Source organism: Deinococcus sp., from assembly GCF_025362455.1.
Taxonomy (GTDB): domain Bacteria; phylum Deinococcota; class Deinococci; order Deinococcales; family Deinococcaceae; genus Deinococcus.
In genome coordinates, this window is the sequence record NZ_JANYGJ010000192.1 from 1 (window position 1) to 52,110 (window position 52,110).

Consider the following 52,110-nt stretch of genomic DNA (forward strand, 5'->3'; position numbering starts at 1 on the left):
CACGGTGATGGTGGTCATGATGATGGGCCGGAAGCGCAGCTCGGCGGCCTCGACCAGCGCCTTTTCGATGCTCAGGTGCTTCATGCGGTCCACCACGAATTCCAGGTACAGAATCGAGTTCTTGGTCGCCAGGCCCAGCAAGATGACCATGCCCAGAATGGTGATGACGTCCAGCGAGGTCTTGAACAAAAACAGCGTCCAGACCGCGCCCACGATGGCCAGCGGCACCGGCAGCAGCAGGTACAGCGGGTAACGGAAGCTGTTGAACTGGCTGCCCAGCACCAGGTAGGTCATCAGAATGGCCAGCACCACCACGACGGGGCCGTAGACCACCAGGTCGCCGGTCAGGTTGAGGTTCGAGGCGTCGCCCAGTGTCACGCCGCCGCTGAGAATTCCGGCCTTGGTGGCGTTCTCGATGATCTGGTTTTTGTAGGTAAAGGCGTTGGGGCCGCCCTTGATCAGGTTGATGTCGATGGTGGAGGTGTACGATTTGTTGAAGCGGTTGAGGGTGGCGGGTGCCTGCTGAAGCCGGAAGGCTCCGAGGCTGCTCAGCGGCACGTTGGCGCCCAGGCTCTGCGAATACACCGTCTGCGAGAGCAGCGACTGCTCGTTTTGCACCAGGCTGGGATCGAGCTTGACCACGATGTCCAGCGATTTGTCGCCGTCGCGCAAGCTGCCGCTCACGGTGCCGTCGTTGTAGGTCCGCAGCGCCTGGGCCAGATCCGAAGTGGTCAGTCCGGAGCCGACCAGCGCCGCCTGATTGGGCACGAAGTTGCGCTCCTGGCGGGTGGCACTCAGCGAGCTGTTGACGCTGCTGAGGTTGCGGTCTTTGCCCAGCAGGCGCACCAGGGCGCGGTTGCTCGATTCCAGCACCGCCTGGTTGGGCGCGTTGAGGGCCAGGCTGAGGTCCGCCGTGCCGCCGGGGCCGCCCTGCTCGGCGGCGATGGTCAGGGTGTCGAGGGTGACGCCTGTCAGGGCCTTCTTGATGCCGGTCTGGTATCTGGTCACCAGCTCGTCGATGCTGGGGCGCGTCGTTTTGTCGGTCAGGGTGATGTTTAGTCCGCTCTGCTGCGCCCCGCTGCCCTGCCGGGAGCCGCTGCCCACGCTGGTCGAGACCAGTTTGACATCCGGTTGCGTGAGCAGGTACGCCTCCATCTTGCGGGTGGCGGCGTTGGTCTGCCCCAGGCTGGTGCCCACCGGCAGGCCCAGGTCCGCCGTGATGATGCCGCCGTCGCTCTTGGGCGTGAAGACGAAGCCGACTTTGGTAATCGGAATGGCGATGCTGACCAGGAAGACCACGCCCAGCACAATCGGCAGCCAGTTGCGCGGCAGCACCCAGGCCACCGAGCGGGCGTAGCCGCGCGCCAGCGCCATCACACCGATGTTGACGACGCCGTGCAGGCTGGCGGTGATGGCTTCCAGCAGGCCGTAGAGGACCATCAGCACATAGCGCACCACGCCCAGCACCAGCGGAAACAGCAGCACGGCGGCGAAACGGGCCGGGCCGAGCGGCCTGGCGGCGAAGTTCAGCACCAGCGCGAAGGCGGCGACGCCCAGCAGGCCCCAGGTGCTCAACAACGTCTTGCGCATGAAGGCCCAGCGGATGATTTCGGGGAAGCGGCCCAGCAGCTTGCCGAACTGCCGCCAGGTGATCGGGGTCGGGTCGCTGGTGTAGGCCATGCGCACCGTCAGGAACAGCAGCGATTCCAGCCAGCTCAGGGCGATGGCGGCAATGAGTCCAATCGCGAACTGCCGGAAGAACTGGCCCAGGATGCCCGGCATGAAGCTCAGCGGCACCAGCACGGCCAGCAGCGAGAAGCTGGCGGCGGTGACGGCACTGAACACCTCCGAGCCGCCGTAGAGCACCGAGTTCAGGCGCGAGTAGCCCAGGTCGCGGTAGCGCTGGACGTTCTCGGCCACCACGATGCTGTCGTCCACCACGATACCGATGGCGACCACGATGGCCAGCAGCGAAATCAGGTTGAAGGTGAAGCCGAACAGGCTGTAGAACAGCGGCGCGGCGCTGATCGAGATGGGAATGGCTAGCACCACCGCGAAGACGGTGTTGAGCCGCCCCAGAAACAGCAGCACGACCACGCCCACCGCCGCGATGCCGATCAGGAACTCTTTGAAGGTGTCGTTGACGGTGGCGCGGGTGGTGCGGGTGGTGTCGGAGGCCAGCGACAGGGAGTAGCCGGGCGGCAGCTTGACGCTCTCCATACTTTTACGAACATTGTCGGCCACCGAGACCGAGTTGGTGCCCGACGATTTACGCACATTGAGCAGCACGGCAGGCTGGCCGTTGAGGCGGGCGTAGGTGGTGGCCGCCGCCAGGGTGTCGCGCACGGTGGCCACATCGGCGACCCGCAGGCCGGTCTGGGGGTCCACCACGATGTTGCCGACATCGGCCACGCTGGTCGGCGTGTTGCGGGTCGAAAACCCCACCGAGCTGCCGTTCTGGGTCAGCGTTCCGGCGGGCAGATCGAGCGCCGAGGCGCTGATGGCGGCGGTCAGCCGGGCGGGGGTCAGGTTGTAGCTCTGCAATCTGGCCGGGTCGAGCAGCACCTGAATCTGGCGCTCCGGGCCGCCTGAGACGCCGATGTCGGCCACGCCGCTGACGCGCTGGAGTCTGGGCACCAGGGTATCGGTGGCGTAGGTGGTCACGTCGGCGGCCCGCGCCGTGCCGCCCTGGAGCGCCATGGTCATGATCGGCTGGGCGTTGGGGTCGAACTTCCGAACGATCGGCGCGTCGGCGTCGGCGGGCAGCGTGCCGCGAATGGCCGCCACCGCCTGCGAGACGCTGTTGGCCGCCGAGTTGATATCGGTGCCGTTCTGAAAGGTGACGATGACGGCGCTCTGGCCGCTGACGCTGGTGCTGCGAATGTCGGAGACGCCGGAGATGGTGCTGACCGAATCCTCGATCTTGCGCGAGATTTCGCGGTCCACCTGATCGGGCGTGGCGCCGCTGTAGCCGGTGCTGACCGACAAAATCGGCACCTCGAAGTTGGGCAGCAGTTCCACGCCCAGCCGGGTGGTGCTGACAATTCCGAACAGCACCAGCGCCACGAACACGCCGATGGAGAACACGTACCGCGCCACGCTGAAGCGCACGGCGGGGTTGACGCGCGGGAGTTCGCTGGAGCCGGGTTGTGGGTCGTGGGGTGTGGGGTGTGGGGCAGAGCCGGATTTACCGAGGTCTAGCTTCCCCTGGTCTCCCTTGCGCCTGAAGCCGAATGTGCGCTTGCCGCCGTTGTCGTCGTTCATGGGCTCCCTACCTTCGCAGTGCCTACGCTGACTCCGGCGCCGTCTTGCAGGCTGGGCGGCACCGGATAGATGACCTGGGCGCCGCTGGGCACGCCGCTGAGCGCCACCTGGCCCTGCGACTCGGCCAGGATCCTGACCGGGGTGCGCACGGCGGCGCCGCCCCCCACCACGTACACGGCGTTGCTGCCGCCGTCGTTCTGAATGGCGCCCGTCGGCAGCAGGGCGCCGCCCGCCAGTTTGACGTTGTAGCGCACGCTGCCCACGCTGCCCACCGGCAGGCCGCTGGCGCCGTAGAGCCGGGCGCTGAGCAGCACCAGTCGGTCCGTTCCGGCCACCCGGTCTCCGGCTTTGATCTGGGCCAGGTAGGTGTTGCCCCCGGCGCTGAAGTTGAGCTTGGTGCCGGTGCCCAGCACGGCGGCGTCGCTGGGCGCCACGCTGAACTCGGCGCTGAGGCTGCCGGGATTGACCAGCCGAAAGACCGCCGTGCCGGTGTTGACGTACTCGCCCAGCTTGGCGCCCACGCTCGCCACCGTGCCGGAAAAGGGCGCCCGGACGCTGGCCTTGGCCAGATTCTCCTGGGCCTGTTTGAAGCTGACCTGGGCGCTGGCCACCTGGTTTTGCAGCAGGGCCAGGCTGCTCTGCCCGCTCTGGCCGTTCTGGGTCAGGTTGTTGCGGGCCAGCGAGAGCGCCGAATCGGCCTGAGCCAGCGCGGCCTGCGAGGTCTTGAGGTCGGCGGCGCTGAGGCCGCCCAGTGTGAACAGCTTCTGGTTGGCCTGCACCTCCTGGGCCGCTTTGTCGCGGCTGACCTGCGCGGCAGTGATGGCCGACTGAAGCTGTGGGTCGCCCTGCGAGGTATTCCGGGTGGTCTGCGACAGATTGATCTGGGCGTTCTGAAGCCCGATGCGGGCGGTGTCGAGCGCCTGCCTGAGCGTCGAGTCATCGAGCTGCACGACCACCTGCCCGGCCTGCACGCTCTGTCCGGCCTGGGCCAGCACCTTGGTCACGGCGCCGCCGGTCAGGGCCGCCACGTTGCTGTCGAGCGCGGCTTTCACGGTGGCGCTCGAAGACCGGGCCACGCTCAGGTTGCCCTGTTTGGGCCGCACCACGCTGACATTCAGGGCGCTGGCCTTGGGCGGCGCGGCGTCGAGATTGTTGGTGCTGGAGGCGCCGCTGGGGGTCTTGGTATCGGTCTGGGTGGTTGCGGCAGGTTTGGTGCAGGCACTCAGCAGCAGCGCGGTGCCGAGCAGCAGCGCGGCGCCAGGCCGCAACCCGTGTCTGGAAGGTGGCGGCCAGACCGTCATTACTGTGCCGATCCGGTCTGCGCTGATCCGGTCTGGGCCAGTCCGGTCATGTCTCTACCGGCGGCCACCGAGAGGGCCGCCAGCGCCTTCCAGAGCGCGTCCTGGGCGGTGACCAGCGCCACCTGGGCGGCCTGGGTCTGTACCTGGGCGTTTTGCACGTCCACGGCGGCGGCGGTTCCGGCCTTGAGTTTCGCCTGCGCCTGGGCCAGCGTGGTCTGCTGGGCGGCCAGGCTCGCGGCGCTGATGCTGGCGGCCTCGCGGGCGCTGAGGGCGGCGCGGTAGGCGTCGCTCAGGGCGGTGTTGGCGGTTTTGCGGGCACTGTCGAGGTCGCGCACGGCGTTGCCGAGGGCCGTCTGGGCGTCCTGGAGGGTGCGGGCCGGGGTGTAGTCGTTGCTGGCGACCTTGACCTGTAACTCGGCGAGCTGCGCGGCGTTGGCGGCCTGGACCAGCGTGCCCAGGCGGGACTCCAGGCCGGTCTGCAAGGCGCTCAGGCTCTCGCGCAGAGTCGGGGGCGCGGGCGGCGCCTTGACGCTCAGGGCGACCTTGCCCAGCCCCAGCGTCTTGGCGAGCTGGGCCTCGGCGATGGGGCGGCTGGCACGGGCGTCGCTGAGTTCCTGCTGGTTGCTGGCCAGGCTGTTCTGGGCTTTGGTGACGTCGAGGGTGGTGGCGACCTTGGCGGCCAGCCGGGCCTGGGCGATTTGCAGGCTGCGGGAATAGAAGTTGACCTGGGCCGCATTCAGGCTGGTTTTGAGTTCGGCCTCGTAGATGCTCAGGTACTGGGTCACCACCGTCTGGAGCACGCTCAGTTTGGCGCCGCTCAGGCCCACGCTGGCGCTGCCTAAGGTCTGCTGAGCGGCGGTCTGGTCGGTGATGAGGCTGGTGGGGTCGGCAATCACCGCCTTGAAGTTGGCCTGAGCTTTTTGCAGGTTGGCCCGGCCCGTGCTGACGTCCGGGCCGCTGGTCAGGGCGCGGCTCACGGCGCTGCCCAGGTCCAGGTTTGTACTTTGGGCACCGGCCTGCGCCGCCAGGCTGAGCGTGACCAGCAGCGCCAGGGTGCTGAGCTTGCGGCCCGTGTTGGAGCCGTGGGCGGCGCCATTCGGGGCGGTGTCGTTTACGGCGGGGTTGGTCATGGCGGTGTTAGTCATGGGGGTGTCATTCATGGCGGTGTCATTCATGGCTGGGCTCCGGAGGTGAGAATGAGGGCGGGGTCGAGTCCGGCGCTGGCTTTGGCGAGTTGCAGCCCGGCGAGGTAGGCGTTGCTGACGGCCTGCTCGAAGGCGACCTGGGCGCTCTGGGCAGCAATGGCAGCGGCCAGCGCGTCGAGGCTGGTGATCAATCCGGCGTCCAGTCGCGCCTGCGCCGACTTGAGGGCCGTCTGGGCGCGGGTCAGGGCGGTGCGCTGCACGCCCACCAGGCGGCGGGTGCTCTGGGCGGTGTTGTAGGTCTTACGCACGTCGAGGTCCACGCTGGTGCGGGCACTTTGCAGCGCCAGCTCGCTACTGCTCACGCCGCTCTGGGCGCTGGCGATGGCGGCGTTTTGCGGGCCGCCCAGCACGTTGAAGCTGCCCGACAGGCCCAGGGTCAGGCCGGTGGCCAGGGCGGGGCCGTCGCGGCTGGTCGGCAAGCTCAGGTTGACTCCCGCCACGCCGGTCTTGAAGTTCAGGCTGCCGCCCAGGGTGCGCCCGCCGCCGCCGGTACCCAGCTCGCCGTAACTGGTGCTGGCCGACAGGTCGGGGAAGCGCTCGCGCTGGGCGCTGGCCAGTCCGGCGCGGGCGTCTTCGAGCGCCGAGGTGGCCTTGAGAATCTCGCTGCGGCCCGCACTGGCGCGTTCCAGCAGGCCGTCTTGTGCCGGAAGCTCGCCGCCCAGCTCAGGCGCACTGGGCAGCAGCAGCGGCAGATCGCTGAGTCCCAACCCCAGGTCACTCAGGAGCTGGCGCTCGCTGAGGCTGCGGCTGGCGGCGGCGTCCTGGGCCAGCGCCTGGGCGTTGTCCAGATTGCCCTGGGCGCCCAGCAGGCCCTCGGCGCTGAGCAGCTCAGCCGTGCGCTGCGACTGGGCCACCGCCAGTTGCCGGGCGGCCAGGTCGGCCTGAGCGGTGGTCAGCAGTTGCTGGGCGGCGGCGGTGCGGGTCGCCAGGTAATTTTGCGCGGCGCTCAGGGTCAGGTTCAGCCGGGCGTCCTGTAGGTCGTACCCGGCGCGGGTCAGGGCGCGCTCGGCGCTGCGCACCGGGTCGTTGGCGCTGCCCCAGGGCAACACCGTGGCGCTCAGGCCCGCCGTGGCGGTGGCGTTGGCTTTCCAGTCGCCCGTGTCCAGCGGGGACTTGCCCACGGTGGCGTCGCCGCCCACCGTCAGGTTCAGGCCGCTGCGGGCGCGGGCAGCGGCCAGCGTGAGCTGCGCGGCCCTGTAGCTCTCCTCGGCGCTGCGCCAGCCGGGTGAGGTGCGCAGGGCGGCGCGAACCTGGCCGAAGGTCAGCAGTGGATTGGGCAGATTGAGCAGCGGTCTGGCCGGAGCCGCTGGGGCAGCAGGTGTAACCGGATTGGCCGGGGCTGGATTGGCCGGGGCTGGGTTAGCCGGGACTGGGCTGGCTGGGGCTGGGGAAACGGCGGGCTCGGCACTCTGGGCTGCGCTGAGCGGCGCACAGGCCAGCAGCAGGCTCAGTCCGAGCGCGAGTCGGCTGAGTGTTGGGCGGCTGGGTGCTGGGCGGCTGGGCGTCAGGCGGCCTGGGACATCTCGTAGTGATCGGGACTGGGGGGCATTCAAGCGTTCACCTCGGAGCGGGATACCGAACTCGGAATCAGGGCGGATAGTCAGGTCTCGGCAGGCACTTAGAGCAGATGTCATAAAAAGACCCTTTTTATGACCGAGCGGAGCGAGTAGTTTTGACTGAGCAAGGCGCAGAATGGAGGCGCGGGGAGGCTGTTTTCCTCGTGGCGTAATTCGGAGTACTGCTCTAGGCGCGACGACTGAATGGTAAGCTCTGCCTTGGCGTGAGCCGACTCACTTTCGGATGAGCACGGCTGGATGAGCACGGCGGCTGGATAGATACGGCGGCTGGATAGATGCAGCGTCTGGCTGGCTGCGGCGTCTGGGTCAGCCCTGAGCGTGGGGCTCAGGTCACGGTCTTTCCGATGCTGGGCGGCTCCAGGCCCGGCCACAGCACGTCCAGCAGCTCGCGCACAAAGCGCTCGCCCTCGATGGTCGGGCCTCTGACCAGTTCGCGGTGGGCGTAGGTGCTCAGGGCGCCCATCAGCGCGGTGGCGATGACCTCGGCGTCAAAGGAGCGCAGGCGGCCCAGGGCCGTTTCCGCCTCGAAATAAGCGCTCAGCGCCCGGATGTCCTCGGCCACCGGATCGCGCCAGGCGTGCGCCTTGACGGATGGGGCGTGGCCCCGCGACCACATCAGCATCAGGTTGGGCAAGATGCGCCGGGCCGCCTCCAGAAACAGGTGGGCCAGCCGCTCCAGATTCAGCCGGATGTCGCCCTGGCCGATCAGCGCCGTGACCTCGTGGTGCCAGTGCTGGTAGTCGTTGAGCCCCACCGTTTCGGCGAACAGTTCCTCCTTGCTCGAAAAACGCTTGAACAGCGTGCCTTCCGAGACCCCTGCGCGGCGGGCGATTTCGGCGGTGGTGGCCGAAAACCCGTGCTCCAGAAAGACCTCGCGGGCCGCGTCCACGATCTGCTCGTCGGTGATGGTGCGGGGCCTGGCCATAAATAAGTATCGCCTCACTTACTATCTGCGTGTCAAGTGCCGAAGGTACAGAATCGAAGGTACGGAATTGAAGGCGCAGGTCCGGTGCCGGGGGCTGCCGTGCAAAATAATGATCCGTCACTTCCAGTTGGGCACGGGTCACCCAGTACCAATGATCCGGCACCAATGATCCGGCACCGATGGTCCGGCACCGATAATCCAGCACCGATAATCCAGCACAGACGCTTTGCTCGGCACCGGACGGCGCTCCGCCTGCTCAGACCGTAGCACCGTCCGTGTGAAGTGCAGACGGAGCTTATGTGAATTCGGCGTGAATCTGAACTGCGCCAGTCCTGGCTGCGCTGCGCCACCACGCTTAGGCCGTCTGGTTCAGGCGCCAGGTGAGGATGTGCCTCAGACTGAGCCCTGTGGGTATGTGGATACATGTGGTGACCGTAGCTCACGGCAGGCAGAGCGCCGCGTTGTGGACGCGGAGGCAGTGAGTTCGACCCTCACCGGTGGCCCCAGAAGCAGGCAGTGAATACTAGGCAGTGAAGTGCAGCGTTTTGGCTCGACTGGCAGAGCAGCGAGATGGCGGACCTGAAGGTTGTGCGTTCGAATTGCACAGAAGCTGCCACAAACAGAAGCTGCCACAAACAGACGCTGCCACAAACAGACGCTGCCACAAGTAGATACTGCCAGAGACACGGCTGGACGTTTTTCCCCGCTCCGGCGGGGTTTTTGTCGCCTTGTAAGCAACATAGTTCAGGACCACCGACTTCCCACGCCCCTGTCTGTTCCCACAAGCCACGCGCCACAAGCCCCCCCATCACACCCTTCCCCCGCCACGCCCCCGCTAGACTGACTTCATATGTCCAGCACGATTGAGCGCGTCGTTCTCGCCAAGCCCAGAGGCTTTTGCGCGGGCGTGGTGATGGCGATTCAGGCCGTCGAAAACGCCGCCCAGGCCGAGGAAAAGCCGCTGACGGTCTATCACAGCATCGTCCACAACCACACCGTCGTGGAGCGGCTCGAAGTGCAGCACGGCGTCCACTTCGTCGAGGACCTCAGCACCCTGGAGGCCCTGCCGATGGGCGGCGACACCATCGTCTTCTCGGCGCACGGGGTCTCGCCCGCCGTGCGGCTGCGGGCACGCGAGCTGGGGCTGTCCACCATCGACGCGACTTGCCCGCTGGTGACCAAGGTGCATACCGAGGCCAGAAAGTACGCCCGCGAGGGCTACACCATCTTGCTGATCGGCGACAGCGCCCGGCACCAGGAGGTGATCGGCACGAGTGGCGAGGCGCCGGAGGCCACCATCATCGTGGGCGTGCTCGGCAAGACCGGCGAGGGGCTGCATGACCCGCATACCGTGCAGGTGCCCGACGCACACAAGCTGGTGGTGCTGACCCAGACGACCCTCAGCGTGGACGACACCCGCCGCACGGTGGCGATTCTGAAGGCCAGATTCCCGGCGCTGATTATTCCGCCCAGCGAGGATCTGTGCTACGCCACCAAAAACCGTCAGGACGAGGTGCGCCGCATCGCGCCCCAGGTGGACGCCTTTCTGGTACTCACCAGCACCCACAGCAGCAACGGCATGCGGCTGCTGGAACTGGCCGCCGATCTGTGCCCGCGTGCCTACCGCCTCGACACCGCCGCCGATCTGGCCGGGCTCGACCTGAGCGGCGTCAAGGCGGTGGGTATCAGCAGCGCCGCCAGCACGCCCGACGATCTGGTGCAGGCCGTGGTGGAGGCGTTCCGGGCGCAAAATCCGGCCTTGCAGGTCAGTGAGGAGGGCGAGTGGGAGCACATCACCTTCCGCGAGCCGAAGAAGGTCGGGCCGGGCGAGCCGCTGCCCAGGACCCAGGGCTGAGAACCCAGGGCTGAGAACCCAGGGCTAAGAACCCAGGGCTGATAGCGCAGTGCGCTCTACCTGAGTCAGCCGGAATCTGGTTCAAACACCTGTCGTTCTGTGAAAACCTGTTCCTGTGCGCAGCGAAGGCCATCTTTGTTCGGGAGTAACCTCACGGTCCCAGTTGTCAGTCTTGAACAAACGGCACGAACAAACGGCACCAAGAAGCCGCACTGCCTGAATTCGCAGTGCGGCTCTTTCGACGGCCCGGTTACTTCATGGCGGTTACTTCATGGCGGGCATCAGCACGGTGTCGATGACGTGAATCACGCCGTTCGACGCCACGATGTCAGTCTTGGTGACCTTGGCCTTGTCGATCATGACGCTGCTGCCCATCACGGCGATCTTGACCGAGGAGCCCTCGACGGTCTTGGCGGTCTTGAGTTTCACCACGTCGGCGGCCTTCACGCTGCCAGCAACCACGTGATAGGTCAGCACCTTGGTCAGCGCGGCCTTGTCTTTGAGCAGCGCAGTCAGGGTCGCCTTGGGCACCTTGGCGAAGGCGGCGTTGGTGGGCGCGAACACCGTGAACGGTCCCTTACCGGCCAGGGTCTTGTCGAGTCCGGCGGCCTTGAGGGCGGTCAGCAGGGTGCTGAAATCGGGGTTCTTGCTCACGATGTCGGCGATGGTGCCCATGCTCATGGTGCTGGGGCTCATGGCGCTGGGGGTCATGTTACCTGCGGCGCTGGGCGTCATACCGCCTGCCGCGCTGGACGTGGTCGTGCCTGCGGCGCTGGGGGTCTGGGCGAAGGCGAAGCCGAGGATCAGGGTCGAGCTTAAAGCCGCTGTGGTCAGTAACAGGTTTCTGGACATGGTATTCCCCTTTGAAATGCATGACATCGCATTTCCTGGCCTTCAACATAAGGGGGCTTATCGTGCGCGAAGTATGGCCTCTGACGCAATCTGAACGCCCGGTGTTCATTTATGTTTTACCTATTTACACATCTGTCTGCCATTTTCGCAGAGGTCTATTGAGCGAATGGACCGGATCGTGTGGTAGCACGCAAACGAGCAAGGATCGTTCATCTCCCCCTGATTTATGGAAAATTCGGGGCTGATACGCTGGGATGTCGCGGCCTGGCCCGGAGGTAGGTTGAAGTCAGAGCCGGACGCACCTGGTGTCCGGCCCATTCGCCGCCGACAGTGAGAAGCCGACAGTAAGAATCAGCCGCTGCCGACAGTAAGAATCAGCGGCCCATTCCTGGCGCCGCTGATTCTCGTCGATTTGCCTGCGAACTGTGTTTGCTGCCTGAAGCGTATCGGTTGAGGCTTACTGGCCGAGCTTGCTTACTGGCTGAGCTTGTTGATGATGCTGAACATCGGCAGGAACATGCCCGCCACGATCACGCCGACGATGCCGCCCAGGAAGATAATCATGATCGGCTCGATGGCGGCGGTCAGCCCGGCCACGGCCTCCTCGACCTCGCGGTCATAAAAGTCGGCCACCTTGGCGAGCATGGTGTCCAGGGCGCCGGTCTCTTCACCGATGGCGACCATGCTGACCACCATCGGCGGGAAGATCGGGGACGCGCCCAGGCTGCCGCTCATCTGCTCGCCGACCATCACGACGTTCTTGGCGTTTTCCAGGGTGTCTTCCACGATGACGTTGTTCGCCGTGCCCTTGGTGATGTCCAGGCTCTCGATGATGTTCACGCCGCTGCTCAGAAGCAGGCCGAAGGTGCGGGCGAAGCTGGCGATGGCGGTGCGTTTGATCAGCGTGCCGAAGACCGGCACCTTGAGCTTGAAATCGTCGATGACGTGGCGACCCTTGTCGGTCTTGTAGTACTGCTGATAGGCGACGACCAGCAGAACCACGACGATCAGGATGACCCAGATTTTGGTTCTGAGGAAGTCCGAGGTGGCCATCAGCACGCGGGTGATGACCGGTAAGTCGCCGCCGAGCTGCTGCAAGATGCCGCCGAACTGGGGCACCACGGTGGTCAGCAGCACGTAGGTAATCAGTAGCGCGAAGACCAGCACGATCACCGGGTAGGTCATGGCGCTGCGAATCTTGCCGCGCAGGGCTAGGTCTTTTTCCTGAAAGTCGCTGATACGCTCCAGTACGCTGTCCAAAGTGCCGCTGGTCTCGCCGGAGCGCACCAGGTTGATGTACAGGCGGTTAAAGACCTTCGGGTACTTGGCAATCGCCTCCGAAAAGGGCGTACCGGCTTCCACATCGTTACGGACCTTGCGCACGATGTCTTGCAGACCTTTGTGCTCAAGCTGGCGCTGCATGATGGTCAAGGACTGGACCAGCGGCACACCGGCATTGATGAGGGTCGCGAGCTGGCGCGAGAAGATGGCGATAGCCTTGAGTCCGGGTGGGCGGTTGAGGCCCGGAATATTGATATCGCCCTGAAGGCCCGATTTGGGGGACTTGATATCGACGATGAGGAGGCCCTTGGCGCGCAGTGAATCGCGCACCTGAGCAACGGTATCGGCTTCGACCTGAGATTTCAGAATCTTGCCACTGCGATCACGCACGCGATATTCAAAGACCGGCATGTCGCCCAGTATAGTCGCGTAGTCTTGCGTAGGACTTACAGCTTGCGCAGGACTCACAGCGCAGGAATTACAGCGCCGGGCACACGCGCCGCGTTGGGAGAACAGCCGCCGCGCCGGGAGAAACGGACATGGAGCACTCAGAGCAGCCCTGGAACGAGATGCTGGCCGCCCTGGCACGCGGCGAGGCTGTCGGCTTCCCGACGGAGACGGTCTGGGGCCTGGGCGCCGACGCGGCCTCACGCCCGGCGGTGGAGTCGCTCGCGGCCCTGAAAGGCAGGCCAGCGGGCAAGGCCTTGCAGCTCAGTTGCGCCTCAGTGGAGCAGGCCCGCAGACTGGCGGCGCCGGGCCAGCCGCTGTTTGAACCCCTCTGTGCGCTGCTGCCCGGCCCGGTCACCCTCGTGGTGCGGGCCTCGGCGGCGTGTCCGGCCTGGCTGGTCTACGGAGGCCGGGTGGGGCTGCGGGTGCCGGATCATCCGCTGGTGCAGGAGCTGCTCTCGCGCTGGGGCGGGCCGCTGGCGACCACCAGTCTGAACCCGGCGGGAGCGCCCAGTGCGCTCAATCTGGCCCAGGCTGACGCCTACAACCTGGCGAGCGTGCTGCTGAGCGGTGAGGCGGGCGCCGGGCTGCCCAGCACCGTGATCGACGGCGGCACCGGGCAGATACTGCGCCCCGGAGCGCTGAGTGCCGAGCGCTTGCAGGCCGCGCTGAATGGGGCGCGTTGACGGATTCCAGCGCGGGCACGGCTGATCCCAACGCGGGGCAGGCGACCGCGCCGAACGAACCGAGTTCAGGATTCTGGCGTTGGAGGGGCAGGGCGGCCTGATGCGGCTGCGGCTCGGCAGCGGCCCGGACATGGGTTCAGGTCGCACCCACCTCACCCGTATCCGCCTGGCCCCCGATCAGATGGGCGTTCTGGAGATGCACGACGGCGCCCGCTTCGCGGTGCGGGTGCTGGAGCTGCTGCCCGGCAGCGACTACCGGGTCAAGCTGACCGGCCAGGCATAGCGGGCGGCGCCCGGCTCATCGCGGCGCCAGTGCTGGCTTTGCAACCCTCCCCGCTGCGCTCACCCGCCGCCCTGCCTGCCCTCTTCGGTGCGGCGCTGAGACAGGCCGGGGCCGAGTTCGGCCACCTGCTGCACGGCTGGGTGACTGTACGGCTGGGTGACTGCGCGACTGGGTGGCTGCGCGACTGAACGCTCTGGGCTGAACGGCTGGGGACCGCTGGAGTGTGCATTTCTCACCGTATTCAAAGGCCCCGTCAGAATCCGGCTGTTAGCATCTCGGCCATGACCTTCCCTATGACTGAAATCCGTGCAGCCGTCTGGAGTGGCGTGCTGGCGAGTGTCTTTCTCACCACTGGAGCGCTGGCCCAGCAGCGCCTGCCAGCCCAGGCCAAGTTGGTCCAGAACAGGCCAGCCCAGGCCAGGCCAGCCCAGCAGAGTCCCCGCGACCCGGTGCGGCTGACCGGGCTGCCCAATGGGGTCGTCGTGTTCAGTCAGGGCCGAACAACAGGCCGGGCCGATCTGAGTGGGCAGCTTCACGGCTGCACAGCCGCCACCTACGACCCGACGGCGAGCGGTTTTCAGGAGTCCCAGCGCGTTGGACGACGGCCCGGCGCCGCCCTGAACGCCCACGTCGTCGATCTGGTGCGCAGTCGTGGGCAATGGTATTTCACCTTCCAGGTCGGGCTTTCACCCAACTGCAACGTGCAGGGACAGTGCGGCGCCGGAACCAACATCGATCTGGTGTGGGTCAAGCTCAGTCCGTCGCTGAAGGTGCTGGGCAAGCAGGTCGAGGTCGTCGAGGATTGCCGGAGCGACACCAACGCCCAGGACTATACCGGCGTCCAAGACACCCGCCAGGCGTCGTACGATCAGCCGTTGCTGGGGCTGCGCGGCGGCGTTCTCAAAGTGACCCGCGCCACGCCCGCCCCCGACAACCAGGTGGGAAGTTACCGGGTGCAGACGCTGAGCTACAGCCGCGCCGCGCCGCAACGGGGCATTCAGGTCGGCGCCGTGAAGGTGGTCACGAAACAGTAATGTAGGCCAGGAGGGTATTCGTGGTGTGCGCCGCGCTGCTCGCCAGCCAGGCCGTCGCCGCGCCCAGTCCACCCAGCCGCCTGATTCTGGACCTGCGCCGGGAGTTCGAGCCAGCCAGGGTGCCCCAGGCCGAATACGCGGGTGTGGCGCGGCAGCTTCAGCGGTTGATGAGATTGTCCAGATGCGCCCTGACGGGTGCCGCCCTGGACCGGGTGAGCGGCCATTTCACCCAGCCCAGGGTGCGCGAGCAGGCGCTGCTCATCAGTCTCGGCCCCTGCACTGTCGGCACTCCCGGCAGACCGATCACCACCTACCTCGTTCTGGTCGAGCGGGGCCAGCTCGGCAATGTCGGTGATCTCAACCTCGACGGCCTGGACGAGCTGGTGCTGGTCAACTTCTACTTTCCGCCCTCGCAGCGGGCCGTGCGCGACGTGACGGTGCTCGGCCTGAGAGCCGGGAAGGTGCGCGTACTCCTCGAACAGGTGGGCCTGACCAACGACACCTGTACCCGGAACGACGCGGCGGTCTCGCTTGGCGATAGCTACGCCAACACCGTCAGCGCGGTGCCCGGTCCGCGCCCGCTGTTCATTCTGCGGGCCTACGTCGCCCCCTGCGCTGCCGATCTGGAGTACACCCTGACCGCCACGACCACGGTGCGGGCGCCGAGACAAAGAGAGACTCAGCCGATTTGTCTACTCACCGGGTCGACGTGGCGCTCAGGTTCCCGGCGGGCGGCGCCCGCGACCTTGAGCGCGGCTTTAACTGAAGCTGATGTGTCCCTGAGATTGAACGAAGTCTCACGTATGACCGGGGGGGTGAGCGCCGCATGATGGTTAGGCAACGACATTTGCCCGGCGCCGCCGATGTGTGGGCCGGGCTCAGCAGGTTAACTCCCGCTGGAAAGAGGACACTATGAAGAACGTGACGACTGGGAAGAACCTGATAACTGGCACGCTGATGGTTGGTATGAGCGCCGTACTCCTGAGCGCCTGCAACATGATGGGCACCGGCGCCCCCGCCTCCTACAGCCTGAGCAAGCAGACCAGTGCGCCCTCAACCCTGGCCAACCCGGTGGGCAATGTGGCCGTCAAAGACAGCGGCAACATGCGCATGACCACCGCCAAGCTGATGGGCCTGGCGCCCAACACCTACTACGTGGCCCACTACCACGTTCAGGGCACCGAGAGCACCGAGCCCTGCAAGAGCAACGGCGCCCCGCTCATGTCGAGCAAGATCGTGGCCCTGAGCGACGCCACCGGCATGGTCACCCTGTCGGGCAGCGTCAACAAGTCGGAAGTGCTCCAGGCGACGTACTTCAACGTCCACACCGCCAAGAACGCCGACGGCACCCCCAACGACGCGGGCGTGCTCTGCTCCGCCGTCAAGATGATGTAAGTAAGCTTTGCAAACTGGTTTTACCCTCAAACCGTCCCCGCATCTTTACTTGCGGGGGCGGTTTTGCTGCTATAGATGTGAAACAAATATGGAAGCGGACGATACTCAGCAACCGGGGAGAGTCAAGACCATGCGGTGCTCAAACAATCCGCCGTCTTGTGTCGAGACTTCCCGCCGCCATCAGAAAACAACCGTCTCGACTTGATGACAGGAGACTCAAGCCAGGTGAACGCTCCGGCTCATCCCAAGGACTCCATTGTCTACTCCATTGTCCTGGGTCTATTGTCCTGGGCAAAACGGTACCCTCGTCGTGAACGGACGCCCATGAGGGCGCCACTCCTCCCGTATGGGCCTGCCCGCCTGCGTCCTGCTCGCCGTCGTTCACTCCCGCTGCCCCGGTCATAAAAACGCGGTTTTTATGATAAATGCTTTACACTAAACGCAATGGAAATCCTGCTGGGCATAACCATAGTGTTGCTGGTGGTGCTGTTCATTCCGGCGCTGATCGTTCGCCAGGGCCTGCGCGGCGAGCTGGAGCGTCTGGAGCGGATGCTTCAGGCCCAGGCTGCCGAACTCTCCGAGTTGCGTGCCCGTATGTTCGAGAGCCGCACCGGGCAGACCGGGCCGGTTCAACGGGAGGCTCCGGTTCAGTCTGAGGCGCCGCAGGTCAGTCCGCCGCCAGCCGCGCCGGTCATCTGGCCAGCTCAGGGGCAGCCGAATCCGGCCTTGTCGAATGCGACGTCGAATGGGACTTCGAATGCGACTCGACCTGATTCATTCCAGCCAGATCCCGTCCAGCCGAATCCTATACAGCCGGACCCCGGCCAGCCACCGATCATCCTGACCCGGCACGAGCAGGCCGCGTCTGCGCCCAGGGCGGCCTCGCTGCTTACTCCGGCAGATACTCAAGCCCCGGCGGCGGGCCGTGAGCCGCCCGCCCGCCAGGGACCGCCGCCCTCGCCGCCCACTCCTGGCTGGTCGCCTTCGCCACGGACGATATTTGCGGCCATCGGGGCGCTGCTCACGCTGGGCGGTCTGGCGGCGGTGCTGACCCAACTGGCGCGGGCCGGGGTCTTCACGCCTGAGCTGCAACTGCTGCTGGCGGCGCTGCTGGGCACGGGGCTCTACGCGCTGTCGCCCAGGGCCACGGGGGCGGTGCGCGGGGCGCTCCAGGGGCTCGGCTACGGCATTCTGGCGCTGTGCATGGGGGCGCTGCATCAGGTCGGGGTGCTGCCCGCCAGCGCGGTGCTGGGGCTGGTGCTGATCCTCAGCGTGCTGGTCGGTGTGCATGCCCGGCGTCAGGAGCGACTGCTGGGCATGGCCGTCGCGCTGACCGGCGCCACCGTCTCGACCTGGCTGCTGGCCGACGATCTCGAATTCGGCGGGCTGCTCCTCTGGGCGCAGTCGGCCCTCTTCGCGGTGGGCCTGGCCGCTGCCGCAGCCGCTTCGGGCAACGCCGCCCTGGGCAGCAAGGAGCCCCCCGCCCGGCTGCTGGTGCTGGCCCTGCCTGCCGGAATCGCCGGGCTGCTGGTGGTGGCCAGCGAACACAACCTGCGCGGCGCCCCGCTGCTGTGGACGGCCCTGGGCCTGCTGATGGCCGGGATGGTGGTGCGCCTGAGCGGTGTTGATGCCCGCCTGGGCGGTGTTGATGCTCGCCAGAGCGGCAATGACCAGTCCGCCGCGCCCGGCGTCTGGTCGTCGATTCTGCCGCTGGGCCTGCTGGTGACCACGCTGCTGTGCGCCGGACCGCTGGCCTGGGCGGCCCAGAACGGCAGCGTGCGACCTGCCGATCCGCTGGCGGGCTACGCCCTGCTGGGTCTGTGCGCCGGGCTGCTGACGCTGGCGGCCTGGCGCATCCGGGGGCGCGGTCCAAGTGCGCCCGACCCGCTGCGCGAGGCCCTGGTCGCCTCGGCCACGGCGGCGGCGGGTGCCTGGCTGGGCGCGGCGCTGGGCACCGGGGCGGGCACGCAGCGCCTGATACCGCTGGCGCTGGCGCTGGGCCTGTACGGGCGCTGGTCGGCTTCGGCGCCCTGGCGCTGGGGCGGTGCCCTGGTCGCCGCCGCCCTGCTGGTCTCCAGCCTGGGCGACCTGAGCCCCGGCCAGGCGCTGCTGGCCGCCTCTGCGCTGGGCTCGGCGCTGGCCATCGGTGGGCGCAGCGGCAGTCTGGTGGCCGCCGTCGCCGCGCTGGTGCTGACCCTCTGGGGCGCTGAGCAGGGTCTCAACGTCTGGATTTTCACTCTGGCCACGCTGCTGGCCGTCGTCACCGCCGTGCTGCTGCAAGGGCGCCTGAAATCCGAACGGGCGTTGCCGCTGCTGCTGGCCGCCCTGGTGGCGCTGGGCAGCCTGGACGCCGTGCTGCTGGGCCGCGCCTCTCCACAGTCGGACGTGGATGTGCCCGTGATCCTGGCCTCGGTGCTGACCAGCCTGGTCCTGGGCGTGGTGTTGCGCTTGGGTAGCGCTGCGCCGCTGCTGAGCCGTCTGTTGCCCGCCGAGTTCATGGGTGCAGATGACGCCAGGGAGCGCTTTGGCCTGCGTGCCCAGCAAGTCGCCGAAGGACTGGCGCTGCTGGGCGGGGTCACGGCGCTGAGCTGGCTGCTGGATGGTCAGGCCCAGACGGCCATGCTGCTCTCGGCGGTGGCGCTGAGCGCACCTTTCCTGCGCGGCGTGATCGCCTGGCCGCTGGTGTCGCTGCCGCTGCTGGGGCTCTCGCTGGTCGCCTCGCTGTCGGCGCCGGTCACTGACCTGGCGGCGGCCAATGGAGGGTCTGGAGGCGTGGCGCTGCTGAGCTTGCTGGTGGCCAGTCTGGCGCTGTGGCTGCTGGGGTCGCTCTCTGGGCGCCGCCGCCTGCCCCTTGTGCCCGCCGCCCGCCGCGACGCGGCCCCGCTCGACGCCTGGGCGCTGACCCTTCTGGAACCCGGCGCGGCCTGCTGGGGCGGGCTTATCAGCGTGCTGGCCTCGCAGTTCGCCGCCCGGCTGGCTGATCTGGCCGGAACCAGTGGGCTGCTGGCGCCCGGCGCCCTGCCGACGACCCTGGGTCTGCTGGGCGGCGGCGTCGTGATGCTGTTTCAGGGCCGTGAGCGCCGCTCAGTGCCGGTCTGGTGGACCGGGCTGGGCCTGTTCGCGCTGGCGAGTGCCAAGTTGGTCATCGCCGATCTGGATACGCTGGGCACCGGCGGGCGCGGCGTGGCCCTGGCCCTGGTCGGGCTGATGCTGCTCGGTATCGCGCAACTGGCCCCCCAGGCCCGCCCGGAGGTTGAGGTGTCCAGGCCGCCGGAAAGCGGAGTTTAGTGCGTTTGGTTGCTATGCTGCTCCGGTGACCGAACCGGAGAGCCAGAAATCTGATGCCCAGTGGGCCAGCGGGTCTGCCGCAACTGTGTCTACCGCAACTGCGTCTGCTGAAACATCGCCCCGCACCATCGACGGTCGAAGCGAACGCCCCCTACAGAATCTGCTCAGCGACTTCAGAACGCTGCCGTTCGATATTCTTTTCCCGATCCGGCGCTGGATACAAGATCAACCCTGGAAAATGCGTTGGTTACAGGCTTTACTGGTCTTCGCCTTGTTTCCGCTGCTGCTCTCCAAGGTCTGGGGTCAGGACGCCGAGATTCGGAACACAGCCTGGGCGCTCGGAAGTTATTTTGCGCTGCTGTGGGGCTACGTGTTTTGGCTGATCGTGCAACCGGGCCAGGTCAAACGACGCAACCTGGGCCTGGTTTCTGTATTCACGGCAGTGGTGGGTGTGGCCTTGGTACTGATGCTCCAGCGTTTGCCATTCATCAGTGCGCTGTATCAGGCCACAGACTGGACCTTTAGTCCGGTGAGACTCATCGGCTTCGTGGCAGGCGTGGGTGTGGTTGAGGAAGCCGTCAAGCTCCTGCCAGTGCTGTGGCTGGCTGTCAAACTGCGCCAGATTCAGACTCCGCGTGAGGCGGCGTTTTATGCGGGAATCAGCGGCCTGGCGTTCGGTGTGGCTGAGGCGGTCAGCTACTCGGCGAGCTACACCACCGACAACTTTTATGGCCTGGCCTACGGCGTGGTCGGCACCGGTAACTACGTGCTACTGGAAGTGCTGCGGCTGATCAGCCTGCCGTTTTTGCACTGCGTCTTCAGCGCCATCGCCGGGTATTACCTGGGCCTGAGTCTGCTCGCTCCCCAGCGCCGCGCGGCTCTGATCCTGCTGGGTATCGGGCTGGCGGCAGTGCTGCACGGCTTATATGACTTCTTTGCGGGTCGCTGGTTGGGCATCGTCGTCGCGGCGACCAGCATCCTAATGTTTGTCGGCTACCTGCGCAGCGCCGAGCAGATCACCCAGCACATGACCGGCCAGGCGGACGGCAACCGTCCGGGTACGTTGCCTGAGCCAGCGTCGAGCGGTGTCATGTAGCGTTTTGCCCGATGCTCCGAGATCATTGATATTCACAGGCCACCGCGTCCTGCTGCGCCCGCGTTCAGGCGTCCTCACGCTTCCCGCGTCACGTAGCCTTCGGCCAGCTTCAGCATCCGGGCGGCGGCCTGGGGGTCGGCGGCGTCAGCGAGGGCACCGCGCAGCAGCTCCAGCCCGCGCTGTCCCTGGGCGTCGGCGTACTCCTGGGCGTAGGCCAGGCTGCCACTCCCCCGCAGCCAGCCGAGAATCCGGGCAATCGTGGCCGGGTCTTTCCCGGTTCTGGGCAGGGCCATCTGCTCCAGAAACACCCGGCGCTGCTCCGGCGGGGCGCCCGTGAGCCAGTGCAGCGTAATCAGGGTGCGCTTGCCTTCCAGCAGGTCGCCGCCGATCTCCTTGCCGTAGCTTCCGGCGTCTTCGAGCAGGTTCAGCACGTCGTCACGAATCTGAAAGGCGGCGCCCAGCGCTTCCCCGGCTGCCGTGAAGTCCGGACTGGGCACGGCGTCCGCCGCCAGTGCGCCCAGCCGCAGCGGTACGGTCACGGTATAGTAGGCGGTTTTCAGGCGCACCATCTCCAGGTAATCGGCCTCGGTGACGTCCCAGCGCCCGTGCTCGACCCAGGCCAGATCGAGGTGCTGGCCCTCGGCGGTGCGGTGGATCATGTTCAGGACCTCGCCGTAAGCGCCCGGCACATCGGCCTTGGCCACCGCCGCCCACATGTAGGCGTGCAGCGCGTCCCCGGCGTTGATGGCCAGCGCCACGCCGTGCAGCCGGTGCAGCGCGGGCCTTCCCCGGCGCTCCTCGCTGTCGTCCTCGATGTCGTCGTGGATCAGCACCCAGTTCTGAAACAGCTCCAGCACGGTGCCGAGCCATAGCGCCTGACTCCAGCGAGGCGAAGCGGGGCCAGCGCCGTGCGCCTGGGCGCTCAGCAGCAGCAGCTCGCTGCGCAGGCCCTTGCCGCCCCGCTGGGGGTAATCGCGCAGCATGTCGTAGAGCAGTTGAATTTCCGGGCGCGGGTGGTGCTCCGGCAGCAGCCCCAGAGTGAGTTCGAGCAGATCGGCACGCATCGCCGCGCAGTCTAGCCTGAGCAGGGGAGGGGGAGGAAAGAGTGATCCTTGGGGTGATCTTCGGGGAAGCTGGGCCATCTGGCTTTTGCCAGGGCGTGACCAGACTGAATTTCCCGGCTTCCCGCGTTACCCTGCGGACGTGCCCAAGTCTCCCGCGCAAGCCGCGCTCAGGTCCGCCGCGCCGCGTCCGGGCTGCTGGTTTGTCGGACTGACGCTGCTGGCGCTGGGCTCGCTGCTGCTGCCGGAGCTGCGAAGCTGGCTGTGGGAATTGGGCACGGCGCTGTTCGGCCCCGACGACGCCCGCCGCCGCGCCCTGGTCGAGCAGTTGGGGGTGTGGGGACCGCTGGCGCTGATCGCCGGGATGCTGCTCCAGGCGGTTATTCCGCTGCTGCCCGCCGCCGCCGACGTGGTGCTGGCCTCGCTGCTCTACGGCTTCTGGCTGGGCTTCGCCATCGTCTACAGCGGCACGCTGCTGGGCGCCGCGCTGGGCTACTGGGTGGGGCGGCGTTTTGGCACCTGGGCGGTGCGGCGGCTCTCCGGTGAGGCCATGAGTCGGCGCCTGCACGCCTTTGCCGAGGCACGCGGGGTCCAGGCGGTGCTGCTCGTTCGCCTGATGCCTGCCCTCAAGGCCGAGGTCATGAACCTGGTGGCGGGCGCGGCGCGGATGCCGTTCTGGCCGTTCATGGCCGCCTCGGCGCTCGGCGCCCTGCCTGCCACGGCGCTGGTGGTTTACCTGGCCGCCGATCCGCAGCGGCTGATCTGGGGCGTGTCCGGGCTGTCGCTGGCGGTGGGTCTGGGCGCCGCCGGACGTTGGTGGTGGACGCGGCGGGCCGTCCGGCCTGGAGCCAGCGGTGAGGAAGCCAGCGGTCAGGAAGCCAGCGGTGGGGGAGGCTGACCCGGCTTGCCCGGCTCAGGTAGACTGTCACAGTGCGCGGGACCAGAGCTGCCCCGAAGATAGGCCGCCCCGACCAGACGACGCCAGGAGACTGTTTCAGATGACCCACGACGCTATAAAACCTGACGCCACCGACCCCACCGACCTGCCCGCCGCTCCCCCGATTTCCGCCTACGCCCGCGCCGGGGTGGACATCGACGCCGGACACCGCGCCGTCGCGCTGATGAAAGGCGCCGTGGCCCGCACCCACGGTCCCCAGGTGCTGGGCGGTCTGGGCGGTTTTGGCGGGCTGTTCCGGGCGGGCTTCGGCGGCATGAGCGACCCGGTGCTGGTCGCCTCCACCGACGGGGTGGGCACCAAAACCAAAGTTGCCAGCCGCGCCGGGCAGTACGCCGGACTGGGCGCCGATATCGTCAACCACTGCGTCAACGACATTCTGGTGCAGGGCGCCCGCCCGCTGTTCTTCCTCGATTACGTGGCGATGGGCAAGCTGATTCCCGAACAGGTCGCGGCTGTCGTGACCGGCGCCGCCGGGGCCTGCGAGGCGCTGGGCGTGGCCCTGCTGGGCGGCGAGACCGCCGAGATGCCCGGTGTCTACCTGGACGGCGAACTCGATATCGTGGGCACCATCGTCGGCGTGGTAGACCGCTCGGCGCTGGTGACCGGTGAGCGCCTGGAAGCCGGAGACGTGGTGATCGCGCTGCCCAGCAGCGGCCTGCACACCAACGGCTACAGCCTGGCCCGCGCCGCCCTGGAGGGCGCGGACTGGCTGGCCCCCGACCCCCGACTGGGCACGAGTATTCAGGACGCCCTGCTGATTCCCCACCGCAGCTACGTGCAGGCGTACCGTGCCCTGGAAGCCGCCGGAATCGACGTGCGGGCCATGAGCCACATCACCGGCGGCGGATTGATCGACAACCCGCCCCGCGTGCTGCCCTCCGGGCTGGGCTTGCGATTCGACCTGAGCAGCTACACCGTGCCGCCGCTGTTCGAGATGGTGCTCAGCGGGGCGGGCATGGAGCGGGCCGAGGGCTACCGGGCGCTGAACATGGGTGTGGGTTTTTTGTTTATGGTGCCGCCTGGCCAGCTCACGCGGGCGCTGGACGCCTTGCGCGGCGCGGGCGAGTCGCCCTGGCTGCTGGGCGAGGTCGTGCCGGGCGGCGGGGTCGAGCTGCAACACCGGGGCGCACCACTGGGGTACCCAGCTACGCCGGGTCAGCATTCGTGACGGCGCTGCTCAGGCCGCCCACCGGCATTTCCTGGCCGGATCGCCAGGCGTCCACCGAGCTGTGGGTGGTCCGCCACGGCGAGAGCACCTGGAACGCCGACGGGCGCTATCAGGGCCAGACCGACGTGCCGCTGAGCCCGGTGGGGGTGCTCCAGGCGTCGAGCCTGGCCGAGCGCCTGACCAGCCAGGGTTTCGCGGCGGTGTACTCCAGTGACCTGCTCCGGGCGCACCACACCGCCGAGATCGTCACCGAGCGCCTGAGCGGCGCCCCACCGGTGCAGACCCTGCCCGGCCTGCGCGAGATCGACGTGGGGCAGCTCAGCAGCCTGACCCTGCCGGAGATTCGCCTCGAATTTCCCGACTACCTGGCGGCCCTGCGAAAAGACCCCTGGGCCACCCGCAGGCCCGGCGGCGAGAGCATGGCCGACCTGTACGACCGGTCCTCGGCGGCCCTGGCGACGATCGCGGCGCAGTGGGTCGGGCAGCGCGTGATGGTCTTTACCCACGGCGGCGTGGTCCGGGTGGCGGTGGGTCTGGCCCTGGGCGGCGTGCCGCAAAACGCCTGGGCGCGGCTGTCGGTGGCCAACACCAGCATCACGCGCCTGCTGCTCAGCGCCCACGGCGGCACCCTGCTGGGCTTCAACGACGCCGCCCACCTCGAAGATCTCGAAGAGGCGGGCGAGGCCGACGACCTGGGACTGGGTGCCACGCCGTAAGGCCGCGCTTCGAGCCTCACCGCGCGCTCAAGTCCGGGTGAGTTTTGCCCCTGGCTCTGCGCTGCGTGGCGTGATACAACCCGGTTATGGAAAGTGTCGTTGCACTGTTTAGCGAAAGCGCGCAGGCCAAGCAGGCCCTTCAGACCCTGGAGGCCAGGGGGTTTGACCGCGACAACCTGGGCTTCTCGATTCTCGACCCGGTGGCCGAAAACGATATTGCCCAGGACACCGGCATCTCACCGGAGCAGGGTGCGCCTGCCGGTGCGGGCGGCGTGCTGCGCGGCATCGGCATCGGCATTCTGGCGGGTCTGGCCATCACTTTGCCGATCTGGGCGCTGATCGCCCTCATTCCCGAAACCCGCATCTACGCGATGGGCGGCGCCTACACCACCTTATTTGGCATTCTGGGCGGCGGCGGCATGGGCGGCATCTTCGGGGCGCTGGCGGGCACAGACCACGGCGATTACGTCAAATTGCTGCGCCAGTTCGGCATCCCCGCCGCCGAGGCCGAGAATTACAACAGCGGCCTGCGGGCCGGGCAGATTCTGGTGGTCGCCCGCAGCGAGCGCGTCGAGAAAGCCAACGAGGCTCTGGTCATCATGCAAAAGAGCGGCGCCGTGGACCTGGGAAAAGCGCGGGGCGGCGGCGCCCTGGCCAGTCAGCGCGGCACGAGCTGAGCCGAGCAGCATTGAAACAGGCCGTCTCCGGGTGAGGCGGCTTTTTCGTCGTATACCCAGGACTGCCAAGGTATTACGGCGCCACCGAGCAAGAGGAGGGCAAAGTTTCGGTCTGGCTACGAACCGGCGACGGACCAGAGGGGATCAGCGATGTGTTCGAGGAGCAGTACGGCGACGATGACGCGCCGCTGAGTCCGTTCTCAGGCGCTTTCAAGTTCTACTACGACCATGATTACCTGGAAACAGGTGGCGGCGGCGGCCTCCAGCCCGTAGAGGAGGTTTTCCGAGACGGCTCCTACATTGAGACTTACCGGGACGCGGTGATCGAGGCGGCGCATGCGAAGGGCTTGACACATGCTGGGGGAGCAGCTCTGCTCTACGACCATGTTTATCTGGTCGGTAAAACGAAGGTGCGTCAGGCGCTTGGGTACACTTTTCTGGGCGTGTTCGACTTCAAACGCGGCTGATTCAAACGTGGCTGGGTCTCATACGAGATTAAAATGAGTCCAGGCCACTCGCCGTTGATCCCTCGCCCCCTGCGGGAGAGGGAGGGAGCCGCAACGCGGCGGAAGGGTGAGGGGGGACCGTGCGGCCTTAAAGACACATGTTCGGAAGTCTTTTTAATTCCGTATCACTCCAGCCCCACCAGCCCCGGCTGCTCGCTCCTCACCGCTTCCGGTTCAAAGTTCAGCGCCCAGCCGTCGCCGCTCAACTGACTCACCGGGCGCACGCCGATGCCGCTGCCGCACAGCCAGAGGGCCTCGGCGGTCTGCACGTCGTACAGGCTCAGCGCTTCCCGGCGCCAGTGCTCCGCGTTCTCCTGAATGAACACCGAGCGGGTCACGCCGTCCAGGCCGCCCACCGGCTCCAGAATCTCGCCGCCGCTGCGAATCAGCAGGCTGCTGCGCGACCCGTCCACCACCCGTCCGGCTCCGTCTGTCAGCAGCCCCTCGAAGGCGCCGACTCGCCTCGCCTCGCGCAGCGCCAGAACATACGGCAGGTAATTGCCGGTTTTGTGCGCCCCCCACTGCGGATGCACCTGCTGGCCGCCGACATGGACGTGAACGCCCCCGCTGGCCCGGCTTCCCAGCGGACGCCAGGAGACGAACTGGCCTGCGTCGGTGACGGTCAGCCGGAGCAGCGTGAATTCAGCGGCGGCGGCCTCCGGGGGAATCTCCAGCTCGCCGGGTGGGCTGAGTCCCAGCAGGGCGCAGGTGGCGGCCAGGCGGGCGCGGTGCATCGGCCAGAACTGCGGCGCCCCCCAGTGCAGCCGCACGCTGGTAAAGGCGCTCAGGCCGTGCAGCCAGGCCGGGTGGTTCAGTTCGGGCGGGAGTGTGAACGGCGTCAGCTCAGGCACGGTGTTTCTCCAGTTCCGGCTTCTCCAGTTCCGGCCAGCACCGTTCCGGCCAGCACAGGTCCAGCCAGCACAGGTCCAGCCAGTTGCCCAGCAGGGCCTTGCCATGCGTGCTCAGCAAGCTCTCCGGGTGAAACTGGACGCCCCAGGCGGGTTTGCCCACGGCTTCCAGCGCCATGATCTCGCCGTCCTCGCTGCGGGCGGTGACGCGGCCTGCGTCCGGCAAACCCCGCACCACCAGCGAGTGATAGCGGGTAAACGGCGTGGGCGAGGGCAGCCCAGTGAAGAGTCCCAGGCCGCCGTGACTCACCTGCGCGACCTCGCCGTGGACCGGCAGCGCCGCCCGCCCCACCGTGCCGCCCAGCACCTGCCCCAGCGCCTGATGCCCCAGGCAGACGCCCAGCAGCGGCAGCCCCGCGTCCAGACAGTGCCGGGTCAGCGCCAGCGTGACGCCGCTGCTGCCGGGTGTGCCGGGGCCGGGGCCGATCAGCACGGCGGCTGGACGTAGGGCCAGCAGCTCAGGCAGCTCAGCCGTCTGGTCGCGCAGCACGACCTCGGCGTCCAGGGAGCGCAGATCGTGGGCCAGGTTGTGGGTGAACGAATCGAAGTTGTCGAGCAGCAGCACGCGCAAGGCTGGCCGGGGTCGGGCAGGTGCGGGCTGCCAGGGCCTGCCGGGCGTGGGCGGGGCCGGGGCCTGGGCGGGTCTGCCGCCTGAGCCGCCCAGGGCGCTGAGGGTCGCCTGGGCCTTGTGCAAGGTCTCGCGCGTCTCGGCCCTGCCCTGACTGCCGATGACGATGCCCGCCCCGGCCCGCACGCTGACCGTCCAGCCGTCACCAGAAGGCTCAAAGCCCGCCGTGCGGATCAGGATGTTCAGGTCGGCGCCCTCGCCGCTGATCCGGCCCAGGCTGCCGGTGTACCAGCTCCGGGGGCCGGGCTCCAGATCACGAATCGCCTGCATGACGCGCCGCTTGGGCGCCCCGGTGATGGTGCCGCCGGGGAACGTGGCGGCCAGCAGCTCGCCGAGGCTCAGATCACTGCGGGCGCGGCCCTGAACTTCCGAGACCAGGTGCATCACGTGGCTGTAGCGCTCGACCAGCATCAGCTCCGGCACCCACACCGCCGTGCTGGCCGCGCCCAGGTCGTGGCGGATCAGATCGAGCAGCATCACGTGCTCGGCGCGTTCCTTGGGATTGCTGCGCAGCTCGGCTTCCAGCGCCGCGTCTTCTTCGGGCGTCTCGCCGCGCCGCCGGGTGCCCGCGATGGGCCGGGCCGAGAGCAGCCCCGCAGCGCGTTCCCAGCGCAGGAGCCGCTCCGGACTGCCAGACACCACCACTTCATCGCCCAGTTCGGCGTAGGCCATAAACGGGCTGGGATTGAGCCCGCGCAGCCGCAGGTACGCCGCCAGCGGGTCGCCCGTCGCCGCCGCACTCACGCCCCGCGACAAGTTCACCTGGTAGACCTCACCCGCCCGGATCAGCTCCTGCACGGCGTCCACGCCTGCCGGGAAGTCCAGGTCGTCCGGGGTAAAGGCGCCGACCTCCAGGGCCGGGGCGGGCGCCGGGGTAAGGCTCAGCAGCGCGGCCCAGTCCAGGTGCGGCTCACCGACGACCTCCAGCGTGCCCGCACGGCGCTCCCAGACCAGGCCGCTGGGATAAAGCCCCCAGTGTTGCCCCCAGCCTTGCGCCGCGCCGGACCGGGGCGGACCTGGCGCCGGGTGAGTCTCCAGCCCCCAGCCTTGCGCCGCCTCGTACTTCAGCCCGCCCAGCCAGGCTGGAAAAAAGCCGGAGCCGGGCGGCCAGTCCGGTAAGCTGCGCCGAATGTCGACTGGGGCCGCGCTCAGGAACGTGTGGGTGCTGAAATCGGTCAGCGGCCCCAGCGACTCCAGCAGCACCACGCCGCTCACGTCTGTACCAGTGAGCCGGGCGGTGCGCAGCCGCAGCAGCACGTCTACGGGGCTCAGCGAGGCGAGGTGGGTGCTCAGCGGCGTGGTGGGCATTTCGACTCAGAGTCTAGAGCAGTACTCCGAATTACGCCACGGGGAAAACAGCCTCCCCGCGCCTCCATTCTGCGCCTTGCTCAGTCAACACTACTCGCTCCGCTCGGTCATAAAAAGGGTCTTTTTATAACATCTGCTCTAGTCGAGCCGGGGCCGGATTGACTGGGTGGCGAGTGGAACGGGTGTGGGGTCGGTTCGGGGCCAGCGGTGGTGCCTGGCTCTGAATTCAACCTGTCTGCAAAAGCGGCGGGTAGATCGCCCTGTCCAGAGCAGCGCGGCTGACAACGCCTGGCCGAATTTTGGACGGAACAACTCCTCGTCGTGAATGAACGGCCTTGCTCAACTCCGATATCGAGGTCACCTCCCCAGTGCTCAACTCACAGCGTTCCTGCTGGGCGCCCCCCTGAAGTCCATCGCCGCGACCAGCAGGGCGTGTGGGCCGGTCAGGGCGGCGATCAGCGCCAGGTAGAGGGCGACCAGGGTTTCGGTGTCGTGGACGCGGGGCGCGGCCCACAGGTACAGGCCCGCCAGCAGCAGCAGCGCCAGGCCGGTGATCGGCAAGGCCAGCGCCACGAAGCGCCAGCTCAGGCGGGGTTGCGTGGGAGCAGGGGCCAGATGTTCAGCAGACAGCGCCAGCAAGCGGCCCAGATGCCGCCAGGCGTGCCAGAGCGTGAAATACAGCCCCAGGGCCAGCGGCGGCGGCACCGTTACGAACAGGGCCAGCAGCAGGGCGGCCTCGCCCAGTTCGGTCATCGGCTGGGCGCTGGCCTGCGCGGTGTCGAACACGTACAGCAGCAGCACGGCCACCAGCGCTGTCAGCAGCGCGGCGGCGCCGGGACCGGAGAGCAGCTCACCGGGCAGCACCTGGGTGCCGAAGGCCCTGGAGGCGCCCTGGGAGAGCCGGGTAAACCAGTCTGGAAAGGCCAGCAACGACACCACAATCGGCAGGCTGCCGCGTGCCAGCACGGCGACGGGCGCGGACCACCAGTAACGGCGTGTTCGGCCCAGCACCGCCTCCAGAAAGTGCAGGTCGCCCTGGCCCCAGTGCAGCAGCGACGCTACCAGAAAGCCCCACAAAGCCAGCGGCGGCGCCAGGTGCCAGCTCAGCAGCAGCGCGAACGCCAGCCCGGCGTAGAGCAGCAGATACAGCGCCAGATTCCGCTTCGGCCCGGCCCAGCGCCAGTGCAGCAGCCGGGGAACCAGGTGGTCCAGCGCCCCGTGCGGCAGCCCGAACAGCACCACGCTCAGCAGCAGCGGCACGAACATCACCTGGGTCAGCGCCGCCGGAAAGAGCAGCCAGCCGAGCAGCAGCAGACTCACGCCGCTCCAGGGCACCAGCAGCAGCGCGGGCCGCAGCAGCGCTTCTGAGCTGATATTTGGTCGGTCGGTGCGGGACTGGTTGAGGCTGGACTGGCCCGCAGCGGATACCGGCGAGGCCGCAGGCACAGGCCGGGTGCTCGGCGCCCAGCGCCGCTTGCCCGTCGATTGTCTCATGGCCCGGAGTGTAAGCCCCACCGGGTCGCCCAAGCGTATCAACGCCACCTGAAATCCGCTGCGCTCTGGAGCAGATGTCATAAAAAGACCCTTTTTATGACCGAGCGGAGCGAGTAGTTCTGACTGAGCAAGGCGCAGAATGGAGGCGCGGGGAGGCTGTTTTCCCCGTGGCGTCATTCGGAGTACTGCTCTGATCTTTCCCCCGGTCTGTTCCCACACGCTACACGCTATAAACCGACCACCAGTCACCTGATTCAGCGCGACTTTGCGCATGTAAACCACCACCAGCGACTCTATACTCGCCCCAATGACCGGCGACCCCAGCAGCGAATCCCCCTCTACGGCGAGTTGGCGCACCTTCCTGACGCTGTGGTGGTCGCAGTCGATCAGCAACCTGGCGACCAACGTGGGCTGGTTCGCGGTGATCGTCTACCTGACCACCGACGTGTTTGCGGCGCCGTCCCAGCGGGCGGACCTGGCGCTGGCGCTGGGCGCTATGGGCCTGATGACCAGCGTGCCGCAGCTCGTGCTGGGCGCCTGGGCGGGCTCGGTGACGGACCGCCACAGCCGCCGCGCCGTCATGCTGGTGTGCGACAGCATCGGCGCCCTGGTCGCGCTGGGCATCACGCTGATGGTCTGGAGCGGCGTGCAGAACGTCGCCCTGCTGCTGCTGGCGGTCTTCGCCGCCCGGCTGGCCGAGATTTTTCATGCCAGCGCCTTCGAGGCCAGCTACTCCATGCTGATTCCCGAATCGGGCCTGGCCCGCGCCAACGGCCTGATGCAGACCAGCTACAGCGTCGGCTACGTCGCCGCGCCCGCCCTGGCCGCGCTGATTATCGCCTTGCCGGGCCGCTTTCCGGACGCGCTGTGGGGCCTGAAGAGCGGTGTGGGCCTGGCGATGGCGCTCGACAGTGCCAGCTTCGTGCTGGCCGCCCTGGTGCTGATCCGCCTGCGCATTCCCAGCCCCCAGGAGCGCCCGGCGCCCGGCCAGAAGGCCGATTTCCGGGGAGATTTCCAACTCGGCTGGCAGTACATCTGGCAGCGCCGACCCCTGCTGATGCTGCTGCTGACGCTGGGTGTGACCAATGTCGCCAACGCGCCGCTGATCCTCTACGAGCCGCTGCTGGCCAAGTTCAGCCTGGCTGCCGACTTCGCCGCACGCGGCCTGAATTTCGAGTCCGGTTTCGCCGTCATGACCACCACGACGGCGGTGGGCACGCTGCTGGGCGGGCTGATCGTCACCTCCTGGGGCGGGCTCAAAACCCGGCGCGTCTACGGCGTGCTGTTGCCGCTGCTGGGCATGGCGCTCTCCGTGGTGGTGCTGGGCTTGTCGAAGTCGCTGATCGTGTCGTGCGCGGCGCTGCTGGTCTTCGGCACCAGTTTTCCGCTGGTGGGCGCCCACGCCGCCGCCCTGTGGATGTCGCAGGTGCCGCCGCCCCTCCAGGGCCGGGTCTTCGGGGTGCGCTCGACCATCTCGCGCTCGACCATTCCCTTTGCGATGGCGGCCTTCAGCGTACTCTCGGCCCGCTTTGCTCCGGGGCCGGTGGTGGTCGCGCTGGGCGCTCTCTCGGCCCTGACGCTGACCCTGGCGCTGCTGAGCCCCTGGGTGCGCCGGGTGGAAGACCGCGAGTATCTGGAATCGCTGGCCGCCCCGGCGGGTGAGGCTAGTGCCAGCGACTGAGTTGACTCCTGGTGTGAGCTGACTTCTAAAGAGAGTGCTGCTTTGATGTGCCCGATCTGAACTGGTTTCCGTTTCATTCCGCCGACATACCCGCCTCGCCACCCCATCTCCAGAGGTTTCCCCGTGACCAATGCCCTGACCACCGCCCAGCTCCTGACCCGCCTCGGCAAACGCCTGAACGAACTGGGTGCCTGGCGCGACGCCCGCATCCAGAGCCTGCCACCCGGCCAGTTCTTCGAGCGGGGCCAGACCGAGGCCCGCAGCATCGCGGTAGGGGAGCCCTGGCCGGGCCGCGACTTCCCGGTGACGCTGAGGTTTCAGGTAACGGTGCCCGCCGACTGGAGCGGGCCGCTGGCCCTGCGGATCGACCTCGGCGGCGAGGGGCTGCTGAGCGTGAACGGCGCGGCGGTCGGCGGCCTCAACCCGTACCACCACGACTACCTGCTCGGCAGCGCGGCGCCCGGTCAGACCCTCTATATCGACATTCAGGCCAGCCCCAAGGATCTGTTTGGCCGCCCGGTCCGCCGCCCGGTGCTGAAGGTGGCGGCGCTGGTGCAGCCCGACGTGCAGGTGCGCGGCCTCCACGATGACCTCGCGGCGGCTATAGGTGCGGCCCAGCAACTGCTGGGGTCGGGTCAGCCGGACCTGGCCCAGCAACTCGCCGACGCGCTGGACGCGGTGTTTCGCCAGTTACCGATAGACCGCTCCGGCAGCGCCGCCTACCTGGCGCGGGCCGTGCGCGAGCCGCAGCAGGCCGAGCAGATCGCTTCCATCTGGGAGGAGTGGGACTTCGCCACCGAGGATATGGCGCCGTTCCCTGACGCCCTGCGCCCAGCCCTGAGCGCCGCCCAGGCCGACTGGCAAGCCCGATTGGCCGAGCTGAGGCGCCGCTGCCCGCCCATCGGTTCGCTGGCGCTGACGGGCCACGCCCACATCGACCTGGCCTGGCTGTGGCCGCTCTCGGAAACGCGCCGCAAGGCCCTGCGCACCTTCTCCACGGTGCTGAGCCTGATGGATGAGTACCCGGACTTCGTGTTCAACCAGTCGTCGGCCCAGCTCTACCGCTTCGTGCAGGAGGACGCCCCGGACCTGTTCGAGAAGATCCGTGCCCGCGTCGCTGAGGGCCGCTGGGACGTGGTGGGCGGCATGTGGGTCGAGCCCGACGGCAACCTGATTTCCGGCGAATCGTGGGCTCGGCAACTGCTCTACGGCCAGCGCTACTTTCTGCGCGAGTTCGGCAAGGCGGCCACGGTCTGCTGGCTGCCCGACACCTTCGGTTACGCGGCCAATCTGCCGCAGCTCCTCAGGCTGGCGGGCATTCCGTCGTTTTTCACCACCAAGCTGACCTGGAACGAAACCAACGTCTTTCCCTACGACCTGTATCACTGGGAGGGCCTCGACGGCAGCCGGGTGGTGGCCCACAGCTTTCACAACGCCGTGCCCGCGCAGGGCTACAACGCCGATATCGCGCCGAAGGACGTGATGCAGACCTGGCAGGCGTTCCGGGGCAAGCGCGTGCATGACCAGAGCCTGCTGAGTTTCGGCTACGGCGATGGCGGCGGCGGCCCCACGTCCGGGATGCTGGAGCGCTACGAGCGCCTGAAAGACTTCCCCGGCCTGCCGCGCCTGGAGATGCGCCGGGTGGCCGACTTCTACGCCGATGTGGACCCGCAGGCTGGGTTGCCCGTCTGGGTCGGCGAGCAGTACCTGGAGCTGCACCGGGGCACCTACACCTCGCAGGCCCGTGTCAAATGGCTTAACCGCCGCCTGGAACACATGCTGGTCGAGGCCGAGACGGCCAGCACCCTGGCCTACAAGCTGACCGGGGCGCCGTATCCCAGAGAAGCGCTCACGCCGCTATGGGAAACGCTGCTGCGCAACCAGTTTCACGACATCCTGCCCGGTTCGGGCGTCAAGGCGGTCTACGACGTGGCCCACCAGGAACTTCAGGCCGCGCTGGAGGGGGCGCTGAAGCTGCGCGACGCCGCTTTGCAAACGCTGAGCGACGCGGTGGGCGGCACTATGGGCGAGTCTGGACGCATCGTGGTCTGGAACCTCTCCTCGGATGACCGTCCTCTGAACGCCGTGCTGAGCAGCGACCAGGCTCTGAGCGTGACCAGCCAGAGCGTGCAGACCCATACCGTTCAAACACAGTGGACCGGCGACGTGCTGCGCCTCTACGGTGAGCTGATGGTGCTCGGCGTCGGATACCTTAGCTTGCCGGTAAACGCCGGGGACGCTGCTCTCCAGCCCAGCCCGCCTCTCCACGACCTGACGCTGGAAAACGAGCATTTGCGGGCCGTCATCGCTGAGGACGGCACCGTCAGCTCACTGACCGACAAGCACACGGGCCGGGAGATGCTCTCAGGGCGTGGCAACCAACTGTGGGCCTACGTGGACCTGGCCCGCGAGTGGGACGCCTGGGAAGTCGACGCCTCCTACCCGCAGGAGGGTCAGGAACTGCTGGCCGACGAGCGTCCCGAACGCCTGAGCGGCGCACTGGTGCAGTCCATCCGGGTCCGGCGCAGGCATGGGCAGAGCGAGGTCGTGCAGACCTATGAACTTTCGCCGGGTAGCCGCCGCCTGGATATTCGCACGGAAGTCGACTGGCACGGGCGCCACAGCTTTCTGCGCTCGCTGACGCCAGTTGCTGTTCGCAGCATGTCGGCCACCTTCGAGACGGCTTACGGCAGCGTGACCCGCAGCACCCACACCAATACCAGTTGGGACGCCGCCCAGTTCGAGGTTCCGGCGCACCGCTGGGCCGACCTGAGCGACGGTCAGTGCGGGCTGAGCCTGCTCAACGACAGCAAATACGGCTATTCGGTCAAGGGCAACGTGCTGGGCCTGAGCCTGCTCAGATCGCCGGTCTACCCCGACCCCACCGCCGACGAGGGCCTGCACCGCTTCACCTACGCCCTGTATCCGCACGCGGGCGACTGGCGAAATGGCACGGTGGCCCAGGCCCACGACCTGAACGCGCCGCTGCTGGCCTTCCGGAGTGCCGTGACAGGCGGAATACTGCCGGAGACGGGCCACCTGCTGACCCTCCAGCCGGGCCTGCGGCTGAGTGCCCTCAAGCTGGCCGAAGATTCAGATTCGGTCGTGCTGCGCGTCTACGAGGCGCATGGGCAGCGTGCGGTTCTGAGCACCAGCAACGGCCTGGGCATCAGCGAATGGACCACCGTGAACCTGCTGGAGCAGCCCGGCGAGCAGGCGGGAACTGACGTCGAGCCGTATCAGGTCATCACGCTGCTGGAGCGCCCGCCGAACTGAGCGGCGCTCTACACCTCGCCCCACACCGCCACACCGTGCTTTCTCAGCAGCCGGATCACGATGCTCAGCGGGAAGCCGACCACGCCGGAATACTCGCCCTCGATGCGATCGATCAGCGCGGCGCCGAGGCCCTGGATGGCGTAGCCGCCCGCTTTGTCCAGGCCCTCGCCGCTGCGGGCGTACCAATTGACCTCGCCAGGACTCAGCGCCCGAAAAAATACCTGTGTGTCTGATACGGCGCTGTCTTCTCCAGACGGCGAAATGACCGCCACGCTGCTGTAGACCGCGTGTGGTAAGCCACTGAGTTGCCGAAGGAAGTTGGCGTTCTCGGCCTCGTTCTCAGGCTTGGCGAGCTGCGTCTGGCCCAGCGCCACCACCGTATCCGAGGCGATCACCACCGCGCCGGGGTACTGGGCGGCGATGGCCCGACCTTTTTGCAGCGCCAGATCGCGGGCGACTCCCTTCGGCATGGTGGCGGCGCTGACTTCCTCGATGTCGGGCGACTGCACCTCGAACATCACGCCCAGGCTCCTCAGCAGTTCGCGGCGGCGCGGGCTGCCGGAAGCGAGAATCACAGGTCGGGACAAGCTCAGTACCCTGCCGTATTGCCCGCGCCGCTGACCAGCGCGACGCCGCCCGACGTGCCCAGTCGACTGGCCCCCGCCCGGATCATCGCCAGCGCCTCCTCCGGGGTTCGCACACCGCCCGCCGCCTTGATCTGGGCGCGTCCGGCGGCGACGTTCGACATCAGCTCCACGTCGGCCAGGGTGGCTCCTGTGGGCGCGAAGCCCGTGCTGGTCTTCACGAAGTCGGCCCCGGCCTGAATAGCGGCCTCGGTGGCCCTCACCTTCTGGTCGTCCGTCAGGTAGGCGGTCTCGATGATGACTTTCAGCACCTGGCCCTCGGTGGCGGCCCGCACGGCCCCGATGTCGGTCTGCACGGCGTCCCAGTCACCGGCCAGGGCGGCGCCGATGTTCATCACCATGTCGATCTCGTCGGCCCCGGCCAGGATGCTCAGGCGGGCCTCCCCGGCTTTCTGGAGGCTGGTGAGGGCGCCCAGCGGAAAGCCGCAGACAGTGGCGATTTTGACCTGGCTGCCGGAGAGTTCGGCTTTGCACAGGGCGACGTATTCCGGGTTGACGCAGACGGCCTTGAACCTGTGTTGCACGGCCTCGGCGCACAGAACCCGGATCTGGGCTGGCGTGGCGGTGGCTTTCAGCAGGGTGTGGTCGATGTGATCGGCGAGGTTCATGGCTCAAGCATAGCGGCCAGTGGTCAGATCAAAAAAGCCCCAGCAAAAAAAGCGCCCCCTTCTTTTGGAAGGGAAGCGCTTCTATCTGGTGACCCCAACGGGACTCGAACCCGTGTCTATACCGTGAGAGGGTACCATCCTGACCGCTAGACGATGGGGCCGCCTGTGGTGCCGATCCACTTGCGTGGGTGTCAGGGCCAGTCAGGTTAACGCGGGTCCGGCGTGCTGTCAATCCCCGGCGAAACGGCCTGAGCGCTCAGCGGCGGGCGTCGCTGCGGATCACCAGCACCGGCAACGGCGAGCGCTTGACCACGCTTTCGGCCACCGATCCGGAAAAGAAGTGCTCGATGGCGCCCTGGTGATGGGTGCCCACCACGATCAGGTCGGCGTTCCAGGCCCGCGCCGCCTCGATGAGGCCCACCGCCGGGTCGCCGGTCACCAGCTGCTGCGACTCGCCTGGCTGGGTAATGCCGTCCAGGCGCCGCTTGTCGATGTCGCTCAGCTCCTGAATCAGCCGGGGCGTGCTGGTAATGGGAATCAGCCCGGCGCCGGACACGTCGGGCAGGGCCGAGGCGGCGAGGTCCACCACATGCACCAGCAGCCGCTCGGCGCCGGGGAAGCGGGCGCGGGCGAGTTGCAGGGCGTGGTCGGCGGAACCGGAGAAGTCCACGCCGATGGCGATTCGCGCAAAGGGCTGCGGCGAACTGGACTGTGAGGAACTGGGTGTGGTCATGGCTTTACCGTACTCGCCTGTGTGCGGGCCAGGGTGACATTAAGGCTTGATGACGCCGACCCGCAGTCCATAAAAGCTTTATAAATCATCTCTTCCCACCGTCCCAATCTTTCCCCACAAGCCACGAGCCACGAGCCCTCCCTACTCCAGCTCGTCGAAGGCGTGCAGCAGCGCCGCCTCCGCGTCCCCCTCTGGCCGGTGATGGCGCCCGATCAGCTCGGCGACCCTGGCCCGGCCCCCGGCGCGGCGGACCAGCTCGGCGCCCAGGGCCGGGTGCTCGGCGCGGATGTACAGCGGCCCGAACGGCAACCACCTGGCCAATCGGCCCGGCACCAGGCCGGAGAGCACGCGCTCCTGCACCCGGTAGGGCCGCAGCGACTTGCCGCAGTCGTGCAGGAGCCCGGCAGCCAGCAAGTTGGGGGAGGCGTCCGGGTGCGCGGCGTACAGGGCGCCCGTCACCCGGCAGGCGTGCTCGCGGTCACGGGCGTCCATGTCCAGGTAGAGGCGGGCTTCGGCGGGGGTGAGTAAGGTCAGCGCCCAGGTGTCGTCGGGCGCGGCCTGAGTGTGCCGAACGCTGCGCGAAAGCCGCTGCACCTTGCCCGGCAGACGCCGCCACTTCCCTGTCAGTCCGGATGACATGGCTGGAGTCTAGCGCCCACCGGGGAGTGGTCTCGCCTCGGCGAATCCAGGGGCGCTTCACGTCGGGCGGTCTGGTCGGTGTGGACGCGCCGGGTATCCAGCCTGCTCGCCCCGCGTCTTTGTGGGAGCACAGGCTTGAGGGAGCACAGGCTTGAGAGAGCACAGGCCGCGCCAGAACGACGTTTTTGCCGGGGCCTCACCTGGGCGTGACCTCGCCTGGAAGATTGGAAGATCGAGTTCGGCGTGGGATCGCCCGGCTCGGTGAATTTGCGTCCGGAGAAAGTACCGTGCTACTTCCGAAGAGGCCAGAAAAACCGTGGGTGACACGGGGAGAACTGGCCTGAGCCGGAGCCGGGACTTGACATTTCGGGTGTCTGGCCTCACACTGACCTCAACCAAAATGTAATCGTTTACATCCGCCCCCAGCGCCGCGCTTCCCATGTCTGGGCCGTCGTTTCCGGCATTCATTCCTAATCAAAGGTGGAAAGCTTTTCAATGTCGAGTCTCAAGGATGTCGCCAATCTGGCTCAGGTTTCGCTGGCTACCGCCTCACGGGCGCTCAGCCGTCCGGAAACGGTGGCGACCCTGACCCGGACGCGGGTGGAGGGCGCGGCGCACCAGCTCGGTTACCAGCCGAACATGCTGGCCCGCAGCCTGCGCCAGCGCGAGACGCGCACCATCGGGCTGATCGTGGCCGACCTGCTCAATCCCTTTCACGCCCTGCTGGCCAAGAGCGTGCAGGACACCGCCGAGCGCCACGGCTACGTCGCCTTTTTGCTCAACAGCGACGAGCAGGAAGGCAAGGAGAGCCGCGCCATCGACACTCTGCGCGGGCATCTGCCGCAGGGGCTGATTATCGTGCCGACCAGCGGCTTTGCGCGTCGCCTCGGCAGTCTGCCCCGCTTGCCGGTGGTCGAACTCGACCGGGTGAGTGGGGCGCCGGGCGTGACCACCGTGACCGTGGACAACGTGGGCGGCGCCCGCATGGCGACCCAGCACCTGATCGACCTGGGCCACCGCGACATCGGCATGATCGTGGGCCAACTCGACATCAGCACCGCCGTGGAGCGTCACCGGGGCTTTCTTGAGACCATGCGGCGTGCCGGGCTGAGCTACCGTCCCGACTGGGTGCTGTCCGGCCACCACCGTGAGGACGACGGCCACCGCGCCGCCCGCAAGCTGCTCAGCGTTCCGGGCGACCGCCCCAGCGCCCTGTTCGTCGGCAACAACGAGATGACGGTGGGCGCCGTGCTGGCGGCCCGCGACCTGGGACTGCGCTTGCCTCATGACCTGTCCATCGTCGGCTTTGACGATTCGCGCTGGGCACAGACCATGTTCCCGGCCCTGACGGTCATTTCGCAGCCCACCGAGCAGCTCGGCACCCTGGCCTGCGAGCATCTGGTGCGGCAACTGGCCTACGCCCATTCTGGCAACGCCCAGCTCGCCCTGCCCGCCCGTGTCTTGAACAAAGCGGCACCTATCGGGCCTGTCCGCGTGCAGCTCCCCACCGAACTGATTATCCGCCACTCCACCAGTCCGCCCGCGCTGGTTTTTGGTTAAAGGCCCGCCGCGTCCTCGCCCCCTCAACCCCTCGCCCGCTTCACCCCTCGCCCGCTTCACCCCAAGGAGAACCACCATGCATAACACGAAACTGATGCTCACCTCCGCCGCCCTGACCCTCACCGCCGCCGCCGCCCTGAGCGCCGCGCTGGCCCAGAGCACCGCCCAGCCGATCATCGGGCTGATTACCAAAACCGAGACCAACCCCTTTTTCGTCAAGATGAAGGAGGGCGCCGAGAAGGAAGCCACCCGCCTGGGCGCCAAGCTGCTGACCGGCGCGGGCAAGTCCGACGGCGACAACGCGGGCCAGGTGACGGCCCTGGAAAACATGGTGGCGGCGGGCGCCAAGACCATCCTGATTACGCCCAGCGACTCCAAGGCCATCGTGCCTGCGCTCGCCAAGGCCCGCGCCGCTGGCGTGATGGTCATCGCCCTGGACACCCCCACCGACCCGATCAGCGGGGTCGACGCCCTGTTCGCCACCGACAACTACAAAGCCGGGGTACTCATCGGCCAGTACGCCAAGAAGGCCATGGCGGGCAAGAAGGCCGTCATCGCCGCGATGGACTACAACCCCGGCCAACCCGTCGGCATTCTGCGCCACAACGGCTTCCTGGCCGGTTTCGGCGTCAAGGGCATCACCGCTGCCACCAAGGACCAGGTGAACACCAGCGTCGTGTGCTCGCAAAACTCCTTCGGCGACCAGGCCAAGGGTCAGACCGCCATGGAAAACTGCCTCCAGAAAAACCCCGACATCAACCTGGTCTACACCATCAACGAGCCTGCCGCTGCGGGCGCCTACCAGGCCCTCAAAGCCGTCGGTAAGGAGAAGGACGTGCTGATCGTCTCGGTGGACGGCGGCTGCGCGGGCGTTCGCAACATCGTCGACGGCGTGATCGGCGCGACCAGCCAGCAGTACCCGCTCAAGATGGCCAGCATGGGCGTGGCGGCAGGCGTCAACTACGCCAAGACCGGCAAGAAGGCGGTCGGCTACACCGATACCGGCGTGACCCTGATTACCGACAAGCCCGCCAGTGGCGTCACCAGCAAGGACACCAAGTTCGGCCTGGCGAGCTGCTGGGGCCAGTAAATCTCCAGTCCAGTTCCCTATAGTCCAGTCAACCCTGATTAAGGCTCCCTGACCCACCCCGACGGGCACTTCGACAAGACTTTTGTCGGATGCCCGTCCGGCCCTTCCCCCACCTGACCTGAGCGGGATGAAGCGTCGCCTGTCCCCCCGCTGTTCCCACTCCCCACCTCCTACTTCCCACTTCCCAAATCTGTCCCCACAAGCCACGCGCCACAAGCCTTACCCGCCCCCAGGTGCCCCCATGACCACATCCACCACGCCTACCCGCCGTTTGCACCTGCCCAGCCTCAGCACCATCGGGCCGCTGATCGCCCTGCTGCTGGCCTGCATCTTCTTCACCACCCAGTCGGACCGTTTTCTGACCTCACAGACGCTCTCGCTGGTGCTCAAGCAGATCTCGTTCGTAGCCGTCATCGCCATCGGCCAGACGCTGGTGATCCTGACCGGCGGCATCGATCTGGCCTGCGGCGCCATCATGGCGCTGGGCAGCATGGTCATGACCAAGTTCGCCGTCGAGCTGGGCGTCTCGCCGCTGCTGGCGATCCTGTGCGGCATCATCGTCACGACGGCTATCGGGGCACTCAACGGTCTGCTGATCACCCGGCTCCGATTGCCGCCCTTCATCGCCACGCTGGGCATGTTCGGCATCGTCTCGGCCACCACCCAGATCTACTCCGGCGCCCAGACGGTCAGCAACCTGCCCGACACGCTGGGTTTCCTGGGCCAGACCTTCAACGTCTTCGGTACGGCCTTCACCTACGGCGCGGTGCTGATGTTGGTGCTGTTCGGCGTCGCCTGGTTCTACCTGACCCAGACGGCGCCGGGCCGCCACATCTACGCGGTGGGCAACAACCCGGAGGCCACCCGCCTCAGCGGCATTCCCACCACCCGGCTGCTGGTCAGCGTCTACGCCGTGGCCGGGCTGCTCTACGGCGTCGCTGGCTACATCCTGATAGGCCGGGTCGGCGCGGGCGACCCCAACGCCGGGCAGACCGAGAACCTGGAGAGCATCACCGCCGTCGTGCTGGGCGGCACCAGCCTGTTTGGTGGGCGCGGCAACGTGCTGGGCAGTTTGCTCGGCGCCCTGATCGTGGGCGTCTTCCGGGTGGGTCTCACATTGGCCGGAGTCAACAGCGTCTACCAGATTCTGATTACCGGCGTGCTGATCATTCTGGCCGTCGCCACCGACCAGTTCTCGCGCAGGAAGGCCTGAGATGACGACGCTACTGGAGAAAAAGACCGACATTCAGCCGGTGATGGAAGCTCGCGCCCTGTTCAAGCGCTACGGTCAGGTCACGGCCATCGACGGCGCCGACTTCGAGCTGCTGCCCGGCGAGATTCTGGCCGTCATCGGCGACAACGGCGCGGGCAAGTCCAGCCTCATCAAAGCCCTGGCCGGTGCGGTGGTGCCCGACGCCGGGGAGATCTTCTTGGGCGGGCGCCCGGTCAGTTTCCGCAGTCCCATCGACGCCCGCAGGGAAGGCATCGAGACGGTGTATCAGGACCTGGCCGTGGCGCCCGCCATGACCATCGCCGAGAACCTGTTTCTGGGCCGGGAGCTTCTGCGCCCCGGTTTCCTGGGCAAGTTGCTACGAATTGTGGACAAAAAGAAGATGAACGAGGAGGCCACCGCGCATATGCAGGGCCTGCAATTCGCCATCAAGAGCATGTCTCAGGCGGTGGAAACCCTGTCGGGCGGCCAGCGGCAGGGCGTGGCCGTCGCCCGCAGCGCGGCGTTTGCCCGGCACGTGGTCATCATGGACGAGCCCACCGCCGCTCTGGGCGTGCGCGAGGGCAACATGGTGCTGGATCTGATTCGCAAGGTGCGCGACAGCGGCCTGCCGGTCATTCTCATTTCGCACAACATGCCGCACGTCTTCGAGATCGCCGACCGCATTCACGTTCACCGGATGGGCAAGCGGGCAGCGGTGCTGAATCCCAAGAAGATCAGCATGGCCGATACCGTTTCGGTGATGACGGGGGCCTTGAAGGCGTCTGAGTTGAGTCCGGAGGTGCTGGCGTAGGGGGAGGAGCTTCGAGGTGTCATGTGTGAACTCGAACAGATTGACACTCGCTGTTTTGCCCTATTATCTGGTGATGTTAAAGGCCGTTCTCTTAGCAGGATTCCTGGTCTCCGTTTCTTCTGCGTCTGCCGAGTGGATCGAGTCCACGGAAAGCTCAGGGAAGGTGCCGTCAAAAGTGGTTCAGTCTTTTAGCACCCTGGTCTATTCTGACGTAGGAAAATTGTGTTATCCAGGCTCATACTCAACAGCGTATACCTCTGAGGTGTCACCAAATAGTCTGTTGACGTTGGACACATACGTGGGGATGATGTTGGGTAACAGAGCCAAATTTCGAATCGACAAATTTGAGTATAACCAGAAAGCGTTAACTTTTAGGGCATACTTTGTTGATAAAGATGGATATGGAGAGTATCATCTCGCCAGAATAGATAGCTCCGTTAAAAAACCAATACTAACCTACCAAGATTGCCTCATCGCACCGTAAACTGACTAATCAGGCAGTCGAAAGAGGGGAACAGCGTCGGCCATCAGGCACCGACGCTGTTCCCACTCCCCAACCCCTCAGTCCGCCGCCGCACTCTCCTCAAGCTCCAGCGCAGCCAGCATCCGCTCCACGCTCATGGCGGCCCGGGTTCCGGCGCCCACGCTGGTGGCGAGCTGACGGTAGACGTAATCGCTGATGTCGCCTGCCGCGAACAGGCCAGGGACGCTGGTGTAGATGTCCTCGCGGACCTCCACGTAGCCGTCCTCGCGCAGCTCGACTACACCCTTCAGGAAATCGGTGTTGGGCACGTGCCCGATAAAGATGAACACGCCGTCGGTGGCGAACTGGCTGACCTCGCCGGTCTTGAGGTTCTTGAGCTGCACGCCGCTCACACTGTCCACGCCCTGAATTTCCTCGACGGCGGTGTCCCAGATGAACTTCATCTTGGGGCTGGCGAAGGCGCGGGCCTGGGCGACCTTGTTGGCGCGCAGGCTGCCCCGGCGATGAATCAGCGTCACCTCGTCGGCGAACTTGGTCAGGAACAGGCCCTCTTCGACGGCGGCGTCGCCTCCACCAACCACCACGACCTTTTTGCCACGGTAGAAAAAGCCGTCACAGGTGGCGCAGGTGCTCACGCCCTTGCCCCAGAACTGCTCCTCGCCCGGCACGTACAGCCGCTTGGGGTTGGCGCCCGTCGCCAGGATCACGGCCCTGGCATGGTAACTACCGCTGTAACCCTTGACCAGAAAACCGCCGTGCGGGTGGTGCTCGATGCCCTGCACCTCTTCCATCTCGATGGTGGCGCCGAAGCGCTCGGCCTGGGCGGTCATGCGCTGGGCCAGTTCGGGGCCGCTGATCGGTTCGGGGAAGCCGGGGTAGTTCTCGACTTCCTCGGTCTGGGCGATCTGGCCGCCGGGCAGGCCCTTTTCGAGCACCACCGTGCTGAGGCTGGCGCGGCCCGTGTAGATGGCCGCCGTCAGGCCCGCCGGACCGCCGCCGATAATGACTACATCATGCTTTGAAGGTTGGGGATTCGTCATGACAACAGGGTAGCAGAGCGTAGCTTTGCCGACAGTAGCCAAGTTTGTTTTCTAAAGTAGAGTGCAGGGTTTGGCCATGCCGAGGTTAACACTCTGAAGTTAACACTTCCTTCAGAATTTGTGCTGCGGCAGATCGGAATGCCGCTCACGGTTCAGGGCGCCTTGAAGCCACACAGACAGCTAAAAAAACCCGCACGGGGCGAGTTCTTTTAAATCTGGTTGGGGCACTAGGATTCGAACCTAGATTGACAGTGTCAGAGACTGGCGTCCTGCCATTGGACGATGCCCCAGCGCTTTGCAACTCGACTGAGCAGCGACGGGAAGTATAGGCAAGGGACGCAGCGCTGTCAAGACCACGGGTGCAATTTGCGGCTCGACCTGGAGCCAAATTGGTTGTCTGATCGGGCTCTAGATGCTAAGGTTGGGTGTTGCCGCGCGTAGGCGCGAGCTGCCAGGAGGATTACCGAAGTGGAAGACCAAGTTAGCCGCACCCCGGATCAGGCCGGGGACATTCAGCCCACCACCGACACGGCGCAGGGCAGCGCCAGCGTTCCCGCCACCGAGCCTACTCAGGTTGAGCCCACTCAGGTCAAGGCCACCCAGACTGGGCCGACTTCGGTTGAAGCCGTGCAGGCCCAGCCAGAGGCGACCCCGCCCGAAGTGGCCCAGCCCGAAGTGATCCAGGCACAGCCCGTCCAGGCCGCCCCGGCGCCCGCTGCGCAACCTGTTCAACAGGCTCCCGTGCAGCCAGCCGCAGTGCAGCCAGCGGCAGTGCAGCAACCGGCACAGGCGCGTCAGGAACGCAGCGACGACGACTACCCGGCCATGACCATGGAGGACGTGCTCGCCACGCTGGATACCGAGAATCAGGACTCCTCGGCGCCCTCGCGCGGCGATGTGGTCAACGGCACCGTCGTGTTCATCGGCGCTGAGGGCATCGCCGTGGACGTGGGCGCCAAGATTGAGGGCATCATCCCCTTCAATCAGCTCGGTGACGAGCCCGTCACGCAGGAAGAGGCCCAGCAGATGTACAAGCCCGGCGACTCCATCGAGGCGTATGTGGTGCGCAGCGACATGGCCAACGGGCAGATCGTGCTGAGCAAGAAGCGGGCCGAGCAGGACAAGGGCTGGCGCGTGCTGGCGGGCGTGCAGGAGCGCGACGAATCGTTCCAGGTCGATATCGTCGAGAAGGTGCGCGGCGGCTTGGTCGCCATGATCGACGGCATCCGGGCTTTCCTCCCGGCCAGCCAGGTCGATACCCGCCGGGTCAACGACCTCGATCCCTACGTGGGCAAGCCGCTGGAGGTCAAGCTCATCGAGCTCAACCGCAAGCGCAACCGCGTGATTATCAGCCACCGCGCCATCATGGAAGCTCAGAAGGCCCAGGCCCGCGAGAGCACCATGGGCCAGCTCGAACCCGGCGCCCAGTTCGAGGGTGAGGTGGTCGAGATCACCGATTTCGGCGTGTTCGTCAACCTCGGCGGCATTGATGGCCTGGTTCACCGCAGCGAGCTGACCTACGGGCGCTTCAATCACCCCCGTGACGTGGTGAAGGTCGGCGACAAGGTGCAGGTCCAGGTCATCGACGTCGATCCGGGCCGTGACCGCATCAACCTGTCCATGAAGTCGCTGACCACCGACCCCTGGGAAAGTGCCATCGACAAGTACAGCATCGGCCAGAAGGTCAAGGGCAAGGTCACTAACCTCACCAACTTCGGTGCCTTCGTGGAGATCGAACCCGGCCTGGAAGGGCTGGTGCACGTCAGCGAGCTGTCCTGGACCAAGCGCGTCCGGCACCCCAACGAGGTGCTCAAGGAAGGCGATGAGGTCGAGGCCATCATCCTGCGGATCGACCCGAAGGACCGGCGCATCAGCCTCGGCTTGCGCCAGGCCACCGACGATCCCTGGTCCAGCCTGCCGGACCGCTTCCCGCCCGGCACCCCGGTCAAGGGTAAAGTCACGGGCCTCACCGATTTCGGTGTGTTCATGGAGATCGAGGAAGGCATCGAGGGCCTGATTCACATCAGCGAACTCGACTTGCAGCGCGTCAACAACCCGGCGGATCTGTTCAAGAAGGGCGACGACATCGAAGCCGTCATCCTGAACATCGATCCCGTCGAGCAGCGCGCCAGCCTGTCGCGTCGCCGTGCCCTGGGCGGCGCTCCTGCGCGCGGTGGCGACTTCGTGAGCCAGGGCGGCGGCAGCCGGACCCCCAGTTTCGGCGGCCCCCAGCAGGGCGGTCGTCCCGGCGGCAGCGCCGGTGGACGCGGCGGACGGCGCGGCGGCTCGGACTTCGAGTACAGCTTCAACGCCAAGGACGCCCAGCAGGGCGGCGGCAAGATCAGCACCAAGCTCGGTGACGTCTACGCGGACCTGTTCGCGCAGTTCGGCCTGGGCGGCGGAGCTGACAAGAAGGACGAGGTGGCCACGGCTACCCCGGCCCCCACAGCTTCAGTCCCGGCACAGACGCAGGCCAGCGTGCCCGCCCCTGAGTCGGCGGCGCCTGAGAGCACCGAGACCAAGAGCGAGTAAGTCCGCTCAGGGTTGTCGGAACCGGAGGAGCCCAGTGTTTCTCCGGTTTTTTCATGCTGTCGTGCCCCGGCCTGGCCGGTCATACTGCTTCTATGCCTCATCCGATGCGCTTCTCAAGGGTGCGTCCGCCCTGGCCGCTGGCGCTGCTGTTCGTCTCGGCGGGCCTGACGCACTTCCTGCGACCTGAAGTCTTCGACGCGGTGGTGCCGCCCTGGGTGCCGCTGGAGCCGCGCACGGCCACGCTCATCAGCGGCGCGGCGGAGCTGGCCGGTGGGCTGGGGCTGCTGCTGCCCGCCACCCGGCCTGCCGCGAGCTGGGGGCTGATCGCGCTGCTCTTGGCGGTGTTTCCGGCAAACATCTACATGGCTCAGCACCCGGAGCGCTACGTCCCGATTCCGGCCTGGGCGCTATGGCTACGCTTGCCGCTGCAAGCCGCGCTGATCTGGTGGGTCTGGAACGCGGGGCGGGTTCGGAATGTGGAGGAGCTGGAAGGGGCGGAAGCGGGCGCCTGAGGCGGAGTGAAATGAGTACAGGCATAGGGTGGGAACGCCATCTGGGCGCCCCCTCTCCCCGCTGCTTCGCAGCTCCACTCTCCCGCAAGGGGCGAGGGGTCAAAACTGCCACTCAGCATCCACAAAAAACCCGCCGTCTCAGGCGGGTACGCGGCTCGGTTTAGTTCTTCGCCGCCGCATTGATACCCCGTCCAGGCCCCACCAACCGGCCACCGTCCAGGCGGCGACGATCAGCAGGCCGAAGGTCAGCATCAGCGGGTTGAGGCCCGGCGTGCCCGCCAGCAGGAAGTTCAGATTCAGCAGGGCACCGACCAGCGCGGCCAGGCCGGTCAGCAGGCCCAGGATCAGCGGGGCGCCCACCGTCACCTCGGCCAGTGGGATCAGATAGGTCAGCAGCCCGGAAGCCGGTTGAGCTACGGCTTCGACGACAGCCGCGTACCAGCCGGTCACCGTCGGCTTCTCGCCCTGCGAATTCTCGATGGTCCCATCGAAAAAACCGTTGATGGCCTGTCCGGCGCTGGCGCCCACCCAACCGCTGCCGGTGAACCTCTGGGTGCCGGAGCTGAGCCAGGTGTAGCCCAGCCACAGCCGCAACAGCAGCCAGACCGGCGCCGTGCGCGTGTCGGTAAAGAGGCGGGCCGCAGGCGTTGGGAGCGTCATGGTTCAGACTGGCACGCCCAGCGGTGAAAAGGCTCGGCGAAGCGGCGACTCACCTTGAGCGGGCGCTGGGGTGATCTTGAGCGACTTTCAGACAACTGCTACTTCAGCGCCGGAATTCTCAGCCCGCCGCGCCCGTCCCAGCCCTGGAAGGCGTAGAAGCGGCCCGGCTGCCCGGTGCTCAGGTAATCGCTCAGCGGCTCGCGCATCGGCGGGCTGTCGAGCTTGGCGATGGCGTCTTCCGGCGAATAAAACCGCGCCTCCACGATCAGCTTGTCGGGGTCGTCGGGGTTGAGCAGGCCCTCCCAGGTGGCGTCGAAGACGATGGCGATGGCCCGCTCGCTGCGCCGGGCGTCCTCGATATGCACCGTGTAGGCCATGTGCCGGATGCTGGTGAGCTTAAGGCCGGTTTCCTCGAAGATCTCGCGGTAGACCGCTTCCGGAGCCGTTTCGCCGGGTTCGACCATGCCGCCCGGCAGGGTGTAACGCACCCGGCCCTGGCCCTGCCAGTCGTTGCCCACCAGCAGCACCCGCCCGCGTGCGTCGCGCAGGATGGCCGCCGTGACCAGCAGCTCACGCCGGGGCATGGGTCACCGCCGCAGACCAGACATACTGGGGAGAGAGAAGGAAGTCGGGGCGGGCGACGGGCAGCTCAGGCCGCGCCATCGGTCATGCTGGCCAGCAGCGCCTCTCGTTCCAGCCGCGTCAGGGCCTCGATGACGCCGCCGAGGTGGCCGGACATCACGCTGCCCAGGTCGAAGTTCTTGTCCTCGCCGGGTAAGCGGTGATCGGTGACGCGGTTTTGCGGATAGTTGTAGGTGCGGACCTTTTCGCTGCGCTCGCCCGTGCCGATCTGCGAGGCGCGGCGCTCGCTCTGGGCGGCGTCGAAGGCTTCGCGCTCGCGTTCGGCCAGCCGGGTTCGCAAGACTTCGATGGCCTTTTCACGGTTCTTGATCTGTGAGCGCGTCTCCTGACAGACCACCAGAATCTCGTCGGGTGTTCCGGCCCGGTAGACCGCCCGCACGGCGGAGTCGGTGGTGTTGACGCCCTGCCCGCCCGCGCCCTGCGACCGGTAAACGTCGATGCGGACCTCCGACAGATCGAGTTGCACGTCGCCCGGCTCGGCCACCGGCAGCACGGCCACCGTGACGGTGCTGGTGTGAATGCGGCCCTGCGTCTCGGTGGCGGGGATGCGCTGAACCCGGTGGACTCCGCGCTCGAACTTCAGCGTCCGGTAGGCGTAGTTGCCCTTGACCTCGGCCATCACCTTGGAGAAGCCGCCCAGGCTGCTCATATTCTCATCTAAGATGCTCAGCCTGTAACCGTGCTCAGCCAGGTAGCGCTCGTAGACGCGCAGCAGATCGGCGGCGAACAGTCCGGCCTCGTCGCCGCCCGCCCCGGCGCGAATCTCCAGAATCACGTCCTTGGTGTCGTCGGGGTCGCTGGGCAGCAGCAGCACTTCGAGTTCGCTGGCGATCAGTTCGCGGCGGACCTGGCTGCTGCGCAACTCCTGCTCGGCCAGCTCGCGCATCTCCGGGTCTGATAGCAATTCACGAACCTGGGCCTCGCCCTCGGCCAGCGCCCGGTCCTCAAAGTACAGCGCCGTGATGGGTTCGAGTTCGCGCTGGCGGCGGGTGAGCCTGACCAGCACGCTGCTGTCGGCCAGTACGGCGGGGTCGGCCAGTCGGCGCAGGGTCAGGTCGTATTCGTGTGAGAGGTCGGACAACCTGGCACTGAGCGAGGGGCTCAGCACGGTGGGCCTGCCGGGGGCCGGGCCAGGGGGTAAAACTCGGCCATCAGGGAAAGCGGGGAGGCGGTGAACACGGAAGTCATAGAGTCAGTCTAGCGCGGTGAGGCGTGCCCAAATCCGCCTTTCCGTATACTCGTTCTCATGCCCGCTGCCCAGCCCTTCGTTCCGGCCCCCCGCCTTGCACCGTCCGCCGAACTCCGCACCGTCCACATCGGCCTGCTCGGCTGCGGCACGGTGGGTCAGAACGTGCTTGAGCTGCTCTCTCGCCGCCGTGACATCTTCGCCGACATCGGTGTGAAGCTCGAAGTCTGCGGCGTGCTCGTCCGTGACGCGGCCCGTGAGCGCGACGTACCCGCCGGAACACCCCTGACCGAAGACCCCGGCTTCCTGAACGAGTGCAGCATCGTCGTGGAGGCGCTGGGCGGGGTGGAAGGGCCGCTGGCGCTGCTGCTGCCGATTCTGCGTTCGGGAAGAGCGGTGGTCACTGCCAACAAAGCCATGCTGGCCGAGCGCTGGGACGCGCTGCGCGGCTACGCCCAGGCCGGGCAACTGTACTACGAGTCCGCCGTGATGGCCGGAACCCCGATTATTGGCCCGATGAGCACTGTTCTGCGGGCCAGCGCCTTTACCCGGCTCCAGGCGGTGCTCAACGGCACCTGCGCCTACATCCTGACCCAGATGGAGGGCGGCAAGCCCTACGCCCAGGCGCTCAGCGAGGCCCAGGCGCTCGGTTACGCCGAGGATCCGCCCACCCTGGATGTCGGCGGTTTCGACACCGCCCACAAGCTGGCCGTGCTCGCCCGTTTCTGCGCCGACGGAGACTTTCCCTACAGCGCCGTGCAAATTCAGGGCATCGAGAACGTCACGCTGGATGATGTGGCAGCGGCGAAGGCGGTGGGCGAGCGCATCAAGCTGGTCGCCACCCTGGAGCGTGTCGGGGGCGGCTGGCACGCCTCGGTGGCGCCCACCCGCCTGCCGGAAACCCATCCGATCTGCACCGCCGGGGCCGGGCGCAACTCGATGGTCTACGTCGGTGAGGAATGCGGCGAGCTGTTCTTCGCGGGCGGCGGCGCCGGGGGCCTGGTCACGGCCAGCGCGGTCGTCGGCGACATCATGGACTGCGTGCTGGGCTTTCCGGGGCACGTGCCGCTGCACTGAGAAGGTTTGTGACGTGTGGCGAAAGATGGCGGCTGGACGGGCTTGGGGCGGTTGGGTTGCGTTATTGGGCTTCAGTACGTTGCTAATGCGTCTGCACCCCCACCCCCCAGCCCCCGCCCCGGTGGGGCGAGGGAGCTCACGCTGCGCTAGGCATGGTACTTCCCATCCGTCCCAGCCGCTCAATTCTTCACCGCGTTCTCCACATCGCGTAGGTTTCGTGGGGCGCCCGTGCTCCAAATGCGGCTATAACTGACCTCGCCGGAAGCTAGTGATCTACTTGAGTAGAAAAAGCTCACTGGGCGCATGTTTCTGACCCCTCGCCCCTTGCGGGAGAGGGGCGCTGCGCAGCAGCGGGGTGAGTCGCAGACCTGCTTGCAGAGGGGAAGTGAGCGCCAGCTCATGCCCTAAATCTTTTCCCACTCCCCACTTCCCCACACGAGACGTTTGGCCCCCGCTCGCCGACTTATACTGCGCTTATGACCGCCAGCGCTGTGCCACTGCCTGAATTCGAGGCCCGACTGCGCGAGGTGCTGCGCTCGAAGGTGCAGTTCATCGAGATCATCGGGGAAGACCTGGTGGCGGCGGGCGGCAAGCGGGTGCGCCCCGCCGTCACTTACCTGGCGTCGAAGGCGCTGGGCGGCGGCGAGAGTCACGCCTTCGACACCGACCTGGCGGTGTGTGTGGAGCTGCTGCACTCGGCCAGCCTGCTCCACGACGACCTGATCGACGATTCCGACACGCGCCGGGGAAAGGAAACCGCCTTTCGCAAGTTCGGCAACGTGGTCAGCGTCATGAGCGGGGACTTCATGCTCAGCCGCTTGCTGGTGCTGCTCTCCGAGATGCCGCGCAGCCTGACACAGGCCTTTGGCTTAGCGGCCAGCGCCGTCTGTGAAGGCGAGGTGTTGCAATTCCAGGTAGCGGCCTACGGTGACTACAGCATTGAGAATTACCTTCAGGTCATCTACGGCAAGACGGCGGCGGTGTTTGAATTGGCGGCCCGCGCCCCCGCCCTGCTGCGCCGCAGCGACGAGCCGCTACTGAGTGCCCTGGCCACTTACGGACGCGAATACGGCCTGGCCTTTCAGATGCAAGACGACCTGCTCGACCTGATGGGCGACGAGGCCACCATCGGCAAGCCGGTGGGCGGTGATCTGCGCGAGGGCAAGGCTACGCTGCCGGTGCTGTATTTGCTGGAGAGTGAGCACGAGGGCGAGGTCCGCACGCTGCTGGAACGCCGCGCTGCCAAAGGCGGCGACGTGGAGCGCGTGCGCGAGCTGGTGCGCGGCGCCGTCCACGAGCGCACCAACGCCGAGATCACCCGCCGGGCTGGCCTGGCCGTGAGTGCCCTGCACGAACTGCCGCCCAGCCCCGACCGGGACCGCCTGGAAGCGCTGGCGAATCTGGAAGCGACGCGGGTGAAGTGAGGGGTTTTAAGTACACCAACGTTTATCTTTGGATGTATCTGATTAGCGATGCAGGGGTGGTCGCGGTTCGAGCCGTGGGCGAGTAGACTCAGGCATGACCGGCGACCTGACCCGCGATGACCTGCTGGCGATCATCCGTCGGCAAGCGGAGCAGTTCGAGCGACTGGAAGCCGAAAACAAAGCGCTCAGAGCTGAAAACGCGCGGCTGAACAAGCGCATCGAGGAATTGGAGCGCAAGGGCCGCAAGTACACGGCACCTCACAGCCGTGAGGTGCGAAAAGCCGATCCGAAACCGCCGGGACGCCGCGCAGGACAGGGGCTGTTCAGCGCTAAAGCACCACCGGCCCCGGACGAGATCACGCAGGTGGTCGTGGTTGACGAGCCC

At 66.8% G+C, this 52,110-nt stretch carries 43 protein-coding genes, 3 tRNA genes and 1 pseudogene; 26 read left to right on the top strand and 21 right to left on the bottom strand.

Features of this window, described 5'->3' with window-relative positions; genetic code table 11:
* The 5 genes from Q0R23_RS13995 to Q0R23_RS14015 all read right to left on the bottom strand — a co-directional run.
* Positions 1–3,264 (bottom strand): efflux RND transporter permease subunit (locus Q0R23_RS13995; RefSeq protein WP_293913954.1); only part of this gene is annotated, 3,264 nt, incomplete at its 3' end.
* The gene (locus Q0R23_RS14000) at positions 3,261–4,565 is read right to left on the bottom strand and encodes an HlyD family efflux transporter periplasmic adaptor subunit (protein WP_293913955.1); all 1,305 of its coding nucleotides are present in this window, start codon (positions 4,563–4,565) and stop codon (positions 3,261–3,263) included. The genes Q0R23_RS14000 and Q0R23_RS13995, both read right to left, overlap by 4 nt.
* Positions 4,565–5,710 carry a TolC family protein gene (locus tag Q0R23_RS14005; protein ID WP_293913956.1) on the bottom strand — a complete coding sequence of 382 codons (1,146 nt, stop codon included), beginning with the start codon at positions 5,708–5,710 and terminating at the stop codon, positions 4,565–4,567. Before Q0R23_RS14005 ends, Q0R23_RS14000 begins: the two co-directional genes overlap by 1 nt.
* A gap of 26 nt (positions 5,711–5,736) precedes the next feature.
* Positions 5,737–7,323 carry a TolC family protein gene (locus tag Q0R23_RS14010; RefSeq protein ID WP_293913957.1) on the bottom strand — a complete coding sequence of 529 codons (1,587 nt, stop codon included), beginning with the start codon at positions 7,321–7,323 and terminating at the stop codon, positions 5,737–5,739.
* A gap of 349 nt (positions 7,324–7,672) precedes the next feature.
* Positions 7,673–8,272, bottom strand: a complete 600-nt coding sequence (locus tag Q0R23_RS14015; protein ID WP_293913958.1) for a TetR/AcrR family transcriptional regulator — start codon at positions 8,270–8,272, stop codon at positions 7,673–7,675.
* A gap of 428 nt (positions 8,273–8,700) precedes the next feature.
* Here Q0R23_RS14015 and Q0R23_RS14020 point away from each other — a divergent pair.
* A tRNA-His gene (locus Q0R23_RS14020) sits at positions 8,701–8,778 on the top strand.
* 344 nt (positions 8,779–9,122) lie between these two features.
* On the top strand, positions 9,123–10,127 hold the full coding sequence (gene ispH, locus Q0R23_RS14025) for a 4-hydroxy-3-methylbut-2-enyl diphosphate reductase (RefSeq protein WP_293913959.1): 1,005 nt from the start codon (positions 9,123–9,125) through the stop codon (positions 10,125–10,127).
* A 264-nt stretch (positions 10,128–10,391) separates the two neighbouring features.
* On the opposite strand, the gene Q0R23_RS14030 is transcribed toward ispH, so the two are convergent.
* Positions 10,392–10,979, bottom strand: coding sequence for a fasciclin domain-containing protein (locus Q0R23_RS14030; RefSeq protein WP_293913960.1), 588 nt, complete (start codon positions 10,977–10,979; stop codon positions 10,392–10,394).
* Between the two features lie 474 nt (positions 10,980–11,453).
* A complete protein-coding gene (locus Q0R23_RS14035) occupies positions 11,454–12,671 on the bottom strand; it encodes a type II secretion system F family protein (RefSeq protein ID WP_293913961.1) in 1,218 nt (405 codons plus the stop codon).
* 128 nt (positions 12,672–12,799) lie between these two features.
* Between Q0R23_RS14035 and Q0R23_RS14040 the strand changes: the two genes are divergently transcribed.
* From Q0R23_RS14040 to Q0R23_RS14075, 8 genes are all read left to right on the top strand, one after another.
* Positions 12,800–13,393, top strand: coding sequence for an L-threonylcarbamoyladenylate synthase (locus tag Q0R23_RS14040; RefSeq protein WP_293913962.1), 594 nt, complete (start codon positions 12,800–12,802; stop codon positions 13,391–13,393).
* Between the two features lie 100 nt (positions 13,394–13,493).
* Entirely contained in the window at positions 13,494–13,676 is a 183-nt protein-coding gene (locus Q0R23_RS14045; protein ID WP_293913963.1) for a hypothetical protein, read from the top strand.
* A gap of 38 nt (positions 13,677–13,714) precedes the next feature.
* Entirely contained in the window at positions 13,715–13,864 is a 150-nt protein-coding gene (locus tag Q0R23_RS14050; RefSeq protein WP_293913965.1) for a hypothetical protein, read from the top strand.
* Positions 13,865–13,957: 93 nt separating this feature from the next.
* Positions 13,958–14,710, top strand: coding sequence for a hypothetical protein (locus tag Q0R23_RS14055; RefSeq protein WP_293913966.1), 753 nt, complete (start codon positions 13,958–13,960; stop codon positions 14,708–14,710).
* Between the two features lie 20 nt (positions 14,711–14,730).
* A complete protein-coding gene (locus Q0R23_RS14060) occupies positions 14,731–15,540 on the top strand; it encodes a hypothetical protein (protein WP_293913967.1) in 810 nt (269 codons plus the stop codon).
* A 136-nt stretch (positions 15,541–15,676) separates the two neighbouring features.
* Entirely contained in the window at positions 15,677–16,105 is a 429-nt protein-coding gene (locus tag Q0R23_RS14065; protein WP_293913968.1) for a superoxide dismutase, read from the top strand.
* A gap of 444 nt (positions 16,106–16,549) precedes the next feature.
* A complete protein-coding gene (locus Q0R23_RS14070) occupies positions 16,550–19,393 on the top strand; it encodes a hypothetical protein (RefSeq protein ID WP_293913969.1) in 2,844 nt (947 codons plus the stop codon).
* A 238-nt stretch (positions 19,394–19,631) separates the two neighbouring features.
* On the top strand, positions 19,632–20,489 hold the full coding sequence (locus tag Q0R23_RS14075) for a PrsW family glutamic-type intramembrane protease (RefSeq protein WP_293913971.1): 858 nt from the start codon (positions 19,632–19,634) through the stop codon (positions 20,487–20,489).
* Between the two features lie 74 nt (positions 20,490–20,563).
* Here the strand turns inward: Q0R23_RS14075 and Q0R23_RS14080 are convergent, their stop codons facing one another.
* A complete protein-coding gene (locus tag Q0R23_RS14080) occupies positions 20,564–21,553 on the bottom strand; it encodes a polyprenyl synthetase family protein (RefSeq protein ID WP_293913973.1) in 990 nt (329 codons plus the stop codon).
* A gap of 139 nt (positions 21,554–21,692) precedes the next feature.
* Here Q0R23_RS14080 and Q0R23_RS14085 point away from each other — a divergent pair, with 139 nt between their 5' ends.
* The 5 genes from Q0R23_RS14085 to Q0R23_RS14105 all read left to right on the top strand — a co-directional run bounded on the left by Q0R23_RS14085 (position 21,693) and on the right by Q0R23_RS14105 (position 25,536).
* On the top strand, positions 21,693–22,448 hold the full coding sequence (locus Q0R23_RS14085) for a TVP38/TMEM64 family protein (protein ID WP_293913975.1): 756 nt from the start codon (positions 21,693–21,695) through the stop codon (positions 22,446–22,448).
* 100 nt (positions 22,449–22,548) lie between these two features.
* A complete protein-coding gene (purM, locus tag Q0R23_RS14090) occupies positions 22,549–23,676 on the top strand; it encodes a phosphoribosylformylglycinamidine cyclo-ligase (RefSeq protein ID WP_293913977.1) in 1,128 nt (375 codons plus the stop codon).
* Entirely contained in the window at positions 23,673–24,392 is a 720-nt protein-coding gene (locus Q0R23_RS14095) for a histidine phosphatase family protein (protein WP_293913979.1), read from the top strand. The genes purM and Q0R23_RS14095 overlap by 4 nt, the downstream gene beginning before the upstream one ends.
* 86 nt (positions 24,393–24,478) lie before the next feature.
* Positions 24,479–25,069, top strand: a complete 591-nt coding sequence (locus Q0R23_RS14100) for a hypothetical protein (protein WP_293913981.1) — start codon at positions 24,479–24,481, stop codon at positions 25,067–25,069.
* Between the two features lie 62 nt (positions 25,070–25,131).
* The gene (locus tag Q0R23_RS14105) at positions 25,132–25,536 is read left to right on the top strand and encodes an immunity 22 family protein (protein ID WP_293914018.1); all 405 of its coding nucleotides are present in this window, start codon (positions 25,132–25,134) and stop codon (positions 25,534–25,536) included.
* Between the two features lie 164 nt (positions 25,537–25,700).
* Here Q0R23_RS14105 and Q0R23_RS14110 read toward each other — a convergent pair whose 3' ends face one another.
* From Q0R23_RS14110 to Q0R23_RS14120, 3 genes are all read right to left on the bottom strand, one after another.
* Entirely contained in the window at positions 25,701–26,426 is a 726-nt protein-coding gene (locus Q0R23_RS14110; protein WP_293913983.1) for an aminotransferase class IV, read from the bottom strand.
* Positions 26,419–28,419, bottom strand: coding sequence for a chorismate-binding protein (locus tag Q0R23_RS14115; protein ID WP_293913985.1), 2,001 nt, complete (start codon positions 28,417–28,419; stop codon positions 26,419–26,421). Before Q0R23_RS14115 ends, Q0R23_RS14110 begins: the two co-directional genes overlap by 8 nt.
* 372 nt (positions 28,420–28,791) lie before the next feature.
* Entirely contained in the window at positions 28,792–29,913 is a 1,122-nt protein-coding gene (locus tag Q0R23_RS14120) for a Brp/Blh family beta-carotene 15,15'-dioxygenase (RefSeq protein ID WP_293913987.1), read from the bottom strand.
* A gap of 307 nt (positions 29,914–30,220) precedes the next feature.
* Between Q0R23_RS14120 and Q0R23_RS14125 the strand changes: the two genes are divergently transcribed.
* Together Q0R23_RS14125 and Q0R23_RS14130 are read left to right on the top strand one after the other, a co-directional pair.
* Complete coding sequence (locus Q0R23_RS14125; RefSeq protein ID WP_293913989.1) at positions 30,221–31,594, top strand: MFS transporter; 1,374 nt, start codon at positions 30,221–30,223, stop codon at positions 31,592–31,594.
* Positions 31,595–31,717: 123 nt separating this feature from the next.
* Positions 31,718–34,870, top strand: a complete 3,153-nt coding sequence (locus tag Q0R23_RS14130) for an alpha-mannosidase (protein WP_293913991.1) — start codon at positions 31,718–31,720, stop codon at positions 34,868–34,870.
* Between the two features lie 8 nt (positions 34,871–34,878).
* Here Q0R23_RS14130 and Q0R23_RS14135 read toward each other — a convergent pair whose 3' ends face one another.
* The 5 genes from Q0R23_RS14135 to Q0R23_RS14155 form a co-directional block, all read right to left on the bottom strand.
* Positions 34,879–35,457, bottom strand: a complete 579-nt coding sequence (locus tag Q0R23_RS14135) for a Maf family nucleotide pyrophosphatase (RefSeq protein WP_366520440.1) — start codon at positions 35,455–35,457, stop codon at positions 34,879–34,881.
* A gap of 2 nt (positions 35,458–35,459) precedes the next feature.
* Positions 35,460–36,122, bottom strand: coding sequence for a deoxyribose-phosphate aldolase (deoC, locus tag Q0R23_RS14140; protein ID WP_293913993.1), 663 nt, complete (start codon positions 36,120–36,122; stop codon positions 35,460–35,462).
* An 86-nt stretch (positions 36,123–36,208) separates the two neighbouring features.
* Positions 36,209–36,283: transfer RNA gene (locus Q0R23_RS14145), tRNA-Glu, on the bottom strand.
* Between the two features lie 95 nt (positions 36,284–36,378).
* Positions 36,379–36,855: a universal stress protein gene (locus Q0R23_RS14150; protein ID WP_293913995.1), complete on the bottom strand. Its 477-nt coding sequence runs from the start codon at positions 36,853–36,855 to the stop codon at positions 36,379–36,381.
* A gap of 141 nt (positions 36,856–36,996) precedes the next feature.
* A complete protein-coding gene (locus Q0R23_RS14155) occupies positions 36,997–37,494 on the bottom strand; it encodes an HD domain-containing protein (protein ID WP_293913997.1) in 498 nt (165 codons plus the stop codon).
* Between the two features lie 495 nt (positions 37,495–37,989).
* Here Q0R23_RS14155 and Q0R23_RS14160 point away from each other — a divergent pair, with 495 nt between their 5' ends.
* From Q0R23_RS14160 to Q0R23_RS14175, 4 genes are all read left to right on the top strand, one after another.
* Complete coding sequence (locus Q0R23_RS14160; protein WP_293913998.1) at positions 37,990–39,054, top strand: LacI family DNA-binding transcriptional regulator; 1,065 nt, start codon at positions 37,990–37,992, stop codon at positions 39,052–39,054.
* Between the two features lie 76 nt (positions 39,055–39,130).
* A complete protein-coding gene (locus Q0R23_RS14165) occupies positions 39,131–40,144 on the top strand; it encodes a sugar ABC transporter substrate-binding protein (RefSeq protein ID WP_293913999.1) in 1,014 nt (337 codons plus the stop codon).
* Positions 40,145–40,385: 241 nt separating this feature from the next.
* Positions 40,386–41,357 (top strand): ABC transporter permease, encoded by a 972-nt coding sequence (locus tag Q0R23_RS14170; RefSeq protein WP_293914001.1) that lies wholly within the window; start codon positions 40,386–40,388, stop codon positions 41,355–41,357.
* A 1-nt stretch (position 41,358) separates the two neighbouring features.
* Positions 41,359–42,168 carry an ATP-binding cassette domain-containing protein gene (locus Q0R23_RS14175; RefSeq protein ID WP_293914003.1) on the top strand — a complete coding sequence of 270 codons (810 nt, stop codon included), beginning with the start codon at positions 41,359–41,361 and terminating at the stop codon, positions 42,166–42,168.
* A 561-nt stretch (positions 42,169–42,729) separates the two neighbouring features.
* Here Q0R23_RS14175 and trxB read toward each other — a convergent pair.
* Both trxB and Q0R23_RS14185 read right to left on the bottom strand, forming a co-directional pair.
* Positions 42,730–43,692: a thioredoxin-disulfide reductase gene (gene trxB, locus Q0R23_RS14180; protein WP_293914005.1), complete on the bottom strand. Its 963-nt coding sequence runs from the start codon at positions 43,690–43,692 to the stop codon at positions 42,730–42,732.
* A 216-nt stretch (positions 43,693–43,908) separates the two neighbouring features.
* Positions 43,909–43,982, bottom strand: a tRNA-Gln gene (locus Q0R23_RS14185).
* 466 nt (positions 43,983–44,448) lie between these two features.
* On the opposite strand from Q0R23_RS14185, the gene Q0R23_RS14190 reads away from it, so the two are divergent.
* Together Q0R23_RS14190 and Q0R23_RS14195 are read left to right on the top strand one after the other, a co-directional pair.
* Positions 44,449–46,224, top strand: a complete 1,776-nt coding sequence (locus Q0R23_RS14190) for a 30S ribosomal protein S1 (RefSeq protein WP_293914022.1) — start codon at positions 44,449–44,451, stop codon at positions 46,222–46,224.
* 92 nt (positions 46,225–46,316) lie between these two features.
* Complete coding sequence (locus tag Q0R23_RS14195) at positions 46,317–46,736, top strand: DoxX family protein (protein ID WP_293914007.1); 420 nt, start codon at positions 46,317–46,319, stop codon at positions 46,734–46,736.
* A 138-nt stretch (positions 46,737–46,874) separates the two neighbouring features.
* Here Q0R23_RS14195 and Q0R23_RS14200 read toward each other — a convergent pair whose 3' ends face one another.
* The 3 genes from Q0R23_RS14200 to prfA all read right to left on the bottom strand — a co-directional run bounded on the left by Q0R23_RS14200 (position 46,875) and on the right by prfA (position 49,146).
* Positions 46,875–47,396 carry a DoxX family membrane protein gene (locus tag Q0R23_RS14200; RefSeq protein WP_293914008.1) on the bottom strand — a complete coding sequence of 174 codons (522 nt, stop codon included), beginning with the start codon at positions 47,394–47,396 and terminating at the stop codon, positions 46,875–46,877.
* Between the two features lie 98 nt (positions 47,397–47,494).
* The gene (locus tag Q0R23_RS14205) at positions 47,495–47,980 is read right to left on the bottom strand and encodes an NUDIX hydrolase (protein WP_293914010.1); all 486 of its coding nucleotides are present in this window, start codon (positions 47,978–47,980) and stop codon (positions 47,495–47,497) included.
* A 65-nt stretch (positions 47,981–48,045) separates the two neighbouring features.
* The gene (prfA, locus tag Q0R23_RS14210) at positions 48,046–49,146 is read right to left on the bottom strand and encodes a peptide chain release factor 1 (protein ID WP_293914012.1); all 1,101 of its coding nucleotides are present in this window, start codon (positions 49,144–49,146) and stop codon (positions 48,046–48,048) included.
* Between the two features lie 138 nt (positions 49,147–49,284).
* Between prfA and Q0R23_RS14215 the strand changes: the two genes are divergently transcribed.
* The 3 genes and pseudogenes from Q0R23_RS14215 to Q0R23_RS14225 form a co-directional block, all read left to right on the top strand.
* Positions 49,285–50,301, top strand: coding sequence for a homoserine dehydrogenase (locus Q0R23_RS14215; protein WP_293914014.1), 1,017 nt, complete (start codon positions 49,285–49,287; stop codon positions 50,299–50,301).
* 476 nt (positions 50,302–50,777) lie between these two features.
* Positions 50,778–51,725, top strand: coding sequence for a polyprenyl synthetase family protein (locus Q0R23_RS14220; protein WP_293914016.1), 948 nt, complete (start codon positions 50,778–50,780; stop codon positions 51,723–51,725).
* A 94-nt stretch (positions 51,726–51,819) separates the two neighbouring features.
* A pseudogene (locus Q0R23_RS14225) lies at positions 51,820–52,110 on the top strand (IS66 family transposase); the annotation flags it as partial.

What these genes read in the sequence shown, in the direction of transcription:
- Q0R23_RS14000 (WP_293913955.1), bottom strand. Translation starts at nt 4,565, where the DNA reads ATGACGGTCTGGCCGCCACCTTCCAGACACGGGTTGCGGCCTGGCGCC.
- Q0R23_RS14005 (WP_293913956.1), bottom strand. Translation starts at nt 5,710, where the DNA reads ATGACTAACACCGCCATGACCAACCCCGCCGTAAACGACACCGCCCCG.
- Q0R23_RS14015 (WP_293913958.1), bottom strand. Translation starts at nt 8,272, where the DNA reads ATGGCCAGGCCCCGCACCATCACCGACGAGCAGATCGTGGACGCGGCC.
- ispH (WP_293913959.1), top strand. Translation starts at nt 9,123, where the DNA reads ATGTCCAGCACGATTGAGCGCGTCGTTCTCGCCAAGCCCAGAGGCTTT.
- Q0R23_RS14030 (WP_293913960.1), bottom strand. Translation starts at nt 10,979, where the DNA reads ATGTCCAGAAACCTGTTACTGACCACAGCGGCTTTAAGCTCGACCCTG.
- Q0R23_RS14035 (WP_293913961.1), bottom strand. Translation starts at nt 12,671, where the DNA reads ATGCCGGTCTTTGAATATCGCGTGCGTGATCGCAGTGGCAAGATTCTG.
- Q0R23_RS14040 (WP_293913962.1), top strand. Translation starts at nt 12,800, where the DNA reads ATGGAGCACTCAGAGCAGCCCTGGAACGAGATGCTGGCCGCCCTGGCA.
- Q0R23_RS14045 (WP_293913963.1), top strand. Translation starts at nt 13,494, where the DNA reads ATGCGGCTGCGGCTCGGCAGCGGCCCGGACATGGGTTCAGGTCGCACC.
- Q0R23_RS14055 (WP_293913966.1), top strand. Translation starts at nt 13,958, where the DNA reads ATGACCTTCCCTATGACTGAAATCCGTGCAGCCGTCTGGAGTGGCGTG.
- Q0R23_RS14065 (WP_293913968.1), top strand. Translation starts at nt 15,677, where the DNA reads ATGAGCGCCGTACTCCTGAGCGCCTGCAACATGATGGGCACCGGCGCC.
- Q0R23_RS14070 (WP_293913969.1), top strand. Translation starts at nt 16,550, where the DNA reads ATGGAAATCCTGCTGGGCATAACCATAGTGTTGCTGGTGGTGCTGTTC.
- Q0R23_RS14075 (WP_293913971.1), top strand. Translation starts at nt 19,632, where the DNA reads ATGCGTTGGTTACAGGCTTTACTGGTCTTCGCCTTGTTTCCGCTGCTG.
- Q0R23_RS14080 (WP_293913973.1), bottom strand. Translation starts at nt 21,553, where the DNA reads ATGCGTGCCGATCTGCTCGAACTCACTCTGGGGCTGCTGCCGGAGCAC.
- purM (WP_293913977.1), top strand. Translation starts at nt 22,549, where the DNA reads ATGACCCACGACGCTATAAAACCTGACGCCACCGACCCCACCGACCTG.
- Q0R23_RS14100 (WP_293913981.1), top strand. Translation starts at nt 24,479, where the DNA reads ATGGAAAGTGTCGTTGCACTGTTTAGCGAAAGCGCGCAGGCCAAGCAG.
- Q0R23_RS14115 (WP_293913985.1), bottom strand. Translation starts at nt 28,419, where the DNA reads ATGCCCACCACGCCGCTGAGCACCCACCTCGCCTCGCTGAGCCCCGTA.
- Q0R23_RS14120 (WP_293913987.1), bottom strand. Translation starts at nt 29,913, where the DNA reads ATGAGACAATCGACGGGCAAGCGGCGCTGGGCGCCGAGCACCCGGCCT.
- Q0R23_RS14125 (WP_293913989.1), top strand. Translation starts at nt 30,221, where the DNA reads ATGACCGGCGACCCCAGCAGCGAATCCCCCTCTACGGCGAGTTGGCGC.
- deoC (WP_293913993.1), bottom strand. Translation starts at nt 36,122, where the DNA reads ATGAACCTCGCCGATCACATCGACCACACCCTGCTGAAAGCCACCGCC.
- Q0R23_RS14150 (WP_293913995.1), bottom strand. Translation starts at nt 36,855, where the DNA reads ATGACCACACCCAGTTCCTCACAGTCCAGTTCGCCGCAGCCCTTTGCG.
- Q0R23_RS14155 (WP_293913997.1), bottom strand. Translation starts at nt 37,494, where the DNA reads ATGTCATCCGGACTGACAGGGAAGTGGCGGCGTCTGCCGGGCAAGGTG.
- Q0R23_RS14160 (WP_293913998.1), top strand. Translation starts at nt 37,990, where the DNA reads ATGTCGAGTCTCAAGGATGTCGCCAATCTGGCTCAGGTTTCGCTGGCT.
- Q0R23_RS14165 (WP_293913999.1), top strand. Translation starts at nt 39,131, where the DNA reads ATGCATAACACGAAACTGATGCTCACCTCCGCCGCCCTGACCCTCACC.
- Q0R23_RS14170 (WP_293914001.1), top strand. Translation starts at nt 40,386, where the DNA reads ATGACCACATCCACCACGCCTACCCGCCGTTTGCACCTGCCCAGCCTC.
- Q0R23_RS14175 (WP_293914003.1), top strand. Translation starts at nt 41,359, where the DNA reads ATGACGACGCTACTGGAGAAAAAGACCGACATTCAGCCGGTGATGGAA.
- trxB (WP_293914005.1), bottom strand. Translation starts at nt 43,692, where the DNA reads ATGACGAATCCCCAACCTTCAAAGCATGATGTAGTCATTATCGGCGGC.
- Q0R23_RS14195 (WP_293914007.1), top strand. Translation starts at nt 46,317, where the DNA reads ATGCCTCATCCGATGCGCTTCTCAAGGGTGCGTCCGCCCTGGCCGCTG.
- Q0R23_RS14200 (WP_293914008.1), bottom strand. Translation starts at nt 47,396, where the DNA reads ATGACGCTCCCAACGCCTGCGGCCCGCCTCTTTACCGACACGCGCACG.
- Q0R23_RS14205 (WP_293914010.1), bottom strand. Translation starts at nt 47,980, where the DNA reads ATGCCCCGGCGTGAGCTGCTGGTCACGGCGGCCATCCTGCGCGACGCA.
- Q0R23_RS14215 (WP_293914014.1), top strand. Translation starts at nt 49,285, where the DNA reads ATGCCCGCTGCCCAGCCCTTCGTTCCGGCCCCCCGCCTTGCACCGTCC.
- Q0R23_RS14220 (WP_293914016.1), top strand. Translation starts at nt 50,778, where the DNA reads ATGACCGCCAGCGCTGTGCCACTGCCTGAATTCGAGGCCCGACTGCGC.